42 protein-coding genes and 1 pseudogene (2 of these 43 only partly in view) are annotated in these 57,671 nt (G+C 71.1%); 18 read left to right on the top strand and 25 right to left on the bottom strand.

Translation table 11 applies throughout. The features are described 5' to 3' along the window. From ACN26Z_RS08980 to rimP, 3 genes and pseudogenes are all read right to left on the bottom strand, one after another. Nucleotides 1-174 (bottom strand): annotated as a pseudogene (locus ACN26Z_RS08980) (YlxR family protein) (it extends 157 nt beyond the left edge of the window). Nucleotides 175-190: 16 nt separating this feature from the next. Further along, nucleotides 191-1,234: a transcription termination factor NusA gene (nusA, locus tag ACN26Z_RS08975; RefSeq protein WP_421460650.1), complete on the bottom strand. Its 1,044-nt coding sequence runs from the start codon at nucleotides 1,232-1,234 to the stop codon at nucleotides 191-193. Beyond that, on the bottom strand, nucleotides 1,231-1,872 hold the full coding sequence (gene rimP / locus ACN26Z_RS08970; RefSeq protein WP_282239646.1) for a ribosome maturation factor RimP: 642 nt from the start codon (nucleotides 1,870-1,872) through the stop codon (nucleotides 1,231-1,233). Before rimP ends, nusA begins: the two co-directional genes overlap by 4 nt. Nucleotides 1,873-2,040: 168 nt before the next feature. Here rimP and ACN26Z_RS08965 point away from each other — a divergent pair, with 168 nt between their 5' ends. The 7 genes from ACN26Z_RS08965 to ACN26Z_RS08935 all read left to right on the top strand — a co-directional run bounded on the left by ACN26Z_RS08965 (nucleotide 2,041) and on the right by ACN26Z_RS08935 (nucleotide 8,523). After that, a complete protein-coding gene (locus ACN26Z_RS08965; protein WP_170863281.1) occupies nucleotides 2,041-2,544 on the top strand; it encodes a hypothetical protein in 504 nt (167 codons plus the stop codon). Next, complete coding sequence (locus ACN26Z_RS08960; RefSeq protein WP_421460647.1) at nucleotides 2,541-2,996, top strand: ferritin-like domain-containing protein; 456 nt, start codon at nucleotides 2,541-2,543, stop codon at nucleotides 2,994-2,996. The genes ACN26Z_RS08965 and ACN26Z_RS08960 overlap by 4 nt, the downstream gene beginning before the upstream one ends. Nucleotides 2,997-3,083: 87 nt before the next feature. Then, the gene (locus ACN26Z_RS08955) at nucleotides 3,084-3,665 is read left to right on the top strand and encodes a PadR family transcriptional regulator (protein ID WP_093401640.1); all 582 of its coding nucleotides are present in this window, start codon (nucleotides 3,084-3,086) and stop codon (nucleotides 3,663-3,665) included. Between the two features lie 107 nt (nucleotides 3,666-3,772). Next, nucleotides 3,773-4,477, top strand: coding sequence for an ABC transporter ATP-binding protein (locus ACN26Z_RS08950; protein WP_210937377.1), 705 nt, complete (start codon nucleotides 3,773-3,775; stop codon nucleotides 4,475-4,477). Then, nucleotides 4,474-7,200: an FtsX-like permease family protein gene (locus ACN26Z_RS08945; RefSeq protein WP_421460645.1), complete on the top strand. Its 2,727-nt coding sequence runs from the start codon at nucleotides 4,474-4,476 to the stop codon at nucleotides 7,198-7,200. Before ACN26Z_RS08950 ends, ACN26Z_RS08945 begins: the two co-directional genes overlap by 4 nt. 28 nt (nucleotides 7,201-7,228) lie before the next feature. Next, a complete protein-coding gene (locus ACN26Z_RS08940) occupies nucleotides 7,229-7,708 on the top strand; it encodes a nitroreductase family deazaflavin-dependent oxidoreductase (protein ID WP_093401642.1) in 480 nt (159 codons plus the stop codon). A 95-nt stretch (nucleotides 7,709-7,803) separates the two neighbouring features. After that, nucleotides 7,804-8,523, top strand: a complete 720-nt coding sequence (locus ACN26Z_RS08935; protein WP_421460644.1) for a nucleotidyltransferase domain-containing protein — start codon at nucleotides 7,804-7,806, stop codon at nucleotides 8,521-8,523. 1 nt (nucleotide 8,524) lies between these two features. On the opposite strand, the gene ACN26Z_RS08930 is transcribed toward ACN26Z_RS08935, so the two are convergent. Together ACN26Z_RS08930 and map are read right to left on the bottom strand one after the other, a co-directional pair. Next, a complete protein-coding gene (locus ACN26Z_RS08930; protein WP_093401643.1) occupies nucleotides 8,525-9,241 on the bottom strand; it encodes a VIT1/CCC1 transporter family protein in 717 nt (238 codons plus the stop codon). After that, on the bottom strand, nucleotides 9,238-10,095 hold the full coding sequence (gene map / locus ACN26Z_RS08925; protein ID WP_093401644.1) for a type I methionyl aminopeptidase: 858 nt from the start codon (nucleotides 10,093-10,095) through the stop codon (nucleotides 9,238-9,240). The genes ACN26Z_RS08930 and map overlap by 4 nt, the downstream gene beginning before the upstream one ends. Nucleotides 10,096-10,189: 94 nt before the next feature. Between map and ACN26Z_RS08920 the strand changes: the two genes are divergently transcribed. Continuing rightward, nucleotides 10,190-10,504 (top strand): STAS domain-containing protein, encoded by a 315-nt coding sequence (locus tag ACN26Z_RS08920; RefSeq protein ID WP_232511028.1) that lies wholly within the window; start codon nucleotides 10,190-10,192, stop codon nucleotides 10,502-10,504. Between the two features lie 20 nt (nucleotides 10,505-10,524). Here ACN26Z_RS08920 and ACN26Z_RS08915 read toward each other — a convergent pair whose 3' ends face one another. The 5 genes from ACN26Z_RS08915 to ACN26Z_RS08895 form a co-directional block, all read right to left on the bottom strand. Beyond that, nucleotides 10,525-14,232 (bottom strand): SpoIIE family protein phosphatase, encoded by a 3,708-nt coding sequence (locus ACN26Z_RS08915; RefSeq protein ID WP_421460640.1) that lies wholly within the window; start codon nucleotides 14,230-14,232, stop codon nucleotides 10,525-10,527. Nucleotides 14,233-14,406: 174 nt separating this feature from the next. Next, on the bottom strand, nucleotides 14,407-15,174 hold the full coding sequence (locus tag ACN26Z_RS08910) for a 3-oxoacyl-ACP reductase (protein WP_093401647.1): 768 nt from the start codon (nucleotides 15,172-15,174) through the stop codon (nucleotides 14,407-14,409). Nucleotides 15,175-15,176: 2 nt separating this feature from the next. Continuing rightward, nucleotides 15,177-16,532: an aldehyde dehydrogenase family protein gene (locus ACN26Z_RS08905; RefSeq protein ID WP_421460638.1), complete on the bottom strand. Its 1,356-nt coding sequence runs from the start codon at nucleotides 16,530-16,532 to the stop codon at nucleotides 15,177-15,179. Between the two features lie 125 nt (nucleotides 16,533-16,657). Then, nucleotides 16,658-18,022 (bottom strand): glutamine synthetase family protein, encoded by a 1,365-nt coding sequence (locus tag ACN26Z_RS08900; protein ID WP_421460636.1) that lies wholly within the window; start codon nucleotides 18,020-18,022, stop codon nucleotides 16,658-16,660. 93 nt (nucleotides 18,023-18,115) lie between these two features. Continuing rightward, complete coding sequence (locus ACN26Z_RS08895) at nucleotides 18,116-18,376, bottom strand: YciI family protein (RefSeq protein ID WP_421460634.1); 261 nt, start codon at nucleotides 18,374-18,376, stop codon at nucleotides 18,116-18,118. 60 nt (nucleotides 18,377-18,436) lie between these two features. On the opposite strand from ACN26Z_RS08895, the gene ACN26Z_RS08890 reads away from it, so the two are divergent. Beyond that, a complete protein-coding gene (locus ACN26Z_RS08890; protein ID WP_421460632.1) occupies nucleotides 18,437-19,099 on the top strand; it encodes a Crp/Fnr family transcriptional regulator in 663 nt (220 codons plus the stop codon). A gap of 217 nt (nucleotides 19,100-19,316) precedes the next feature. On the opposite strand, the gene ACN26Z_RS08885 is transcribed toward ACN26Z_RS08890, so the two are convergent. From ACN26Z_RS08885 to pcaF, 4 genes are all read right to left on the bottom strand, one after another. Then, nucleotides 19,317-19,817 (bottom strand): DUF456 domain-containing protein, encoded by a 501-nt coding sequence (locus tag ACN26Z_RS08885; protein ID WP_093401652.1) that lies wholly within the window; start codon nucleotides 19,815-19,817, stop codon nucleotides 19,317-19,319. A 72-nt stretch (nucleotides 19,818-19,889) separates the two neighbouring features. Further along, nucleotides 19,890-22,052: a putative bifunctional diguanylate cyclase/phosphodiesterase gene (locus ACN26Z_RS08880; protein ID WP_093402024.1), complete on the bottom strand. Its 2,163-nt coding sequence runs from the start codon at nucleotides 22,050-22,052 to the stop codon at nucleotides 19,890-19,892. A 4-nt stretch (nucleotides 22,053-22,056) separates the two neighbouring features. Further along, nucleotides 22,057-22,875: an SAM-dependent methyltransferase gene (locus ACN26Z_RS08875; RefSeq protein ID WP_093401653.1), complete on the bottom strand. Its 819-nt coding sequence runs from the start codon at nucleotides 22,873-22,875 to the stop codon at nucleotides 22,057-22,059. A gap of 115 nt (nucleotides 22,876-22,990) precedes the next feature. Continuing rightward, entirely contained in the window at nucleotides 22,991-24,193 is a 1,203-nt protein-coding gene (gene pcaF, locus ACN26Z_RS08870) for a 3-oxoadipyl-CoA thiolase (RefSeq protein WP_093401654.1), read from the bottom strand. A gap of 104 nt (nucleotides 24,194-24,297) precedes the next feature. Between pcaF and ACN26Z_RS08865 the strand changes: the two genes are divergently transcribed. From ACN26Z_RS08865 to ACN26Z_RS08855, 3 genes are read left to right on the top strand one after another with little or no spacing between them, the layout of a single operon-like run. Beyond that, on the top strand, nucleotides 24,298-25,263 hold the full coding sequence (locus ACN26Z_RS08865) for a glutathione S-transferase family protein (protein WP_421460629.1): 966 nt from the start codon (nucleotides 24,298-24,300) through the stop codon (nucleotides 25,261-25,263). Next, nucleotides 25,256-25,978: a DUF998 domain-containing protein gene (locus ACN26Z_RS08860; RefSeq protein WP_093401656.1), complete on the top strand. Its 723-nt coding sequence runs from the start codon at nucleotides 25,256-25,258 to the stop codon at nucleotides 25,976-25,978. The genes ACN26Z_RS08865 and ACN26Z_RS08860 overlap by 8 nt, the downstream gene beginning before the upstream one ends. A gap of 28 nt (nucleotides 25,979-26,006) precedes the next feature. Beyond that, complete coding sequence (locus tag ACN26Z_RS08855; RefSeq protein WP_093401657.1) at nucleotides 26,007-27,074, top strand: NADH:flavin oxidoreductase/NADH oxidase; 1,068 nt, start codon at nucleotides 26,007-26,009, stop codon at nucleotides 27,072-27,074. A gap of 66 nt (nucleotides 27,075-27,140) precedes the next feature. On the opposite strand, the gene ACN26Z_RS08850 is transcribed toward ACN26Z_RS08855, so the two are convergent. Together ACN26Z_RS08850 and ACN26Z_RS08845 are read right to left on the bottom strand one after the other, a co-directional pair. Beyond that, nucleotides 27,141-30,896, bottom strand: a complete 3,756-nt coding sequence (locus ACN26Z_RS08850) for an ATP-binding cassette domain-containing protein (RefSeq protein WP_421460625.1) — start codon at nucleotides 30,894-30,896, stop codon at nucleotides 27,141-27,143. Nucleotides 30,897-31,016: 120 nt separating this feature from the next. Further along, a complete protein-coding gene (locus ACN26Z_RS08845) occupies nucleotides 31,017-31,856 on the bottom strand; it encodes a DUF4081 domain-containing GNAT family N-acetyltransferase (protein WP_093401659.1) in 840 nt (279 codons plus the stop codon). A gap of 264 nt (nucleotides 31,857-32,120) precedes the next feature. Between ACN26Z_RS08845 and ACN26Z_RS08840 the strand changes: the two genes are divergently transcribed. Beyond that, the gene (locus tag ACN26Z_RS08840) at nucleotides 32,121-32,705 is read left to right on the top strand and encodes a PadR family transcriptional regulator (RefSeq protein WP_421460623.1); all 585 of its coding nucleotides are present in this window, start codon (nucleotides 32,121-32,123) and stop codon (nucleotides 32,703-32,705) included. A 60-nt stretch (nucleotides 32,706-32,765) separates the two neighbouring features. On the opposite strand, the gene ispG is transcribed toward ACN26Z_RS08840, so the two are convergent. The 3 genes from ispG to dxr are packed head-to-tail and all read right to left on the bottom strand — an operon-like array spanning nucleotide 32,766 to nucleotide 36,409. Next, nucleotides 32,766-33,938: a flavodoxin-dependent (E)-4-hydroxy-3-methylbut-2-enyl-diphosphate synthase gene (gene ispG, locus ACN26Z_RS08835; protein WP_281566475.1), complete on the bottom strand. Its 1,173-nt coding sequence runs from the start codon at nucleotides 33,936-33,938 to the stop codon at nucleotides 32,766-32,768. 9 nt (nucleotides 33,939-33,947) lie between these two features. Then, nucleotides 33,948-35,198, bottom strand: coding sequence for a M50 family metallopeptidase (locus ACN26Z_RS08830; RefSeq protein ID WP_421460620.1), 1,251 nt, complete (start codon nucleotides 35,196-35,198; stop codon nucleotides 33,948-33,950). Further along, complete coding sequence (dxr, locus tag ACN26Z_RS08825; protein WP_282239665.1) at nucleotides 35,198-36,409, bottom strand: 1-deoxy-D-xylulose-5-phosphate reductoisomerase; 1,212 nt, start codon at nucleotides 36,407-36,409, stop codon at nucleotides 35,198-35,200. The genes ACN26Z_RS08830 and dxr overlap by 1 nt, the downstream gene beginning before the upstream one ends. Before the next feature lie 493 nt (nucleotides 36,410-36,902). Between dxr and ACN26Z_RS08820 the strand changes: the two genes are divergently transcribed. Continuing rightward, nucleotides 36,903-37,142: a hypothetical protein gene (locus ACN26Z_RS08820; protein ID WP_421460617.1), complete on the top strand. Its 240-nt coding sequence runs from the start codon at nucleotides 36,903-36,905 to the stop codon at nucleotides 37,140-37,142. A 370-nt stretch (nucleotides 37,143-37,512) separates the two neighbouring features. Here the strand turns inward: ACN26Z_RS08820 and ACN26Z_RS08815 are convergent, their stop codons facing one another. Next, nucleotides 37,513-37,800 carry a contact-dependent growth inhibition system immunity protein gene (locus ACN26Z_RS08815; protein ID WP_421460615.1) on the bottom strand — a complete coding sequence of 96 codons (288 nt, stop codon included), beginning with the start codon at nucleotides 37,798-37,800 and terminating at the stop codon, nucleotides 37,513-37,515. A gap of 3 nt (nucleotides 37,801-37,803) precedes the next feature. Continuing rightward, nucleotides 37,804-45,579, bottom strand: coding sequence for a ricin-type beta-trefoil lectin domain protein (locus ACN26Z_RS08810; RefSeq protein WP_421460612.1), 7,776 nt, complete (start codon nucleotides 45,577-45,579; stop codon nucleotides 37,804-37,806). Between the two features lie 446 nt (nucleotides 45,580-46,025). Between ACN26Z_RS08810 and ACN26Z_RS08805 the strand changes: the two genes are divergently transcribed. From ACN26Z_RS08805 to ACN26Z_RS08795, 3 genes are all read left to right on the top strand, one after another. Beyond that, nucleotides 46,026-49,214, top strand: a complete 3,189-nt coding sequence (locus ACN26Z_RS08805; RefSeq protein WP_421460609.1) for a DNRLRE domain-containing protein — start codon at nucleotides 46,026-46,028, stop codon at nucleotides 49,212-49,214. A gap of 177 nt (nucleotides 49,215-49,391) precedes the next feature. Then, on the top strand, nucleotides 49,392-50,231 hold the full coding sequence (locus ACN26Z_RS08800; RefSeq protein ID WP_396887018.1) for a YhjD/YihY/BrkB family envelope integrity protein: 840 nt from the start codon (nucleotides 49,392-49,394) through the stop codon (nucleotides 50,229-50,231). A gap of 129 nt (nucleotides 50,232-50,360) precedes the next feature. Further along, nucleotides 50,361-51,959 carry a phytoene desaturase family protein gene (locus ACN26Z_RS08795; RefSeq protein WP_421460606.1) on the top strand — a complete coding sequence of 533 codons (1,599 nt, stop codon included), beginning with the start codon at nucleotides 50,361-50,363 and terminating at the stop codon, nucleotides 51,957-51,959. A 45-nt stretch (nucleotides 51,960-52,004) separates the two neighbouring features. Here ACN26Z_RS08795 and ACN26Z_RS08790 read toward each other — a convergent pair whose 3' ends face one another. Continuing rightward, nucleotides 52,005-53,588 (bottom strand): Rieske 2Fe-2S domain-containing protein, encoded by a 1,584-nt coding sequence (locus ACN26Z_RS08790; protein WP_396887020.1) that lies wholly within the window; start codon nucleotides 53,586-53,588, stop codon nucleotides 52,005-52,007. A gap of 190 nt (nucleotides 53,589-53,778) precedes the next feature. Between ACN26Z_RS08790 and ACN26Z_RS08785 the strand changes: the two genes are divergently transcribed. After that, entirely contained in the window at nucleotides 53,779-54,000 is a 222-nt protein-coding gene (locus ACN26Z_RS08785) for a DUF2631 domain-containing protein (RefSeq protein ID WP_093401678.1), read from the top strand. A 148-nt stretch (nucleotides 54,001-54,148) separates the two neighbouring features. On the opposite strand, the gene ACN26Z_RS08780 is transcribed toward ACN26Z_RS08785, so the two are convergent. The 3 genes from ACN26Z_RS08780 to ACN26Z_RS08770 all read right to left on the bottom strand — a co-directional run. Then, nucleotides 54,149-55,258: a DivIVA domain-containing protein gene (locus ACN26Z_RS08780; protein ID WP_093401679.1), complete on the bottom strand. Its 1,110-nt coding sequence runs from the start codon at nucleotides 55,256-55,258 to the stop codon at nucleotides 54,149-54,151. Between the two features lie 31 nt (nucleotides 55,259-55,289). After that, the gene (gene rlmN / locus ACN26Z_RS08775; protein ID WP_093401680.1) at nucleotides 55,290-56,441 is read right to left on the bottom strand and encodes a 23S rRNA (adenine(2503)-C(2))-methyltransferase RlmN; all 1,152 of its coding nucleotides are present in this window, start codon (nucleotides 56,439-56,441) and stop codon (nucleotides 55,290-55,292) included. A 104-nt stretch (nucleotides 56,442-56,545) separates the two neighbouring features. After that, nucleotides 56,546-57,671: the 3' portion of a phosphatidate cytidylyltransferase gene (locus tag ACN26Z_RS08770; RefSeq protein WP_282239679.1), read on the bottom strand. 161 nt of this gene lie beyond the right edge of the window; 1,126 of the gene's 1,287 nt are visible here — the last part of the coding sequence; the start codon falls outside the window, past its right edge — the gene reads right to left on this strand; its stop codon occupies nucleotides 56,546-56,548.

Here is a 57,671-nt window from a genome sequence, read left to right as displayed (position 1 = left end):
GCAGGCCGGATCCGGGTGCATGTTCGCTCCCCGACCCGGCAGCCTGCGGGCCGGATCAGGTCGGAGGCTGAAACCAGCCTCGTCGCCAATCGCGACAATCCGCAGCAATTCACTGGACGGTGCGCGCCGTCGACAACCCACACAGGTGCGCTCCGGCAGCGCGCGTCGTGCCACTGGTGAAAGTCTACCCCTAGCTACCCGACACCGCTCCGCCCGGTTCCCGGACGTGATCAGCTTCGGATTGCCCGGCGGGGTTGGCCTGTTCGGCGTCGGAGCGAATGTCGATCCGCCAACCGGTCAGTCGGGCAGCAAGCCGGGCATTCTGCCCCTCCCGCCCGATCGCGAGCGACAGCTGGAAATCCGGCACCGTCACCCGCGCGGCCCGGTTGGCCAGGTCGACCACCTCGACGCGGAGCGCCTTGGCCGGGGAGAGCGCGTTACCGACAAAGGTCGCCGGGTCGTCCGACCAGTCGATGATGTCGATCTTCTCTCCGTGGAGTTCACTCATCACCGCCCGGACCCGCTGACCCATCGGACCGATGCAGGCGCCCTTGGCGTTCACCCCGGCAGCGGTCGAACGGACCGCGATCTTCGTACGATGACCCGCCTCGCGGGCGATCGCGCCGATCTCGACAGTGCCGTCGGCGATCTCCGGCACCTCCAGAGCGAAGAGCTTCTTCACCAGGTTCGGGTGCGTACGGGACAGCGTGATCTGGGGACCACGCATTCCCTTGGCCACGTGCACCACCACGCAACGGATCCGCTCGCCGTGGGTGTACCGCTCGCCGGGCACCTGCTCCGACTGCGGCAGCACCCCCTCCAGCTTGCCCAGGTCGACGGTGACGATGCCCTTCTCGGCCCGTGCCTCGTGCGCCTGCACCACCCCGGTGACCAGGTCACCGTCGCGGCCGACGTACTCACCGAAGTGCACCTCGTCGGTGGCCTCCCGCAGCCGCTGGAGGATCACCTGCTTGGCGGTCATGGCGGCGATCCGGCCGAAGTCGTGCGGGGTGTCGTCCCACTCCCGCTCCACGGTGCCCTCGGTGCCCAGCTCCTGGGCGTAGACAAGTGCCGCGCCGGTCTTCCGGTCGATCTCCACCCGGGCGTGCGTCTGAGCACCCTCGGTGTGCCGGTACGCGGTCAGCAGCGCGGTCTCGATCGCCGCGAGGATCGTGTCGAACGGGATCTCCCGCTCGCGCTCCAGTGCGCGCAGCGCCGCGAGGTCGATGTTCACCTCTCCTCGTCCTCCACATCGTCATCGTCGTCGACGTCTTCTGATTCGGCCAGCTCGTCGAGGCGGGTGAACTCGACCTGTACCCGGCCCGGACCGAGATCGGCGTAGGCCCACTCCGCGCGGTCCGTGTCGGTCTCCAGCACAACCCGCTCGGTGTCGGCGTCTACCACCCGCCCGGTGACCTGCCGGTCACCGCCGGGCTGCCCGGACGGCGTGTTGCCACGCACGGTCACCCGGACCAGCCGCCCCACGTTGCGGCGCCAGTGCCGGGGCAGCGTCAACGGGCGGTCCACGCCCGGCGAGCTGACCTCGAGTTGGTACTCGCCCGCGACGATGTCGCCGCCGCTCTCCTCGGCCGCGTCCAGGGCGGTGGAGACCGCGCGCGACACGTCGGCCACCGCGTCCAGGTTGATCCCACCGTCGGCATCGACGATCACCCGCACCACGTGCCGGCGGCCGGCTCGGGAGACGGTGAGGTCCTCCAGGTCGTAGCCGGCGGCCTGCACCACGGGCGCGATCACCGAACGCAGCCGCTCGCGGCGGGCGGCGAGGTCACCACGGGAGGTCTGGCCCGCGCGTGCAGCCTGGCCACCGCGGGGTCGCCCCGTCGTCCTGGTGGCACGGCCACGCTGCGTCATCCGAAGTACCCTTCCGCTGCTCGCCGACGCCATGCCGGCACGCCACCGGTGCGGACGCGCCGGTGGCTGCGCAGAGCGTAACGCGCCGCCCGGACGACGGCCCGGGCGGCGCACCGACGCCACCGCCGGACACCCGTCACGCCGATGGTGTTGACTTGTCCGGTGGCGATGGGCAGAACGACTTGGCAGGACGAATCGTCCGAGCTTTCCCGCCGCGGCCTCCTGCGGGCCGGTGCGCTGCTGGCGCTCGGCGGGGCCGCCGCTCCGCTGACCGGTTGCGGCCTGCTCGACCGCGACGAGCCACCGCCGCAGCCCGATCCGCTCGCGCCGCTGCTGGACGAATCGCGGCGGCTCGCGGCGGGACTGCGCGCCGCCGCCACCGCCCATCCCGATCTGGCCGCCCGGCTGCTCCCGCTTGCCGAGTCACACGAGGCGCACGCCGCAGAACTGGCCGGGCTGACCGGTGTGGCGACCGCCTCCGCCACGCCCACGGCGGGCCCGTCGGCCACGCCGCCGACGGATCGCTCGGCCGCGCTGGCCGAGCTGCGGAAATCCGAGCGCGCCGGCCGGGAGGCGGCGATCCGGGCCTGTGCGGCGGCGCCCGCCGAGCGCGCCGCGCTGCTCGGCTCGATCGCCGCCGCCCGCGCGACCCACCTGGAGGCGCTGCGATGAGCGAGCGTGGCGGGCGAATCATCAGCGAATCCGCCGAGGCGCTCGCCAGCGCCCTCACCGCCGAGTACGCCGCCATCTGGGCCTACGGCCCCGTCGGGGTACGACTCATCGGCGCCGAACGCAAGGCCGCGGTGGAGGCGGAGGCATCTCACCGGGCCCGCCGGGACGCCCTGGTGGTGCAGCTGAGCAGCGGCGGCGGCAACGTCCCGCCGGATCAGGCCGGATACGCGTTGCCCTTCCCGGTGATCGACCGGGCCAGCGCGCTGCGCCTCGCCGTGCAGGTGGAGGAACGCACTGCGGCCTTCTGGCGCGCAGCGCTACCGGTCAGTTCCGGCGCCGAGCGGGAGCGCGCCCTGGCCGCCCTGGTGGAGTACGCGGTACGGGCGACCCGCTGGCGGCGCAGCGCGGGGATCACCCCGTTGACCGTGCCGTTCCCGGGCCGCCCCGGCTGAGCCGGGCCCGCCTGACGCACCGGGCGTAGGCCAGCTCACGTCCGCGCCGGTTGCGGGTCGGCATACCAGGTATGCATACTCCGGTCCATGTCCATCCGCCACGGCCTGCTCGCCCTGCTCGAACGCGGGCAGATGTACGGCTATCAGCTCAGGGCCGCCTTCGAGGAGTCGACCGGCGCCACCTGGCCGCTGAACATCGGGCAGGTCTACACCACCTTGTCGCGGTTGGAGCGGGACGGTCTGGTCAGGTCGCTGCCGGAGAGCGAAGCCGGACAACGGCCGTACGAGATCACCGACGCCGGGCGGGCCGACCTGGCCCTGTGGTTCGCCACCCCGATCAGCCGCAGCGACCGCCCGCGCGACGAGTTGGCGATCAAGCTGGCGCTGGCGTTGACCACCCCCGGAGTGGATGTCCGTTCGGTGGTCCAGACGCAACGGACGGCCACCATGCGAACGTTGCAGGAGTTGACCCGGCTCAAGTACTCCAGCGACCGTCCGGAGGATCTGCCGTGGCGGCTGGTGCTGGACGCGATGGTGTTCCAGGCCGAGGCCGAGGTGCGCTGGCTCGACCACTGCGAGAGCAGCCTGGTACGGCACCGCCCCCCGGCCGCCGGCCCAGCGCCCCTCTCCGAGGCGGTGGGCCACAGTGGTGAGGAGGCACGACGGTGACCGCTCCCGGGGGACGCAAGCCAGCCGCCCCCGACCCCCCGGCCGCCTCCGACTCCACCACCTCGGACGGAGCCGGTACCCGATCAGCCGGCGACACCGTACTCGACCTGCGTGACGTGCACCGCACCCACGGCAGCGGCCCGGCGGCGGTGCACGCCCTGCGCGGAGTGAGCCTGGCCGTACGCCCCGGCGAACTGGTCGCTGTGATGGGCCCTTCCGGTTCCGGTAAGTCCACCCTGCTCACCCTGGCCGGCGGGCTGGACAGCCCGACCGCCGGTGAGGTGCACGTCGAGGGGCAGCCGCTGCACGCCCTGGATCGGCGTGGGCTGGCCAGGCTGCGCCGCCGCCGCATCGGGTACATCTTCCAGAACCTCAACCTCATCGGCAGCCTGACCGCCGTGGAGAACGTCGCTCTCCCCCTCGAACTGGACGGCACCGGGGTACGGGCGGCCCGCCGGCTGGCGCTCGACGCACTGACCGAGGTGGGTCTGTCGGAGCTGGGTGACCGGTTCCCGGACCAGCTCTCCGGTGGCCAGCAGCAACGCGTCGCCATCGCTCGGGCGTTGGTCGGTCAGCGGCGCCTCGTGCTGGCCGACGAGCCGACAGGTGCGCTGGACTCGCAGACCGGGGAGGCGGTGCTGCGGTTGCTGCGTCGCCGGGTCGACGCGGGGGCCGCCGGGGTGCTGGTGACCCACGAGGCGCGCCATGCCGCCTGGGCCGATCGGGTGGTCTTCCTGCGCGACGGCGTGACGGTCGACTCGACGGCCCCGCTGGCCGGCGTGGAGGCCCTGCTCAGCGGTAGCGGCCGGTGAGCGATCGGCCGTCCCGGCTGACCAGCGGTGCACGGCTGGCCGAGACGCTCGGGTCGTGGCGGGCCGCGCTACGCATCGCACGCCGCGAGGCGAGACGGGCCCGTGGGCGTACCACCCTGGTGCTAGCGATGATCGTCCTGCCGGTGCTGGCGTTGAGCTTCGTCGCGGTCAGCGTCGACATGGCCCAGCTGACCCCGGGCGAGGAGTTGGATCGTCGGCTCGGCAGCGCCGACGCGGAACTTCGGGTGGTCGGGCGCGGCCCGGTCGAGCAGAGCTCCGACGGCAGCGGCTGGACCTCCGGAGACCGGGACCAGCCGCTCACCGCCCCGGTCAGCGCCGAGCACGTCGCCGCGCTGCTACCCGAGGGCAGCCGGGTGCTGCCGATACGTCGCTGGGTGCCGTTCAGCGCCTGGCAGGGTGACCGGATCCGCGACGACATCGCTGCCACCGCGATCGACCTGACCGACCCGCTCGGGCGCGGCCTCGCCCGGATCCACCGGGGCCGGGCACCGGCCACCGCCGACGAGATCGCAGTGAACCTGGCCGCCCGACGCAGCCTCGGTGTCGACCTCGGGGACCGGATCGCCGCCGGAGACGGCAGCCGCACCTGGACGGTCGTCGGCGTGGCCGAACTCCCCGAGCGACTGACCGCGATGGTCATCCTGCACCCCGCCGGAGCGCCTCCGGAGACCAACCCCGACGAGGTTTTCCTGGCCGATCTGTCCGGCCCGCTCACCGACGACGTCTTCCGGCAGCTCAACCACAACGGCATCGTGGTAGCCGCCCGCGTCCCCGCGCCGCCCGGAAAGCTGACCCAGTACGTCGGCTCGCGAATGAGCGGAATGAACGTGGAGGCGGTCAGCACCGGCGTGCTCGTCGGCGGACTCGGCCTGCTCGAAGTGGTGCTGCTGGTCGGGCCGGCGTTCGCCGTGGGAGTACGCCGTCGGCGACGGGAACTGGCTCTGGTGGCGGTCGCCGGTGGCGATGCGGTGCAACTGCGCCGAGTGGTGCTCGCCGACGGCGTGGTGCTGGGTGGGGTCGGCGCCGTGGCCGGGATCGCGCTCGGCGTGACGGCCGCCATCGCCGGCCGGCCCCTGGTCGAGGAGTTCATCTTCTCGCAGCGGTTCGGCGGCTACCGCGTCTGGCCCGCGGCCCTGGTCGTGATCGCGCTGGTCGCGGTGCTGGCCGGGGTCCTGGCCGCGCTGGCACCGGCGTGGACGGCCGCCCGGCAGGACGTGGTGGCCGGGCTCGCCGGTCGGCGCACCCCGCCCGCGCACCGACGCCGGTGGCTCGCCATCGGCGTCGCGCTGGCCGCCGGGGGGACCGTCGTGGCCGCGATCGGCGCGGTCGTCACCTCGCAGCCGGTCATCCTCGCCGGGCTGGTCCTGGGCGAGCTGGGACTGGTGTTCGCCACCCCGACGCTGGTGGGCCTGCTGGCCCGGCTCGGCCGGTTCCTCCCGCTGGCCCCCCGGATCGCCGTACGCGACGCCAGCCGCAACCGGGCGTCGGCCGCGCCGGCCATCTCCGCCGTGATGGCCGCGGTCGCCGGCAGCGTCGCCCTCGGCCTCTTCCTGGCCAGCGACGACGCCCGCACCGACCAGCGGAACCGGGCGCTGCTGCCGGAACGCACCGTGCTGGTCACCACCGGCGGCGATCCCGCGTCGGATCGGCCACCCACCCTCGACGAGATCAGCCGCCCGGCCCGGGAACTGCTCGGTGCCGACACGATCGCCCCGCTGGTGGCGGCCGGCTGCTCGCCGGACTTCTACGCCTGCACGATCACCGCGACCATGCCGGCCGAGCGCGTCTGCCCCTGGCAGCCGTACGAGCCACTCAGCGCGGCCGACCAGCTGCGGGCCCGCGCCGATCCCCGCTGCCAACACGGCGACGACGAGCTCCAGAGCCCGTACCTGCGGGTCGCCGTGGACGACGGCACCACGCTGCGGCTGCTCACCGGGGTCGCACCGGCCGAGGTCGAGGCCGCCACGGCCACGCTGCACTCGGGCGGCGCAGTGGTCACCGACGCCCGCTTCCTGCGCGACGACCGCCTGGATCTCCGGGTCGAGCACGGCGACGAGAAACGGCCGGCGGACAGCGTCACCGTGCCCGGACACGCGCTGCATACCGGGCTCGGTGAGCACTGGCTGGTGCTCTCCCCCACCGCCGCCGACCGACTCGGGCTCACGACCCGGCAGGTCGGCTGGGCGTTGGACGCCCAGCAGCCACCGGACCAGCAGCGGCAGGACGAACTGGCCGCCGTACTTCGCCCGCTCGGCTCCGCGGGAGTCGCGGTGGAGCGGAATCAGAACCACGACGACACCCGGCCGCTGCTGCTCTTGCTGGCGGCGGTCTCCGCCGTGGTCACCGTCGGGGCCGCCGGTATCGCCACCGGTCTGGCCGCCGCCGAGGGACGAGCCGACCTGTCCACCCTCGCCGCGGTCGGTGCGGGACCAGGCGTACGCCGTCTGCTGTCGCTCTGCCAGGCCGGCCTGATCGCGGTGCTCGGCTCGACGTTGGGCATCGTCGCCGGACTCGCCTCGGCCCTGATTGTGCTGGCCTTCACCAACCGGCGGTACGCCGACAGCTGGCCGATCGAACCGCCCTACCCGCTGGTGATGCCCTGGCTCACCCTGGCTGTGCTGGTGGCGGTACCGCTGGTGGCGATGCTCGGCGCGGCGCTGTTCACCCGGTCCCGGCTACCTGTGGAACGCCGTCTGGACTGACCGGTACCTGACACCGCAGACTGTGCGGATGTCCGTGCTGGGAAGCCTCACCCGCCGGGTCGGTCGGTACCGCTGGTTCGGTGCCACGGTCCGGTTGCTGGTACCCGTCGACCGGGCCGTCGGGCGGCTGACCCGGGGCCGAGTGGTCGCCCTCGGGCTCGCACCGTCGCTGGTGATCACCACGACCGGCCGCAAGTCTGGTCGGCCGCGCAGTAACCCGCTGCTCTACGTGCCCGACGGCGACGGGTACGTGGTCGTCGGGTCGAACTGGGGCCAGGCCCACCAGCCGGCGTGGTCGCTGAACCTGCTCGCCGAGCCGAGGGCCGAGGTGGACGTCAAGGGTCGCCGGATCCCGGTACGCGCCGAGGTCGCCACGGGCGCCGAACGCGACCGGCTGTGGCGGCTGCTGGTCGACGAGTGGCCGGCCTACGAGACGTACGTGGAGCGGGCCGGTGGCCGGGAGATCCGGATCTTCCGGCTGGTGCCCGACGACACCCGCCGCACCTGACCCCCGTCGCGGCTCGGCCGAAGGCCCGAACACAGGCGTTAGGGTGTGCGTGACCGACAGGTCGCTGTGGGTGGCGCGAACGCGGGGTGGTCGGCGTGGACGGTGTCCAGGAACACCGGGACGATCCCCGATGGGACGTGGCCGAACGGGTCGCCGCGGCCATCCGGCGGCGGTTCCCGGCCGAGGTGCTCGCGGTCGCGGTTCACGGTCCGCTGGCCCACGGCGACGACGACGGCGGTGGCGACAGTGAGGTCGGGATGCTGGTGGTCACCTACCGGCCCGGCACCGGCCCACCGACGGCGACCCGCCGGGTGGACGGCGTACTTGTCGACCTGACCGTCGTGGCCGCCGAGGAGCGGCTCCGCCAGGCCCGGCAGTTGACCAGCCGGTGGCCGCTGACCGCCGACCGCTACGTGACCACCCGGGCCCTGCACGACCCGACCGGATGGCTGGCCACCCTGCGCGACGAGCACCTCGGCCGACTGGCCCGGGCGCGCCCGGCCGAGTTCACCTCGGCCGCCCGCAGGGCGTGGTACAGGGGCAGCGCCGCGCACGCCCGGGCCGCCCGGCTGGCCGAGTGGTACGAGACGGACCAGGCCCTGCTGATGCTCGGCGAGGCCCGGCTCGGCGCGGCCACGGTCAGCGGACTACTCAGCCGCACCTACTTCCGGGATCCGGGCGACGCGGTACGGCGGACCGGGCTGGCCGGGGCGGACATGACCGAGGTGGGTGCGGTGCTGGCCCGCCAGTCGGCGGAGCTCACCGCCCGTGGCCGCCCGATCGACGGCACCATCGACGACCTGCTCGACGGCTGACTCAGCCGAGGCCGCCCGACACCCCGATCAGCGCGCCGATCAGGTATGTCGCCACCGCTGCGGCGCCACCGAGCAGCAGTTGGCGCAGCCCGCCGGTCCACCACCGGCGGTTGGTGAACCGGGAGACGGCCGCACCGGCGACGAAGAGCCCGAGCCCGCCGAACGCCAGGGCCAGGGCCAGGCTGGTCGCCCCGAACAGGTACGGCAGCAGCGGCACCAACGCCCCGACGGAGAAGCAGAGGAACGACGAGAGCGCCGCCGCCCACGGGTTGGGTTGCTCGTCCGGGTTGACGCCCAACTCCTCCTGCACGTGCATCCGCAGCGCCTGCTCCGGGTGACGGCGTACCGCCTCGGCGACCTGGACGGCGAGGTCTTCCGGCAGGCCCCGGGCGATCCACAGGTCGGCAAGCTCGCGGGCCTCGGCCTCCGGGTGGCGCTCCAGCTCCCGTCGTTCCTTGGCCACCTCGGCGGCGATCTGCTCGTTGGCCGACCGCACGCTTGTGTACTCGCCGAGCGCCATCGAGATGGCACCGGCCACCAGGCCGGCGGTGCCGGTGAGCACGATGGTGCGGGGCGAGACGCCACCGCCGCCGACACCGGCGATCAGGGCGATGTTGGTGACCAGGCCGTCCATCGCACCGAACACGGCCGGGCGCAGCCAGCCGCCGGACACGTCGGCGTGATGGTGCTCACGCAGCGCCGCAGGGGTTTCGGTCACGGCAGTGTCAGGATCTCGTGGCCGTCCTCGGTCACCAGCACGGTGTGCTCGAACTGGGCGGTCCACCTGCGGTCCTTGGTGACCACCGTCCAGCCGTCGTCCCACAGGTCGTACTGGTAGGTGCCGAGCGTGATCATCGGCTCGACGGTGAAGGTCATTCCCGGCTCCATCACGTCGGTCGGGCGCGGGCTGTCGTAGTGCGGCACGTAGAGCCCGCTGTGGAAGGCTTCGCCGATGCCGTGACCGGTGAAGTCGCGGACCACGCCGTAGCCGAAACGCTTCGCGTACGACTCGATGACCCGGCCGATCACGTTGATCTGCCGGCCCGGGGCGACCGCCCGGATCCCCCGCATCATCGCCTCGTGCGTCCGCTCGACCAGCAGCCGGTTCTCCTCGGCTACCTCGCCGACGCAGAACGTCGCGTCCGTGTCGCCGTGCACTCCACCGATGTACGCGGTGACGTCGACGTTGATGATGTCGCCGTCGACAAGCGCGGTCGAGTCGGGGATGCCGTGGCAGATCACCTCGTTGAGGCTGGTGCAGCAGGACTTCGGAAAGCCCCGGTAGCCCAGGGTCGACGGGTAGGCCCCGTGGTCGATGAGGAAGTCGTGCACCACCCGGTCGATCTCGTCGGTGGTCACGCCGGGCTTGCAGTGCTCCCCCGCCAACTGCACCGCCTGGGCGGCGATCCGCCCCGCCAGCCGCATCTTCTCGATGGTCTCCGGGGTCTGCACGTGCGACCCCTGCCAGGGCCGGGGGGCCTTCTTGCCGACGTACTCCGGGCGGGCGATGTGGGCGGGCACCGGCCGCCACGGGGAGAGCGTGCCGGGGGTCAGCGGCGCACGGACGGTCATGACGCAAGCCTATCGCCGCCCGTGCAGTGACCCCCACCACCGGCAGCCCCGAGCGGTTGTTGCCCTACCACAAGCACTGTGTCAAGGTGTCTGCGTGGATCAAGGGGGCGCACCTCCCATCTTCTCCGCCAACGCGGAGACCGACGGTGATCACCTGAGCGTGGTGGTCACCGGCGAGGTCGACATGGCGACCGCCGACACCATGCTCGATACGGTGCTGCGGGAGCCAGCCGGCCGGGTGACACTCGACCTGCGGGCAGTCACCTTCTTCGACTCGGCGGCCATCCACGCGGTGGTCCGGCTCGCCGGCCACTACCCGGACGCGTTGACGGTGCTGCCGTCCCGACAGGTCAGTCGGGTGTTGGAGATCGCCGGTCTGGGGACTCAGCCCTGGCTGCACCCGGCCTGAGCCGCCCGACCGGCGCTCAACTACTCGCTCAGCTCCCGGCGCAGGGTGACCCGTGTCCCCTCAGGGGTGTGCTCGACCGAGAGATCCCCGAGTGCCCGGATCAGCGACAGCCCGCGACCCCGGAAACCCGATCCGGTCGACTCCCGCCACCGCCCGCTGTCAGCCACCGTCGCCACCACCGTACGGTCCTCGACCCGCACCTCGATCTCGATCACCGGCTCGGCCGGGTCGACCGGGTGCTCGATGGCGTTCGCCGCCGCCTCGGAAACCGCCACGGTCAGGTCGAACAGGTCCGTCTCGCCCACCCGGTGGGCGACCAGGAAGTCCTCCAGCCGCTTGCGCAGCACACTGAGCCGGGTCGGGTCGGCGGGCAGCCGCAGCGCGAACCTGTTGAGTTCGACCGCCTCCAAGGCCAGGACCGCGACGTCGTCCCGTCGGGGCCGGCCGGCGACCCGCGCCACCACCGCGTCGATCAGATCGGCCACGTGCTCACTGGAGCGGGCCGCGTCGGCGCGCAGCAGGGCCAGCGATTCGTCGATGCCGACCTGTCGGTCCTCGATCAGGCCGTCGGTGTAGAGCAGCAGCCGGTCACCGGCCCGCAGCTCGCCGGGGACGGTCTCGTACTCGGTGCCCGCGATGGCACCGACCGGCGGCCCGAGCGCCCGGCCGTGCAGGAACGCCACGTCGTCGCCCCGGATCAGCAGGGGCGACGGGTGACCGGCGCTGGCGTAACGCAGCCGACCCGTCCGAGGGCTGAACCACAGACAGAAGACCGTCGCGAACGAGCGTGACTCGGTGGAGCCCACCAGCCGGTTGAGTCGGGTCAACGACTCGCCGGGCTCGAAACCCTCCAGCACGTACGCGCGCAGCGCGTTGCGTAGCTGGCCCATGGCCGCCGCCGCCGGCACACCCTTGCCGACCACGTCACCGATGATCAACACGAGTTCGTCGTCGTCCCGGGCCACCACGTCGTACCAGTCGCCGCCCACCTCGACGTCCGCGCTACCGGGCAGGTAGCGGCTGGCCACCACGGCACCGGGCAACTGGGGCAGGGTGCGGGGCAGCAGGCTGTGCTGGAGGGTGGTGGCGATGCGGTGCTCGGCCTCGTAGAGCTGGGCGTTCTCCATGCGCGCCCCGACCAGGCGGGCGAGCTGGGTCAACGCGGCCTCGTCGGCGTCGGCGCTCTCGGCGGCCGGATGCCACACCCGCAGCTCGCCGAGCGGCTGGTCGGCCACTCCTGTCAACGGCAGGACGAAGGACGGCTCGGCGCTGCTGGCTCCACCGGCGTCGGCCTCGTAGCGCGCGCCGCCGGCGGAGACCGCCACCCGGACGGCCTCGGCGAGACTCAACGCATGGCGGGCGGCGACCTGGAGCACGTCGGCGGTGGATCGGGCGGTGTTGACCGCGACCGCCGCGTCCGCGAGGGCACGCAGCCGGCGGATGATCTGGTTACGCAGCTGACCGAGGGCCATGTTGGCGCGGACCCGGGCGATCAGCTCCTGCCCGGAGAAGGGCTTGGTGAGGTAGTCGTCGGCACCCACCGACAACCCGGCCACCTCCTCGGCGGAACCGGCGCGGGCGGAAAGCAGCACGATCGGTACGTACCGGGTACGCGGGTCCGCGCGCAGCGCGGCGACCAGACCGAAGCCGTCCAGGCGCGGCATCATCACGTCGGTCAGCACCAGGTCGAAGGCACCATCGGTGGCGAGGCGCAGCGCCTCCACCCCGTCGGCGGCGGTGCGCACCTCCCAGGTGGGCACGAGCAACTGGGTGACGTGTTCGCGCAGGTCAGGGTTGTCGTCGACGACGAGCACGCGGCCGGCGGGCCCGGCGGTGAGGGGCCGCATCCGTTCCGCCGAGGCGTCACCGTCGAGCGCGGTCGGGGCGTCGGCCGGTGCCGGGCGGGACGCGGCAGCGAGCGGACCGGCGGTCCACTGAGCGGTCTCGGCGACGAAGAGCGGGGCCTGCCGCGGCTCCCGCTCGGTGTGATCGGCGTCGGCCACCCGGTCGGCCGGCAGGTGCCCGGACCCGAACGGGATGGTGACCACGAAGGTGCTGCCGGCGTCGATCCGGCTCGTGGCGCTGACCCGTCCGCCGTGCATCTCGACCAGTTCCCGCACCAGGGCCAGGCCGATCCCGGTGCCCTCATGGCTGCGGGAGCGCACTCCCGGCACCCGGTGGAACCGCTCGAAAACGTGCGGAAGTTCCTGCGCTTCGATGCCCACCCCGGTGTCGGAGACCTCCAGTTGGGCTGCGCCGCCTACCGTACGGACCCGGATGCTGATCTCTCCCTCGAAGGTGAACTTCAGGGCGTTGGAGACCAGATTGAGGACGATCTTCTCCCACATGTCCGGGTCGACGAAGACCGGCTCCGCCAACGGCGGACAGTCCACCACCAGTCGCAGCCCGGCGCGCTCGGTGGCGGAGCGGAACGTGCTGGCCACCCGGGAGGTGTAGTCGGCCAGGTCGGTGGGCTCGTAGTGCGCCACCAGCCGCCCGGATTCCAGCCGCGAGAAGTCGAGCACCGTGTTGACCAGCTTCAGCAGCCGCAACGCGTTGCGGTGCATCACGGTCAGCCGCCGCGTGTGGTCCTCGCTGAGCCTCGGGTCGGCGAGCAGGTCCTCCAACGGGCCCAGCACCAGGGTCAGTGGCGTACGGAACTCGTGGCTCACGTTGGCGAAGAAGTTGGTCTTGGCCAGGTCCAGGGCGGCCAGCTCGGCGGCCCGGGCCCGTTCCTGCTCGTACGCCCGCTGTTTGCCGACCGCCCGGGAGATCTGCGCGGCGACCAGCTCGAAGAAGGTGCGGTAGTCATCGGTCAGCGGCAGCCGCCGGGCCATTCCCAGCACCAGCACCCCGACCGGTTCGTTTGTCGCGCTGATCGGGAGCACCACCGCCTCGTCGGCGGCATCGGGCGGAACCTGGCCGAGCAGCTCGGCGGTGGACACCACCGCACTCGCGCCGGTCGCGGCCAGCTCCATCAGCCGGGCGGACGGATCGACCGTGACGGTCACCGCACCGCTGGCCCCGGCCAGGCGCGGATGTCCTTCACCGTCACGCAGGTAGAGCAGCCCGAATGGGACGTCGGCCTGATGCCGGTCGAGCACCGCCGCCGCGACCTGGCCAAGTTCCTCGGTGTCCACCGGATCGGCCAGTTCCGAGCCGAGTTCGGCCAGCGCGCGCAGCCGGCGTTCGCTGAGCACCCGCCCGGTGGTCTCGCTACAGATGCAGAGCACCCCGCTGATCGCACCGTCGACGTCGCGGATCGGATCGTACGAAACGTCGAAGTAGACGTCCTCCACGAAGCCGTGCCGATCGAGCAGAAAGTGACGGTCCCGGGCCTGGTACGCCTCGCCGCCGTGCAGCACGTCGGTCAGCAGCGGCCCCAGCACGTCCCACGTCTCCGCCCAGTGCTCCCGGGCCGGCTCGCCGAGCACAGCGGGATGCTTGTCGCCGATGGTGGGCCGGTACGCGTCGTTGTAGAAGGCGCGTAGGTCCTCGCCCCAGAACATGGCGATCTGCGCCTTGGAGGCGAGCATCGTGCTGAGGGCGTTGCCGAGCGAAACAGGCCAACGGTCCGGTGGACCGAGCGGGTTGGCCGACCAGTCGCGGTCGCGCAACAGTGCGCCCATCTCACCGCCACCCGCGAATGCCGCCGCGAGCAGCGGAGACGTTCCACTTTCCGCTGCGGACGGCTGACCACCGTCCACGCCCCCCTGGGCCGAGTTCATGCAGCCTCCCCGGCCGTGTCCACGCCGCTCCCGATCACCAAATGCCCTGACCGCTCTCTACCCAGACGGATCAGCAACGTAACGCATACGGCGGTTCGGACGCTGTTCAGCTCCAGGTGAGCGTCGGTGGCGACCCCGGCCGACCGCGATCGCTCGTGATCGGTGTAAGTGAGATCACAGCGGGGTGACGTACGCGCCGGTGATCCCCCCGTCGACCACGAACTGCGCGGCGGTCATGAACGAGGCGTCGTCGCTGGCCAGGAAGGCCACTGCGGCGGCGATCTCGGTCGGTTCACCGAATCGACCCATCGGCACGTGCACCAGCCGGCGGGCGGCCCGCTCCGGATCGGCCGCGAACAGCTCACGCAGCAACGGCGTGGCCACCGGTCCCGGGCAGAGGGCGTTGACCCGGATGCCCTCCCGGGCGAACTGCACGCCCAGTTCCCTGGTGAGCGCCAACACACCGCCCTTGCTCGCGGTGTACGCGATCTGTGACGTCGCCGCGCCCATCAACGCCACGAAGGAGGCGGTGTTGATGATGGAACCTCGGCCCTGTCGGCGCATGTGCGGGATGACGTGCTTACAACACAGGTAGACGCTCGTCGTGTTGACCCGAAGCACCCGTTCCCAGGCGTCCAGCCCGGTCTCCAGGATGGAGTCGTCCTCGGGTGGCGAGATACCGGCGTTGTTGAACGCGATGTCCACCCGCCCGTACCGCTCGACCACCCCGTCGAAGAGGTCGCGTACCGCCGGCTCGTCGGCCACGTCCGCCGCGACGAAACTCCCGCCCACCTCGTCGGCGGCCCGTTGACCGGCCTCGGTGTCCACGTCGACGCAGACCACCCGGGCACCCTCGGCGGCGAACCGCCGGACGGTGGCCAGCCCGATACCGCTGGCCGCCCCGGTCACCACGGCCACCCGGTCCTGCAACCGTCCCGGCATGCTCACTCCTCCGTGTTGACGAAGACGTTCTTGACGTCGGTGAACGCGTGCAGGGCGTCCGGCCCCAGTTCCCGACCCAGACCGGAACGCTTCATCCCACCGAAGGGTGTCCAGTACCGCACCGAGGAGTGGGAGTTGACGCTCAGGTTGCCGGCCTCCACGGCCCGGGCCACCCGCAGCGCCCGGCCCACGTCGCGGGTCCAGATCGAGCCGGAGAGACCGTACTCGGTGTCGTTGGCCAGCCGGACGGCGTCGGCCTCGTCGTCGAACGGGAGCACCGAGACGACCGGGCCGAAGATCTCCTCCCGCCAGTGACGGTCGCCCGGGGAGTCGGCGAGCAGCACGGTCGGTGCGTGCCAGTACCCGGGGCCGTCGGGCCGCGAACCGGTGAACGCCACTCGCGAGCCGTCGACGTAGCCGGCGACCCGGTCCCGCTGCGCGGCCGAGATCAGCGGTCCCATCTCGGTGCTCTCGTCGGCCGGATCACCCACCCGGAAGGCGCGCACGGCCGGTTCGAGCAGTTCGAGGAAGCTGTCGTACACCCCGCGCTGCACCAGCAGTCGGGACCGGGCGCAGCAGTCCTGACCGGCGTTGTCGAAGACGGCGTACGGCGCGCTGGCGGCAGCCCGCTCCAGGTCCGCGTCGGCGAAGATCAAGTTCGCCCACTTGCCGCCCAGCTCCAGGGTCAGCCGCTTCACCTGGTTCGCGCAACCGGCCATGATCCGGGTGCCGACCTCGGTGGAGCCGGTGAAGCAGATCTTGCGCACGGCCGGGTGGCTGACGAACCGTTCACCGACCACCTCGCCCCGCCCGGGCAGCACGGTGAACACTCCCTCGGGCAGACCCGCCTGCTCCGCCAGCTCGGCCAGCCGCATCGCGGTCAACGGCGTCAGTTCGGCGGGCTTGAGCACCACCGTGTTGCCGGCGGCGAGCGCGGGCGCGAAGCCCCAGGCGGCGATGGGCATGGGAAAGTTCCACGGCACGATCACCCCGACCACGCCGAGCGGTTCGTGGAAGGTGACGTCCAGCCCGCCCGGCACCGGGATCTGCCGCCCGGTGAGCCGTTCCGGCGCCCCCGCGTAGTAGTCCAGCACGTCCCGCACGTTGCCCGCTTCCCAGCGGGCGTTGCCGATGGTGTGACCGGCGTTGGCCACCTCCAGCCGCGCCAACTCCTCCAGGTGCTCGTCCACCACCGCCGCGAACCGCCGCAACAGTCGCCCCCGGTCCCCCGCGCTCACCTGCCGCCACCGCTCGAACGCCCGCCCCGCCCGCTCAACCGCCGCATCCACCTCCCCGACGGAGCTCTCCCCAACCTCCCGCAACACCACCGCACGAGCCGGATCCCAGACCTCACCCACCCACCCTCACCCACCCACCCACTCCTCGCGATCTTGCACTTTCTGTCGGGGCAAACTCGACATAGCACCACAATCCAGGGACCGAAAGTGCAAGATCGCGGAGAAGGTGGGGTGGTTGGCGGCTGTCAGAGGCGTTCGAAACCACGGGTCAGTTCCCAGTCGGTGACGGCGGCGTCGAAGACGGCCAGCTCGACGCGGGCCATGTTGGCGTAGTGGGCGACCACCTCCTCGCCGAAGGCGTCGCGGGCCACCGTCGAGCCTTCCCAGAGGGAGAGGGCGTCGCGAAGGGTACCGGGGACGCGTTCGGCGCCCGGGTCGTCGTACGCGTTGCCGGTGCACTCCTCGCCCAGATCCAACTCGTTCTCGATGCCGTGCAGCGCGCCCGCCACCAGCGCCGCGATCGCCAGGTACGGGTTGACGTCGGCACCCGGCACCCGGTTCTCCACCCGCATCCCCTGACCGTGCCCCACCAACCGCAGCGCGCAGGTGCGGTTGTCGGTGCCCCACCGCAGTGCGGTCGGCGCGAAGGAGCCCGGCTGGTAACGCTTGTATGAGTTGATGTTCGGCGCGAAGAACAGGCTCATCTCGCGCATCGTGGCGAGCAGCCCGGCGAGCACCCGCTCACCGGTCCGGCTCAGGTGCGCCGGCCCGTCACCCAGCATCGCCGAGCCGCCGGAGGCGTCCCGCAGCGAGAAGTGGATGTGGCAGGAGTTGCCCTCCCGCTCGTTCGGCTTCGCCATGAAGGTGATCGACATGCCCTCCTGGGCGGCGATCTCCTTCGCCCCGTTCTTGTAGATGACGTGATGGTCGGCGCAGGCGACCGCCTCGTCGTAGCGGAAGGCGATCTCGTGCTGGCCGAGGTTGCACTCACCTTTCGCGCTCTCCGGAACCAGCCCCGCGCCGGCCATCTCGGTGCGGATCCGGCGCAGCAGCGGCTCCACCCGGGCGGTACCCAGCAGGGAATAGTCGACGTTGTACTGGTTGGCCGGGGTCAGCTCCCGGTACCCGCTGCGCCACGCCTGCTCGTACGAGTCACGGAAGAGGACGAACTCCAGCTCGGTGCCGGCGTACGCGGTCAACCCGTGCCCGGCCAGCCGGTCCAACTGCCGGCGCAGGATCTGCCGCGGCGAGGCGATCACCGGACCGGCCCCGTCCAACCACTCCAGATCGGCCAGGAGCAGCGCCGTCCCGGGCTGCCACGGCACCCGGCGCAGGGTGCCGAAGTCCGGCTTCATCGCGAAGTCGCCGTAGCCGCGTTCCCAGCTCGACATCGCGTACCCGTCGACGGTGTTCATGTCCACGTCGACGGCGAGCAGGTAGTTGCATCCCTCGCTGCCGTGTCCGACGACCTGGTCGAGGAAGTACGGGGCGTGGAACCGTTTGCCCTGCAACCGGCCCTGCATGTCGACCAGGGCCAGCGCCACCGTGTCGATCTCGCCCTCGGCGACGGCGACCCGCAGTTGTTCCAACGTGAGCGGCGGCGTTCTCATCCGCGAGCCTCCATCACCAAGGTCTACCGGCCGAGCCGATCACCGTCAATAAGACGCTCCGCCGGTACCCCGATCCGGTCCCCCGCCAAACCGTCAGGGACCGACGACCGGTCGCCATCCGCGCACCGCCACAACCTCGACACCGGCGGTGGTGAAGTAGGAATCCTCGGCCATGAGCCGGTCGGCCTCCGCCCGGTCGCCGGTGAAGACCAGCAACGCACCGGAGTCGCCGTCCCAGGGGCCGGCGAGGAGCAGCGCGCCCTGCTCGTACAGCGCCCGCAGGCGGTCCCGGTGCGCCGGTCGGGCCGCCAGCCGGGCAGGCTCGTCGGTGAAGGAGAGCTCCACACAGATCATGGCGAGGAGCGTAAGGACCAGACGGGTCGTACGGCTGTATCCCGCGATACGCTCCGCGAGATGGACCAGGTCGAACTGGCGGCGGTGCCGCTGTTCTCGATGCTCGACGAGGCACGCCTGGCGTGGCTCGCCACCGAGTGTCCGCCCCGCGACCTTTCCCGGGGGGCCACCGCCGCCCGCGTCGGCGAGCCGGCCCGACACCTCGTCGTGGTGATCCGCGGAACGCTCTCGGCGGGCTACGACACCAGCCACGGCTCGCGGGTCCGATTCGTGACGGTGACCGGCCCATGCGTGATCGACAAGGCCGCCGTACTCGGCGGCGGATCGCACACGGCGACCTGGACCGCGTCGACCGCCTGCCGGATCCGCCTGCTGCCGGCGGTTCTCCTGCGAGATCTCATCGACCAGGTTCCGGCGCTCCGCGACCACGTACTACGCCACCTGTCCGACCAGGTGCACCGCGACCGCCGGGCCCAGGTCCGCCGCGCCGCGCCGCAGCCCGTCACGCGGGTCGCCGCCTGGGTCGCCGAATCCATGCGTACCCGGGGCAGCCGGATCAACCTGCCGGGAGCGCAGCAGGGACTCGGTGAGGAGATCGGGCTGTCCCGGGTGACCGTCAACCGTGCGCTACAGGTCCTCGTCGGCGCGGGCGCCATCCGGGTCGAGCCCGGCGCCATCGTCGTGTTGGACCCGAGCCGCCTCACCGCACGCGACGGCAGCTAGGCCGTGTGTCGGCCGCAATTGCGTTGCCGGCGGGGCCGGCGTAGCCCATCCTTGGGCTTGTGACCAGGCCCGATCGCGACGGGCCGACCACCGGGCCCTCGGAACGGCCCGGCCGCCGCGGCGGCGCGGGGAAGCGTCACCTCTCTCTCGGGTACGGCGTCGCGCCCTACCCCGACTCCGCCCCGCGCCGCTTCGGTCAGCACCGTGCCACGATCGGTCAAGCCATCACCAGGCCGGCCACCCAGAGGGCGCCGATCACCATGCCGGAGAGGAACTCCACGAGCATCGACAGTCCGGCGGCGGCGACCGCCTGCTTCGTCGCCGGCCAGGCCAGCCGGGTGTCTCCCAGCCGCAGCCGCTCCATCACGAAGATCCCGCCGACGAAGCCGATGACCAGCCCGACCACCGGGATGACGAAGAAGCCGACCAGGCCGAGCACCGCGCCGGCCAGCAGCGAGGTGGTGGGCACCCCGGCCCGCTTGAGGTTCCGGCCGGGCCAGGCGTACTTGACCACGGTGCCGGCCACGGCGACCAGCGTGGCGGCGGCGAGCACCAGCCAGCGGCCGGTTCCGGCGTCGCCGAACAGGCTCCACACCAGTACGCCGCCCCAGCACAACGGCAGCGCCGGCAGACCGGGCACCACCACCCCGGCCAACCCGGCGAGGATGGCCAGCGCGGCGACGACCGACACCGCCGTCCCGGTCTCCGTCAGCCCCACGTCGACTCCCCATCCGCTCGCCTCGACCCTGATCCACGGGCCACGTTCGTACCCGGAATGGTCACGGTCTGATCATCGCGGTCCGTCGCCACGCAACCGGGCCACCACCGTCTCCGCCGGACCGGGTGGGCCGAACAGCCGGCCCTGGGCGGTGTCGCACCGCAACGCCCGCAGCCGCTCCGCCTGCGCTTCGGTCTCGACCGCCTCCGCGGTGACCCACAGTTCCAACGCGTGGGCCAGCCGCACCAGCGCGTCGACGATGCGTTCGTCACGGTGATCGGCGTCGGCCGGCGCGGTGCCCCGGATTCCCTCCACGAACGGGCCCGCCAACTTCAGACAGGTGATCGGCAACCGGCGCAGGTACGCCAGATTCGAGTACCCGGTGCCGAAGTCGTCCACGGCCAGCCGTACGCCCAGCGCGGCGAGCCGGTGCAGGGTCCGCAGCGGCTCCCCGGCGGACCCCATCACCGCGCTCTCGGTCAACTCCAGTTGCAGCAGCTCCGCCGGCAGGCCGCTGCTGGCCAGCGCATCGGCCACGGTGTCCACGATCGCCGGGCGATCGGCCTGGCGGGCGGCCAGGTTCACGCTGACCACCAACCCGGCGTCAGGGAATTCGGTGTGCCACCGCTGGGCGTCGCGACACGCTTGCCGCAGCACCCACTCACCGAGACGGACGATCAGGCCGGTCTCCTCGGCGAGTCCGATGAACCGGTCCGGACCGACAAGTCCCAGGTGCGGATGCTGCCACCGGACGAGCGCCTCGACGGCCAGCATGCGCCCGTCGAGCAGGGAGACGATCGGCTGGTAGTGCAGCACGAACTCGCCCCGGTCCAGGGCCGCCGGCAGCCCGGCGGCCAGCTCCGACCGGGCGAGGTCCCGGGCGCTGCGCTCGGGATCGTAGACCGCCCACCGGTCGCGGCCCTCCGCCTTCGCCCAGTAGAGCGTGGCGTCGGCCGCCTTCATCAGCTCCACCACGCTGGTGCCGGCCACCGCCGAGTCGACGATGCCAATGCTCGCCGAGACCGCGAGCTGCTGGTCGCCGACGCACAGCGGCGCGGCGACGGCGGCCAGGGCCGACTCGGCCACGGCGATGACGTCCTCGACGGCGGCCACCCCGTCGACCAGGATGACGAACTCGTCGCCGCCCATCCGGGCGACCAGATAGCCCTGCTCGGCCACACAGTCGGCCAGCCGTCGGGCGATCATCACGAGCAGCCGGTCGCCGAGTGCGTGCCCGAGACTGTCGTTTATCGCCTTGAATCCGTCCAGGTCGAGGAAGCAGACACCGACCCGGCCCGGCGCGTCGGGTCGCTCCACCAGGCCGGCCAGCGTGTCGAAGAACAGCGTCCGGTTCGGCAGGCCGGTCAGCGGGTCGTGCAGCGCCTGGAAGCGCAACCGCTGCTGGAGTTCGTACCGTTCGGTGATGTCCTCGACCACGGCCACGGTGAACCGGGGCCGGCCGTCGTCGTGGCGGATCAGCGAGACGGCCAGATCCGTCCAGACGGCGCTGCCGTCCTTGCGGTAGTAGCGCTTCTGGACCCGGGCCGCTTCGTGCTTGCCCTCGATCAGCTCCTGGTACAGCTCCCACATGCCGGCCGCGTCGTCGGCGTGGAACAGCGACGCCACGTTGAGCTGCCGCAGTTCCTCGACCGAGTAGCCGAGCATGTCGGCGAAGGCGTGGTTGACGTCGATGATCGTCCCGTCGACTCCGGCGATGCCGATGCCGATGGCCGCGCCGTCGAAGACCGCCCGGAAGCGGGCCTCGCTGTCCCGCAACGCCGCCTCGGCGTCGTCCCGCGCCTGCCACATGGCGCGGGCGATCCCCTCCTGCTGGACGAAGGTCCGCTCCCGCAGCGCGCGGGCGAAGCCGGCCGCGAGAGCGCCCTGCACCACCGCGATCCGCTCGTCCAACCCCGGCCGCCCGGCCGCGGCGGCGAGCACGTCGGCCCGGAACCGCTCGCCGAGCGTACGCACCGACCACTCGATCACCCCCGGCTCGGTCAGGTGCGCGGCGACGAGTGACCGACCGACCTCCTCCGCTGCCGGGGCCGGTGGCTCGGCGCTGAGCAGCACCTCCGCCAGCCGGAAGGTGTGCCCGAGCAGCAACCGCTCGGTCTCGGCCGCGCTCAGCGGCACGAAACCGAGCCGGCGTACGGCCCGCGCCCAGTCGGCGGCGTACCGCTGGGCGCCGGCCGGATCGACGGTGTTCCCGCCGGAGGCACCCACGGCGGCCATCGGATCAGCCGGCGGGCCGGTCGTTCCGGGCGACACCACCGAAGGCACCGAAGCGCTGCCCGTCGGCGGTGACGTCGGACGGCGAGTCGGGTCGCCACAGCTCCATGTGCACCACTCCGGGATCCACAATCGTCCAGTCACCGAAGAACCCGGTGATCTCGGCCCGCGAGCGGAGAGTGATCTCCGTGGCGGTACGTGCCGACAGTCGTTGCGCGTCCAGCATCTCCTGCGGCTGGTCCTCGAAGGTGGAGTGTGAGATGACCAGGTGGCTGCCGGGGGCGGCGGCCGCGCGCAGGGTGGCCAGGACGTCACCGGGACGGTCGGTGTCCGGTACGAAGTGCACCACCCCGGCGAGCAGGATGCCCAGCGGCCGGTCGAAGTCGAGCAGGTCGAGCTTGCCCGCCTCGGCCAGGATCCGTTCCGGGTCCCGCAGGTCGGCGTGGATGACGCCGGTCGACTCGTTGCCGGCGAGCAGTTCCCGGCTGTGCGCCACCGCGACCGGGTCGATGTCGACGTAGATCACCCGGGCCTTCGGGTTCGCGGCCTGGGCGACCTCGTGCACATTGCCGACCGTGGGGATGCCGGAGCCGATGTCCAGGAACTGGTCTATGCCGGCGTCGAGCAGGGCACGCACCGCCCGGCGAAGGAACTCCCGCCCGGCCCGCATGGTGGCCGCCAGGTTCGGCGTCATGGTCGCGATCTGCTCGGCCAGTTGCCGATCGATCTCGAAGTTGTGGGCACCGCCGAGGAAGTAGTCGTACACCCGCGCCGCGCTGGGCCGGGAAAGGTCGATCTCGGCGGGAAGTCCGTCCGGCTTCTGCACTGGTTGCACCTCACGTCGTCGCCGTGGATCGTGATGCTGACCACTCTAGGCGGGTCCGCGGCGCGGGGGGAGATCCACAACGGCCTTTTCCTGATCTACCACCGCTGCCGGCGGCTCAGGCGGCCTCCAGCAGCAGCGCGATGCCCTGCCCCACTCCGATGCACATGGTGGCCAGCGCCCGCCGCCCGCCGCGTCGGCGCAGTTCCAACGCGGCGGTCAGCGCGAGCCGGGCACCGCTGGCACCGAGCGGGTGACCCAGGGCGATGGCGCCCCCGTTGGGGTTGACGTGCTCCGCGTCCTCCGGCAGGCCGAGTTCGCGCAGCACCGCGACGGACTGGGCGGCGAACGCCTCGTTCAGCTCGATCACGTCGATGTCGGCCAGCGCCAACCCCTGCCGGTCCAGCAGCCGCCGGGTCGCCGGAACCGGCCCGATGCCCATCACCCGGGGCGGCACGCCGGCCGCCGCCGTGCCGGCCACCCGGGCCAACGGAGTGAGACCGTACGCGGCGACGGCCGCCTCCGATGCGACAAGCAGCGCCACCGCGCCGTCGTTGACGCCCGAGGAGTTGCCGGCGGTCACCGTGCCGCCGTCGCGGAACGGGGTGGGCAGCGCGGCCAGCTTCTCCAGCGAGGTCTGTCGGGGATGCTCGTCCACCTCGACCAGCCGGGTCTCCCGCCGACCCGCCGGCACGGTCACCGGCACGATCTCCTCGGCCAACCGGCCGTCGGCCTGGGCCTTGGCGGCCCGCAACTGCGAGCGGTACGCGAACTCGTCCTGCGCCGCCCGGTCGACGCCGTACTCGGCGGCCACGTTCTCCGCCGTCTCGGGCATCGAGTCGATGCCCCAGCCCCGCTCCATCAACGGGTTCACCAGCCGCCAACCGATAGTCGTGTCGTACACCTCGGCGGAGCGGGAGAACGCGGTGGTCGCCTTCGGCATGACGAACGGCGCCCGGCTCATGCTCTCCACGCCGCCCGCGACGACCAGGTCCGCCTCGCCGGCGACGACCGACCGGGCGGCGGTGGCCAGCGCGTCCAGCCCGGAGCCGCAGAGCCGGTTGACCGTGCTGCCCGGCACCTGCTCGGGCAGCCCGCCGAGCAGCGCCGCCATCCGGGCCACGTTGCGGTTGTCCTCGCCGGCCTGGTTGGCGCAGCCGAGCACCACGTCGTCGGTACGCGCCCAGTCCACCGACGGATGCCTCGCGACCAGCTCGCGGATCACGTGGGCGGCCAGATCGTCGGGGCGTACGCCGGCCAGCGCACCGGCGTACCGGCCGATCGGGGTGCGGACACCGGCCACCAGGTATGCCACGGTCATCGCGAGTCCTTCGGGGGGATGGGAAGGGGTGCAGGGGCGCGTCCACCGGGTCCACGGGGACTGACGGCCAGGATATCCCCGGCGGCTGCCGATAGGTTGTGGGCATGGCTCGGGCCCAGTTCAGCGCGGAAACCAGCGACGGCGGCGCGTTCGTCCGCCAACCCAACCGGTTCACCGGGCGGGTGACGCCGCACTCGACCGCACCGCCCGGTGGCGGGCCAGACGAGCAGGACCGCTGGCCGCTGGAGCCGGGCCGCTACCGGCTGATCTGGTGCCGGGCCTGCCCCTGGGCGCACCGGGCACTGATCGTGCGTAACCTGCTCGGGCTGACCGACGCCATCTCGCTGGGCACCGTCGACCCGATCCGGGACGATCGCGGTTGGCGGTTCGCCCTCGACCCGGACGGCTTCGACCCGGTGCTCGGCATCGGTTTCCTCTCCGAGGCGTACCTGGCCACCGATCCGGACTACACCGGCCGGGTCACCGTGCCGGCGCTGGTGGACACCCGTACCGGCCGGGTGGTCACCAACGACTACCCGCAACTGACCCTGGACCTGTCCACCGAGTGGCGGCAGTTGCACGCCCCGGACGCGCCGGACCTCTACCCGGTCGAGCTGCGCCCGGAGCTGGACGTGCTCATGGCCGAGATCCACCGGGACGTCAACAACGGCGTCTACCGATGCGGCTTCGCCACCACCCAGCAGGCGTACGACGAGGCGTTCGAGGCGCTGTTCACCCGGCTGGACGCGCTGTCGGAGCGGTTGGCCGGCCGTCGCTACCTGATGGGTGACTCGATCACCGAGGCGGACGTGCGCCTGTTCACCACGCTGGTCCGCTTCGACGTGGCGTACCACGGACACTTCAAGTGCAACCGGCAGAAACTCACCGAGCTGCCGGTGTTGTGGGCCTACGCCCGGGACCTGTTCCAGACTCCCGGTTTCGGGGAGACCGTCGACTTCGACCACATCAAGCGGCACTACTACGCCACCCACGGCGAGATCAACCCGACCGGGATCGTCCCACTCGGGCCGGACCTGCACGGCTGGACGACGCCGCACGGACGTGGCTGAGCCGCCGGCAACGGTCCGACGGTCGGTGCGGCGCGGCGCCGCGCTGGTCGCCGCGCTCTGCGCCCTGGCTGGCGCGGCTGCGGTGACACTCGCCGTCGTCGCCGGCCCAGGACCGGGCCTGACCGGGTACGTGAGTGAGGCCGGTGTCGTCGACAGCGACTATGCCTGGACGTACCGGTTCGGAGTGTTCGCCCTGGCCGGGGCGCTGCTGCTGCTCGCCGTCGCACTACGGGTCGGTGCGCGGCACTGCGGCGACCCGGCACTTCGGGTCGCCGTGACGCTACTCGTGGCGGCGAGTCTGTGCACGGTCCTGTCCGGAGCGGTGACGTGCAGCGCGGGCTGCCCGCTGCCGCCGTTCGAACGGGCCACCGTGGCGGATCTGGTGCACGGTGCGGCAAGTGTCGCCGCGACGGCTGCGGTGGTCTTCGCGATGCTGGCGGTCGCCTTCTCGCCGGTGGCGCGACGCCGGCTGCGGCGCACGGGCGTCGTCGCGGCAGTTGTGTCGCTGCCACTCGCGGGAGCTGTCGGTCTGGCGATGCTGCTGGTCGGCCGGAGTCCGCTGGTCGGGGTGCTGGAGCGGCTGCTGCTGACGGTTGCCGTCGGCTGGGCCCTGGTCACCGCCGGAGCGTTGGCGGTACGCGACCCCACGACGGTGGCGGTGCAGGACCACCGGACACCTACCGTGCGCGAGCCCACAGCTCGCCGTCGGCGCTGAGGTCGCGCATCCGGGAGAGGATGGCGCGATGAGTTCGTTGTTCACGCCGCTGACGCTGCGGACGGTCACCCTGCCCAACCGGATCGCGCTGGCACCGATGTGCCAGTACAGCGCCGGTCCCGACGGCCTGCCCACCGACTGGCACCTGGTGCACCTCGGCACCCGGGCGATCGGTGGCGCGGGCCTGGTGATGACCGAGGCGACCGCCGTGCTGCCGGAGGGCCGGATCAGCCCGCAGGACACCGGGTTGTGGTCCGGCCGCCACGTCGACGCCTGGCGGCCGGTGACCAGGCTGGTGGCCGCGCACGGCGCGGTGCCCGTGGTGCAGCTCGCGCATGCCGGGTTCAAGGCGTCGACGTACCGGCCGTGGGAGCCGCGTCAGGGTGGGGTGCCGGACGCCGAGGGCGGCTGGACGCCGGTCGGGCCGACCGGTGAACCGTTCGTGCCGGAGTACCGGGTGCCGTCGGCCCTGGACGACACCGGGATCGCCGATGTCGTCGCGGCATTCGCCGAGTCCGCCACGCGGGCGGTGGCGGCCGGCTTCGCCGCCGTGGAGATCCACGCTGCACACGGCTACCTGCTGCACGAGTTCCTCTCCCCGCTTACCAACAATCGGGCCGACGGCTGGGGCGGTGACCGGGCCGGGCGGATGCGGCTGACGCTGGAGGTCGCTCGGGCGGTGCGCGCCGCTGTCGGTGAGGACGTGCCGGTCCTGGCCCGGATCTCGGCCACCGACTGGGTGCCGGGCGGCTGGACGGTCGAGGACAGCGTGGCCCTCGCCGCCGAACTCGCCGCCGCCGGGGTGGACCTGATCGACTGTTCCTCCGGCGGGGCGTCGCCATCCGCAAAGGTTCCGGTCGGGCGCGGCTACCAGGTGCCGCTGGCCGCTCAGGTCCGCCGCGAGGCGCAGGTGCCGACCGGCGCGGTCGGCCTGATCGTCGAACCGGAGCAGGCCGAGGCGATCATCGCCGACGGCGAGGCCGACATGGTGCTGCTCGGCCGGGAGTTGCTGCGCAATCCGTACTGGCCGCACCAGGCGGCCGCCAAGCTGGGCGCCGCGCCCAACTGGCCGGCCCCGTACCTGCGGGCGGCCTGATCCGCGGGTCCGGCTGCCCGGTGACGACCGAGGGCAGCCGGACCCGTGCGGATCTCAGACCCGCTCTCAGCCGGCCAGGTGACCCCAGCGTCGATCCAGGTCACGCCACGGGCCCTGGGCGGCCACCGTACCGGCGACGAGCACCACCACGTGGTCGGCCCGTACCAGCGCGGCCCGCTTCGAGGTGGAGCCGACCACCGTGACGCCCCGGTCCCGCAACGCCTGCCACAGCGCCAGTTCCGTGGTGACATCCAGCGCTGAGGAGACGTCGTCGGCCACCAGCAGCTCGGTACGCGGAGCCAACGCCCGGGCCAGCGCCAGCCGTTGCAGCTGCCCACCGGACAACCGGGTGCCCTTGTGCCCGATGAGCAGACCCAGCCCACTGCCGGTGGCGGCCAGGTCGTGTTCGAGCTGGGCGGTGCTGACCGCGTGCTCGGCGTCCACCTGATGCCCGAGGGTGATGTTGTCGGCGACCGTGCCGGAGAGCACCCGGGGCAACTGACCGACGTAGCCGACCTGGTTGGGACGCAGGAACAGCTCCGGCTCGGTCACCGGCTCGTCGTTCCAGGTCAGCAGGCCGGTGTGCGGGGCGATGCCCGCGAGGGCCCGCAGCAGCGACGACTTGCCCGAACCGACCGGCCCGACCACGAGGACCAGTTGACCACGTTCCACGGTCAGGTCCACGTCGCGTACGGCGACGGTGCCGTCGGTGTGCCGGACGCCGAAGCCGACCAGTTCCAGCCGCCGCAGCGGGGTACGCGGTGGCGCCGTCGGGGCCGGGGCCGCGCCGGCGGCCAGGTCGACCCCGGGCACCCGCGCCGAGTACGCCTCGATCCCGGTCATCTCCGCCGTCCGCCGGGTCCACACCCGCGCCGACGGCACCTGGGAGATCAACGAGGCGGTGGTCCAGGCGAACCAGCGTGCCGCGCCCAGCGTGGCGACCGCGACCAGAGTTGCCCCGGCGGAGAGCCCGCCGGCCAGGAACAACGCCCACACGCCGATCGGGAACAGCCCGCTGGCCACCGCTGGCGTGGAGCGCGCCCAGACCTGCACGGCGATCTCCCGGCGCTGCCGTTCGCTGCGTACGGTGTCGAGGTTGGCGAGGTGGGTCAGCACCGGTCGGGTGGCCCCGGCCAGCTTCACCGTGCGGGCCGCCGACAGGGTGGAGACCAGGGCGGTGGCGAAGGCCGCCCGGGCGGCGACGGTGTCCCGTGCCGCGCGCTCCAGCCTCGGCCCGAACGCCGTGGCGGCCAGCCCGGAGAGCACCATCGTGCCGAGGAAGAACAGTCCCGGCACCACGCTGTCGGTGATCAACGTCATGGCGACCAGCAGGATCAGACCGACGGTCTGGTCGAGCACGTTGTCGGCGAGTTGGACCACCCGCTCGGTGTCACCGCCCTGGGCGACCACCTCGGCCGGGGTGTGCCGGCTGACCCGGCGCGGGCCGGTCTGGCCGTGCACGAGTCGCGCGCTGATCCGCAGCATCTGCCGGACCCACCAGGCCGGAAACCACAGGTGGGTCCAGTAGTGCGCCGGGATGGCGAGGATCAGCCCGGCCGCGATACCCACGGCGGGCAGCCAGGGGTCGCCGGTGCCGTCGACCACGTCGGCCCAGAGCCAGGCGAGCACCGGCCCGTCCAGGCCGAGGATCGCCAGCACGGCGAAGATGCCCACCGCAGCCGCGCCGTACCGAGGGTCGTTAAGGCAGAGCCGAGCTATCTCCCGCAGGGTCCGTGCCCGGGAGGCGGGTCGCTGATCGCCCCCGCCACCCGTCCTCGCGTCGACCGGCGGTCCGCCGAGCTCAGGTCCGCCAACCTCATGTCCCCCGGTCTCCCGGCCCTCCGCCGGCTCGACCGGCTCGGGTCCGACCGCCGGTGTGGCGGCGACGACGGCTTCGACCGGCGGGTCCGGCCGGACGGCGTCGGCCAGCGGATCACTTGCCTGGGACGAACCGGGCGCCCTGATGCCTGCGACCAGCAGACCTCTCGGGTCGCCCGAGTCGGCTGCGATCGCCGCGTCCGCCGGGTGAGCACCGACCAGCACCGGTTCCGGCCGCGGCCAGCCCGACCCGGCCAGCAGGTCAACCTCGGCGTCGCCGGCAGCACCACCCGCCTGGCCGGCAGCACCATCCGCGTTACCGACGGCACCACCCGCGTCGCCAGCGGCGAGGAGTTCGGCGAAGCGCCGCGACTCGGCCAGCGGGGCGGCCTCGACCACCGCGCCGTCGGCCAGCACCACCACCTCGTCACAGCGGCTCACCGACGACAGCCGGTGGGCGATGACGATGCCGATCCGGTCGCGCAGCAGGCGCTCGGTGGCCTGCTGCACCCGGGTCTCGGTGACCGGGTCGAGCCGGGCGGTGGCCTCGTCGAGGATCACCACGTGCGGATCACGGACCAGGATCCGGGCGAAGGCGACCAACTGCTCCTGGCCGGCCGAGAGCACATGGCCGCCCTCGCCTAGGCGGGTGTTCAGCCCGGCCGGCAGCTCCGCGATCCAGTTGGTCAGCCCCAGCTCGTCCAGGGCCCGGGCGGCGGCGTCGAGCAGTTCGGGGTCGAACAGCGCCACGTTCTCGGCGAGGGTGCCGGCGAGGATCTCGGTACGCTGCGGCACCACGGCGACCCACCGGCGCAACTGCTCCACGTCGAGGTCGAGCACGTCGCGCCCGCCCAGCAGGACCGTCCCCGGTGGCACGTCGACCGCCCGGGTGAGCAGCTTGGCCAGCGTCGACTTGCCCGACCCGGTCCGGCCGACCAGGGCGTACGAGCGGCCCCGCACGAAGGTCAGGTCGATGTCGCGCAGCGCGGGGCCGCGATCGGCGTCCGGGCCGGTGCTCGGGTAACGGTAGGTGAGGTCGCGGATGACCAGGTCACCGTCGCTCGGGGCGGCACCGCCGGTGGGTTCCTGCGGGGCGGCCGAGAGCAGTTGGACCCGCCCCCACGCGCCGAGGGCGTACTGCACCTCCGGCACCATCCGGCTGACGTGTTCGACGGTCATGCCGAGGGAGAGCGCGAGCAGCCAGATCGCGGTCATCCGGGCGGCGTCGACCCGGCCGGTGGTCAACGCCCACACGCCGCCGAGCACGACCACCGCCACCCCGGCCCGGGTCACCCCGGCCGCGACTGTGTTGACCTGTGCCGACATCTGCCACACCCGCAGGCCACGGCGCAGCACCTCGGCTGCCCGGCGGGCGTACAGGCGAAGCACGTACGGTCGGGCCAGACTCGTGCGTACGTCGTCCTGGCCGTGGATCGCCTCCTCCATCACCGCCGCGAGGTCCGACCAGGCCGCCTCCTCGTGCATCCGGGCCGGGGCGATCCGGGCGGCGGGACGGCGCAGCGTGAACGCGAGCAGGACGCAGAGCAGCAGCATGCCGATCCCGGCCGGCCACCAGACGGTGAGCGCGACGAGCGTGGACAGCAGGCCGACGGCCAGCGCCTGAGCCAGCCGTACGCCGGGACCGCGCACCCCCGATGCGACGTCGTAGACGTCGCCGTCGATCCGGTCGAGCATCTCCCCCACCGGAGTGGTCTCCAGGGTGGGTACGGGCTGCCCCAGCGCCACCCGGCACAGTCGGCGACGCAGGTCGGCGGACCAGTCGGCGGTCACGCCGGCCATCACCAGGCTGACCACCAGGTCGCTGACGACCGCCGCGACCAACGCCACCGACAGCAGCACGAAGAACCCGACGGAGCGGTGCAGCAGCACCGGCCCGGCGAGCGCGGCGGTGGCCGCCTGGCCGATGCCGCCGAGCAGGATCAGGACGATCACCAGGGTCATCCGACGCGAGGAGGTGACCCACAGATCACGGAGCAGGCGCATGCGTCGGTTTCCTCCGGTCTGGTGGCGGAGTTTCCAGCCTGCTGCGCCCGGCCGCCTGACTCAACGCATTTTCGCCGGTGGCGGGGCGTGACGAGGATCTCCGCCGACCGGCGGGCCGGCTCAGAACAGCACGGTCGCCAACGCGCCGACCGGTCGGAAGCCGCAACGCTCGTAGACGCGCCGGGCGGGCAGGTTGAAGTCGTTGACGTACAGGCTTACCGTGGGCGCGACCCGGGTCAGCGCGTCACGGACCACAGCCGCCATCGCGGCGGTGGCGATGCCCCGCCCGCGCCACTCGGGTGCCACCCACACCCCTTGGACCTGCGCGGTGCGCCGGGTGACGACCGCCAGTTCGGCCTTGAACACCACCCGGCCGTCGACGAAGCGGGCGTACGCCCGACCCGAGCGGATCATCTCGGTGACCCTGCGCCGGTACCCGCGCCCGCCGTCGTCGGCCAACGGCGAGATGCCGACCTCCTCGGTGTACATCGCCACGGCCGCCGGGAAGAGGCGGTCGAGTTCGCCGCTGTGCACCCGGCGTACCTGCGGGTCGACGGGGACCGGGGGCAGCGCGTCGGTGACCAGCAACGGCTGGTTCGGGCGTACGTCGCGGGCCGGTCCCCAGGTGTCGGAGAGTCGATCCCACAGTTGCAGCACGGCGTCGGCGCGCCCCACGATCGAGGAACAGAGCCGTTCCTCGCCGGCCAGCAGGTCGGCGAAGGCGGCGATGGCCTGCGGGCCGGCCAGCACCGGGGTGAGGTTGCCGCCGAGCCAACAGACGGATTCGAGGTGGCGTCGGGAGCCGTACCCCAGGACCCGGCCCTCGGCCCGCCACCAGGCCAGCCCGCGCGCGGCGACCCGCTCCGCGACCTGCGCGCTAGCGAACGGGTCGAGATCGAGCAACCGCTCGACCGCACGCCGTTCCGATTCCCCGATTTGCCGCACCGGCGCAGTCAGCACGGTTACCAGCCTGCCAGATTCATTCACTTTCCGTCGCCGGACCGCAACCCCCACCCACCCCCCACCCCCACCGCTCCCCCTCCCCCGCCCCGTCCCACCCCGTTGATCAAGAAGTTTTCGCCGTCCTCGGGCCCCCATCTCGACCCAAACTTCTTGGTCAACATGGCTGGATGGTGGGCGGGGTGGGTGGCAGTGAGTTGTCGGCGTTGTGTTGGCGATATATCGTTGATGCATCAGTGATAGTTCTGCGAAGGAGACAGTGTGATGAAGTTCCATCGACGTGGGCATGGGCTGCACGAGGGGCGGATGCGGGGGTTCGGTTTCCCGCCCTTCCCGCCGGGGCCCCCGTTTCCGCCGGGCGGGCACGGGTTCGGGCACGGCCGGGGTGGCCGCGGACGGGGCCGGGGACGCCGGCCCAACGTCCGCCACGCGGTGCTGGCCCTGCTCACCGAGCGGCCGATGCACGGCTACGAAATGATCCAGGAGATCGACTCCCGCACCGGCGGGAGCTGGCGGCCCAGCCCCGGTTCGATCTACCCGACCCTCCAGTTGCTGGAGGACGAGGGCGTCGTCGTCGCCACCGAGGAGTCCGGCGGTGGCCGCAAGCGGTTCACCCTCACCGAGCAGGGCCGCACCGAGGCCGACGAGGCGGCCCAGACGCCGCCCTGGGCGGAGGTCGCGGAGGACACCATCAACAGCTGGCACGACATTCGTCACGCCGGCATGCAGGCGATGCAGGCGCTGCGCCAGGTGATGATGACGGGCACCGACGACCAGCGGGAACGCGCCGCCCAGGTGCTCGACGAGACCCGCCGCAAGCTGTACGCGATCCTCGCCGAATCCGAGTGACCCCGGTACGCGCCGAGGGCGGCCACCCACTGGATGGCCGCCCTCGTGCTGGTCGCGTCGTCAGTGCACGGTGACGGTGGCACCGGGAATCAGGTCGCGCAGTTCCTCGGGCAGCTCGGCGCCCATCTCGTCGGCCAGCCGCAGCGCCTCCTCGATGAGGGTCTCCACGATCTGCCCCTCGGGCACCGTCTTGATGACCTGGCCCTTGACGAAGATCTGCCCCTTGCCATTGCCGGAGGCCACCCCGAGGTCTGCCTCGCGGGCCTCACCTGGACCGTTCACCACGCAGCCCATCACGGCGACCCGCAGCGGCACCGGCAGCCCCTCCAGGCCGGCGGTGACCTCCTCGGCGAGCTTGTAGACGTCCACCTGGGCCCGTCCACAGGACGGGCAGGAGACGATCTCCAGGCCACGCTCGCGCAGCCCGAGTGACTCCAGGATCTGGTTGCCGACCTTGATCTCCTCGACCGGCGGCGCGGACAGCGACACCCGGATGGTGTCGCCGATCCCCTCGGCCAGCAGCGCACCGAAGGCGACCGCAGACTTGATGGTGCCCTGGAACGCCGGCCCGGCCTCGGTCACGCCGAGGTGCAGCGGGTAGTCGCACTGCTCGGCGAGCTGCCGGTACGCCCGGATCATCACCACCGGGTCGTTGTGCTTCACCGAGATCTTGATGTCCCGGAAGCCGTGCTCCTCGAAGAGCGAGCACTCCCACAGCGCCGACTCGACGAGTGCCTCCGCCGTCGCCCGGCCGTACTTGGCCAGCAGCCGCTTGTCCAGCGAGCCGGCGTTGACCCCGATCCGGATCGGCGTACCGGCGGCGGAGGCCGCTGCCGCGATCTCCTTGACCTTGTCGTCGAACTGGCGGATGTTGCCCGGGTTGACCCGGACCGCCGCGCACCCGGCGTCGATCGCAGCGAAGACGTACTTCGGCTGGAAGTGGATGTCCGCGATCACCGGGATCTGCGACTTCTTGGCGATCGCCGGCAGCGCCTCCACGTCGTCCTGGCTGGGCACCGCGACCCGCACGATCTGGCACCCGGACGCCGTCAGCTCCGCGATCTGCTGCAACGTGGCGTTGACGTCAGCGGTCAACGTGGTGGTCATCGACTGGACGGACACCGGCGCGCCACCGCCGACCGGCACGGACCCGACCATGATCTGGCGGCTGGCCCGGCGGGGCGCGAGCGGCGGCGGCGGTACGGGCGGCATACCGAGACTGACAGCGGTCACTTCAGGCACTCACTTTGGGAAGAGGGTGATCGGGTTGACCACGTCCGCGGTGATGGTGAGCAGGGTGAACACCCCACCGATCAGAATCACCACGTACGTGAAGGGCATCAGCTTGAAGTAGTCCACCCGGCCCGGGTCGGGCCGGCGCAGCCGCGCGTACAGCCAGGAGCGGGCTCGTTCGAACCAGGCGATGGCGATGTGCCCGCCGTCCAGCGGCAGCAGCGGCAGCAGGTTGAACACCCCGATGAAGAAGTTCAGCGAGATGAACAGCATGATGAAGATTTCCCAGGCGTTGTTGGCGACCGCCTCGCCGCCGAGGACGCTGGCGCCGACCACGCTGATCGGGGTGTCGATGTCCCGCTCGCCGCCGGTGATTGCGGTCCAGAGCGCGGGGATCTTTTCCGGCAGCCGCTGCAACGCCTGCGCGGTGGCCACCGCCATGTCGCCGATGAAGGTGCTTGTCGCGCCGACCGCCTCGACCGGCCCGTAGCTGACCAGGCCGGGGGTGCTGATGACCAGGCCGATGCCGAGGGCGGAGACGTCGCCGACCGGCCCGTCCGGGTTGTCGATCGGCGGGCGCTTGGTGGTGGCCAGCACCGTCTCGACGGTGCCGGGCTGGCCGTCGCGTTCGTACCCGATCTTGGCGGTGCTGCCGGGGCTGGTGGCCCGCAGCGTGGTGAGCAGGTCGCCGTAGTTGGCGATCGGGGTGCCGTTGATCGAGGTGATCCGGTCGCCGTCCTGAAGCCCGGCCGCAGCGGCGGGGCTCGGCGCGTCACCGGTCTCGCAGGCCCGGTACGTGGTGTCCGGCAGGACGCAGTCCTGGAGGGCGATCACCGCCGGCTCGCTGCGGATCTGCTCCTCGGTGCTGGGAAAGTTCGGGTTGGGCAGGCCGAAGGTCATCGCGGCCAGCCAGGCCGCGAAGATCGCCAACCCGAAGTGGGTGACCGACCCGGCGGACATCACGATGGTGCGCTTCCACACCGGGTAGCGCCACATGGCGCGCTTCTCGTCACCGGGTTCGACGTCGTCGTCCTGTGGCGTCATGCCGACGATCTTGCAGAAGCCGCCGAGTGGGATGCCCTTGATCCCGTACTCGGTCTCGCCACGCTTGAACGACCAGAGGGTGGGGCCGAAGCCGACGAAGTAGCGGGTGACCTTCATGCCGAAGGCCTTGGCGGTGAGCATGTGCCCGGCCTCGTGCAGGCTCACCGAGATGAGAATGCCGAGGGCGAACAGCACCACCCCGAACGCGAACGACATCAAGCTCCTTCCACCGCAGCAGCGATGATCTCCTGCGCGTGTGCGCGCGCCCACGACTCGGCTTCGAGTACGTCCTCGACGGTACCCGGTTCGCCGAAATCGGGAGCCTCCTCCAACACGCGCTGCAACGTGTCGACGATGCCGAGGAACGGCAGCCGCCCGGCGACGAACGCCGCGACGCACTCCTCGTTCGCCGCGTTGTAGATCGCCGGCCGGCACCGACCGGCCTCCCCGGCCGCCTTGGCCAGCGCCACCGCCGGGAACGCCTCATCGTCGAGCGGCGTGAACTCCCAGGTGTGCCCCGTGGTCCAGTCGACGGCGGCGGCGGCCTCCGGCACCCGGTCCGGCCAGCCGAGGCCCAGGGCGATCGGCAGCCGCATGTCCGGCGGGCTGGCCTGCGCCAACGTCGACCCATCGACGAACTCGACCATCGAGTGGATCACCGACTGGGGGTGCACCATCACGGTGATGTCGGCGTACGGCACGTCGAACAGCTCGTGCGCCTCGATCACCTCAAGCGCCTTGTTGACCATGGTCGCCGAGTTGATCGTGACGACCGGTCCCATGTTCCAGGTCGGGTGGGCGAGCGCCTGCTCCGGCGTGACAGCCGTCAACTCGTCGCGCCGCCTACCCCGGAACGGCCCACCACTGGCGGTCACCACCAGCCGGCGTACCTCACCCCGGGTGCCGCCGCGCAGGCACTGCGCCAGCGCCGAGTGCTCCGAATCCACTGGGACGATCTGCTCCGGCCGCGTCACCGCGCCCTTGACCAGCGAGCCGCCGGCCACCAGCGACTCCTTGTTGGCAAGCGCGAGCGTACGCCCGGCGCGCAGCGCCGCCAGCGTCGGCGCCAACCCGAGCGACCCCACCACCCCGTTGAGTACGACGTCACACGGCCACTGCGCCAGCTCGGTCATCGCCTCCGGCCCGGCCACGATCTTGGGCAGCTTGAACTCCCCGCTCGCCCAGCCCCGCCGACTCGCCTCGGCGTAGAACGCCAGCTGAAGATCCTGCGCGGCGGACGCCTTGGCCACCCCGACCACGTCGACACCGAGTTCGAGCGCCTGGGCGGCGAGCAGCCCGATGTTGCCGCCACCGGCACCCAGCGCCACCACCCGGAACCGCTCCGGGTTGCGCCGCACGATGTCGATGGCCTGCGTACCGATCGACCCGGTACAACCCAGCAGCACAAGATCACGGGGGGACGTCACGCGCCCATTCTTCCCCACCGCCGTTGAGCGCAGGGAAGGGCACCTTGTCGACGCCTCCGGTGGATAACTGCACGTCAGTGGCGGAGTACGCACGGTACCAATCACTTCCGACGCCGTGATCTCTCCTCGCAACACCGCCGTCCGGATCGTCACGGCCCGGAGGCCGCCGCCCGGCGAGCGCACACCGCGCAATTCGCGAACGACCACCCTCAACCACACACGCGCCGCCAGCCACCCCGCTGCACGCCGGCAGCGCGTCGAAACTTAGGGCTCGCCAGCCAATCTTGGACAGTTTCCGTTAATTGCGAACGGAAACTGTCCAAGATTTCGTCGGATACGTCGAGCGGGCGGCGGACAGGCCGTCGAGGCCGGTGAGCGCGAACTACGCGCCGCGTGGTCCTCGGCTATTGCCTGGCTGGGAACGCATCCGCCAGGCGCTGCGCCAATGGCAGTCCCGCCAGGCCGCCCACCGCCACCGCAGTCGCGGTTCGCGATGAGCGCATCCCGATGGGTCATCCACCTACCCACGACCCTGACCAGTTTCGACGAGGCGACCGCGCTCGCCGTAGCCCTCCGCGACTCCCTCGGCCACCTGACGGTCATCGACTTCGGCGAAACCACCCTCAGCGAAGAAGACCACCAGTCCCGCCGTACCCGAGTCTGGTGCGACACCCCACTCGACGGCCCGGGCGCTGCCCGCATCGAAATGATCACCAGGGTCCTTGCATCGTGACTTGATCGACTCGGTACAGCATTCTCAAGCTGTTCCCAGCGTCGGGGGTTGTCTGGGCAGTTACTCATTCGAGGCTCTGCCGCAACTCCTGCTGGATCCTCTCCACCTCAGCCACGGCTCCAGCACCGATTCGCCGTCCCAAATCGGCATTATCACGCCGCACCATCCGCTCATCCGCCGCCAGCGAGGACCCGGTCGGTGAGTCGCGCCCGTAGGGCTGGTCGGCAGGAATGATTGTTACGATGCTGAAGCGTAGGTCCACTTCAAATACGAGCACCTACCCAAGTGCTGTGGAAACGTTGCGGCGACCTTGGCGCCACAACGACCGACCATCATTGCCGCCAATCGACAGATAAGTTCACCTTCACCCTTATTCGTGGAGGATAGCGCGCATTCGCTCCAGCCATTGAGTGTACCGAACTCCGTGGAATTGAGGATCATACGACGCGCCGCCCTGCACCATCCATAGATCCCGAACTACCTCTTCAGCACTCTGGGAAGCCAGCAACAGGTCGACTTCTCGGCGCAGTAGCTCGACTGTATCCGGATCCTCCCTACGCCGGAACTCGGCCACGACCCCTTCTGGCGTATCCGCAACTAGGTCGAAGTCTTGGTGGAAGTACGACCGCGCCAAGTATGTGAAAACTTCGAAGGACATCTTTCACCTCAACACCGGGTAGGACGTTTCTACGTGAAACCCCTCTGGTCGGGCTGGATTCTTGACCAACCATGTCTCGACCCCTGTAGGTTGCACAAACGCTCCCGACGAAGCATCGTAGAGCCGGCCAACGTGGGGATTTCCAGTCGTATCCATAGTCAACACGGTCTTAAACTTGTTGCCCGCCAGGAACGCCGCCACCTGTTCCGAATTTACCCTGATATTCGCTTCTGTGTAGTGAGTCGCCGCCTCGATATCATGGAAGGTGGACGCCCGAGGTATACCCCCTTGCGTACGAGCAACAAGCTCCTCGTCTGTCTTTCCGACATGCCGCTCGATTGTATGCCCACCTGCCGATTCCTGAGCTCTCAGACAAACGCTTACGTTGTGCGAGAGCACCGGCATGTCGCCTGCGAGCACATAATACGTGTGGACGTTGCCGACAGTCAGGTTATGGACGGTCGCTAGGGGAACGCTCCAACGATCAATGGCGGAGATCTGGACATACGTGCCGGTGCTGGTTCGCAGCCACTGCCCGAGTTGGAGATCGGTAGCGTCGATCCACTCGCCTAGCTCAGCCACCCAGAACGGGTGACCGTCAGTGGCCGTTACATCAGCGGTTTCCGTGCCCCGGTCGCCATCGGTATCGATAATAATCTTTACCAGTTTCTTGAAGCCAGTGCCGGTGATCGAAGCGGTCACCGTATCGATTTCGGTGCGATCGGTCTCGGGATCGGTGACCACGACCTCGTCGCCTGGTTCAATGTCCTCGATCGGCTTGGTCGAGCCGTCGGCCATGAGCACCTTAGTGCCGGGGACAAAGCTATTGCAGTCGCCGTCGGACGAACCGCCATCGTTGCCGCTGGAGCCGCCGTTGCTGCGGTTGGAGGCGCCTGAGGAGCCGCCCGGCTTCGAGTCGCCCTTGCCGCCGCCGTCGCCCTTACTGCCACCGCCGCCCTTGCCGCCGGCGCCGCCGGAGGCTGCCGACGAGCCCTTCGGGTTGGACTTTGCCTGGGCTTCCTTCTGCGGGCCGTTACCCGTCTTTTTGGCCGACTGGGTCGCCTTGTTGCTCGTCGAGTTGACCTTGTCGGCGGCCTTCTTCTTCGCTGCCTGGGCGGCCTTCTTGGCCCGTTCGATGGCGAGCTTCTTCGCCTGCAACGCGGCGGCCTCGGCAGCCCGCGCCGCCGCCAGCACCGCCTCGGCGGCCCGTTTCGCCGCCTGCCATGCCTGGATCGCGTTGATCGTACGGTTGACCGCCCGGATCACCGCCGGGATCTTGGCGACCTTGGTCCAGGGGATGGCGTTGAGGATGAGGCTGCCGCACGCCCACATGTCACCGCCGAAGCAGTTCAGGGCGTCGTTGATGCCGATGAACTCCTTGAGGATGTACCACGCCGAGTCGAGGATGACCGAGATCAGCGAGCGGCCCATGTTGGCCTGCGCCTGAGCGATCATCGCCGACGATAGACCTGCACCCGCCAGCGCCGCCGCCGTCTCCGACGCGGTCAACGCCACCGACAGGCCCGACGGGTCGGAGTGGGTGACCGGGTTGTTGTGGGCGTACGTGAAGCCGTTGTTCTGCACCGGGTCGGTCAGGTCCAGCACCGGGTCCGCGGAGAGGAACCGACCCACCTCCGGGTCGTACAGCCGGGCACCCAACGGCACGAAGCCGGAGGTGTCGTCGCGGACCGCACCGAGGAAGCCCCGGTTGGTCTGGATATTGGCCGGCGTGTCGGCGATCCGCTGGTTGCCGAACGGATCCTGCTTACGGATCCGGATCTGCATATCGTTGGCGAGGGCCACCTCGGCGGACGGGCTGCCCTGATGGTCGCTGGCGACGGCCACGAGGTTGGATCCGGTGCTGGTGCCGTAGGCGTACCGCGTCACCATCCCACCCGGCGTGGCGTAGCTGCGCTGGGTGTTGAGCAGCAGCCCGCCGCTCTGCACCGAGACCTGGGCCTCGCCGAGGTCGAGGGTGGCCTGCTGACCCTGGATCTTCAGCAGGCGGGTGCCGCCCGGCCCGTAGATGTGCCGCGTCTCGTCCTGCGCCTCCCACAACTGCTCGGAAGCACCACCGGCGCAGGCCGCGAGCACGACCGGCGTGGAGTCGGCGATGGCGGCGTCCTGCACCGCCAGGCACAGGCCGGAGGCGGGATGCTTCAACTGCCCCGTCGACAGCCGCTCCAGCTGCTGCGCCGCCGTGCCGTCACACCGTTGCAGGCGCAACGCCGACCCGGCGGTGGTGCCGGCCGGCTGGGCGCACCAGGAGTCGAAAATCGACAGGGTGCCCAGGTTCGCGTTGGTCTGCTCCGGTGCCGGGACGAAGGCCCACTTCTGCGCGATTGTCGCGTTGCACGTGTACAGCTGGATGGGTCGGTTCGGCTCGGCCAGGCTGGAACTCAGGTCGATGCACTTGCTCGCCAGACCCACGTACGCGGTGCGGCCCTTGGTGCCGGAGCCGGTGATCCGCTCGACCTGGCCGTCGTACGTCCAGGACAGCTCCTGCTGGTCCCCGTTGCGGGTGGAGGTGACCGACTTCGTCTCGCCGGTCAGCTCGTACAGCCGCTTCGCCTCGGAGATGATGGCCGCGCCCTGCGGCGTGGTGTAGGTCTTGGTGACGGCGTCGAGGGTGCGCGGCTGGTCGCCCTCCTCGGTGCCGTGGCCGTACCCGTAGGTGGTCTCGATCGGGCCGGTGGAGGTGCGGCCGGTCAGGTCGCGCTCGACCAGCTTGGTCCGGTTGCCGAGCAGGTCGTACTCGTACTCCTGCCAGTAGCCGGTGCCGTCGACCCCCGCCGCCGCGTTCGGGGCCGTCGCGGTGCCCGGACCGGCGCTGCACGATGCCTGGTCCTGGGACGTCCAGGCGTTGCGGAGCTGGCCGAGCGGGTCGTAGGTGAAGCACTGCCGTTCGGCGATGGTGGTGGCGTGTTCCCGGATCGAGGTGACGTTGCCGGCGTCGTCGTAGCCGTAGGAACGGTTCGAGACGAGGTGGTTGCCGGTGACCTCGCGGAACACCTGCTGCCGGGTGAGGGCGCCGCTGGCGTCGTCGTACGAGGCCATGGTCCACACCCGGTACGGGTGCGCGCCCAGCGTCGAACGCAGCACCTGCCCGTATGGCGAGTAGACCGTTTCCGAGCCGTACCAGTCCTTGCCGGACACCGACAGCGGCAGGCCGTCCTTGGTGTACCGGACCAGCAGCTTCTCGCTGGGTAGCGAGCCGACCGCCGGCAGCGTCGCCGACTCGGTCAGACCGGTGCCGGTGTACGTGTAGTCGTAGCGGTACTCCCGGTTCAGACCCCAGGTGGTGGCGATCGACTCGGGGAGCGTCAGCGTGGTCGAGGTCGGCTGGTAGTCCTCGGTGTAGCCGCCGACCGACTGGGTGTACGGCAGGCCGTCGGTGTACCGGGTCGACGTCGCCGGCAGACCCTTACCGCCGGCCACCGTGTCGTAGGTGTACTCGGCAAGCAGTTCACCGCCGCTGCCACCAAGCCGCTGCTGGGTTGGGCGGGACAGCTCGTCGTACCCGTTCCAGACCGTGATGCCACGGGCGTTGGTGGTGGTCAGCGGCCGGTCCCGGTGGTCGTACGTCATGGTGGTGGCGCCGGTGTCCGGGTCGGTGGTCCGGGTCAGCCGGCCGCGCTGGTCGTACGTCCAGGTCCACGGGACCGGGTTCGCCGAGTGGGTGGCCTCGGCGAGCTGCCCGCGCGCGTCGTACTCGTAGCGCATCGAGGTGAAGTCGGTGCGGGCGGCGTCGCGGAAGGTGTCGACCCGCGTGGTGCGGCCGAGACCGTCGGTGTGGAGGCGGTACGAGGCCGCGCCCGCCGGGTTGATCACTGTGGAGTGGTCGAGGCCGTAGCTGTACCTGGTGGCGCGGCTCGGGTACTCCGTGCCGTTGAGCAGCGGCAGTTCCTCGACCACCCGGCCGAGGCCGTCGTAGGTGTACCGGGTGGCGTTGGGCACCACCGTGTCCGACTCGGGCGTGAAGAGCCGGCCGATCGGCGAACCCTCGGCGAGGTAGGCGTTGTTGGTCTGCCAGACCTCGCCGGCCGAGTTGTAGAGCGTGTCGGTGATCAGCCGTCCGCCACCGGTCGCCTCCACCTGGGACTGCCGTTCCCGGCCGAGTCCGTCGTAGATGGTGACCGAGGTCTGGATCCGGTCCTCGTGGCCCCGGGCGAAGGTGGTGACGTACGGCGGCTTGCGGATGCTCTCGCCGGGGTTCTCCGGGTCGGGCACGATCGCCGGGAGGGCGTACTCGGCGCGGAAGTCGGGCACCAGCGCCGGCGACGGGGTACGCCCCGCGCCCCACGCCTCGACGAGGCGGCCGAGGGCGTCGTACTCCGCGTGGCTGACCTGGTTGTTCGGGTCGGTGGTCTTCAGGGTGACCGCGCGGCCCGGATCCAGTTCCCGGGTCTGCTTGTGCCCGAGGGAGTTCTCCTCGCTCACCGCGTACGCCTGACCGCTGGCCGGAGTGTAGGTGATCAGGGAGACCTTGTTGTCCGGGTCGGTGCGGGTCAGCACCCGGCCGATGGCGTCGAAGGTGGTGGTGCCGTCGTTCTGGAAGCCGGAGCCGTCCGCCTTCAGCGACCAGGTCTGGGTGGCCAGACCCCGGGTGTTGCTCGGCAGGGCGGCACCGTAGGCGGCGCCGTCGTAGCCGACCCGACCGGCAGAGGAGAGCGTCGTCAGGTCGTCGAAGTCCGCGGCGGCACACGTCGTCGGGCTGCTGCGGATCTGCCTGGTGAGGCCGATGAGGTTCTTGTCGGTGCGGTGCGCGTACTCGACGAACGTGCAGGACTCGTCACCGGATTTGCCGGTGTCACCGAGTGACTCGATCCGCTCCGGCAGGCCGTGGGTGCTCTCGTAGGTGGTCTTGGTTTCCACCGTGCGCAGCGTTCGGGTGTCGTCGCCGGTGCCGGAGGACCGGGACACCGCCTTCTGCCGCGTGTCGGTGACCCGCCACGCCTTCAACGGGTCGAGCCCGTCGTCCCGGTCACGGGAGGCGAGTTCAGTCGCCGTGGGGTAGGTGACGCTGCGGGTGAGCCAGTTGGCGTCCGGGTCGCTGGCCTTGGCGTACGTCAACTCCTCGGCGACCCGGCCGGCGAACGCCTCCCGGTCCTTGGCGATTTCCTCGCCGGTGCCCACGTTGTCCTTCACGGACACGCTGTCGCCCATGCCCCGGAAGTAGCGGGTGACCGACTTGGTCTGCTCGCTGCCCAGTTCCGCGACGGGTGGCCCGGTGAGCACGGTGACCTGCTCGAAGCCGGCGAACTGCGAGTAGGTGCGGCGGGACTTCTTGCTGAACTCCGGCTCGGCGAGCCGCCAGCCGGCGTTGTCGTACGCGTACGTGGTGAGGGTGGAGGAGGCGGCGCCGTCGATGGCGGGCAGTTCCTCGACGGACTCCACCACGTACTTGTGGAACCAGTCGATGACGTCGTCCTTGGCCGGATCCGGGTGCCAGAAGTTGGGGAAGCAGAGCCGGGTGTTGGCCTTCAGCTCGGCGGTGTCGTCCTTGCCGGGCAGGCCGGAGCCGGTGGCGCAGGCGCCGGTGGGCTCCTTGTAGGTGACGACGGTCTCGCCGCCGTACTCGTTGATCACCCGCGCGATGCGCAGCCGGGAGAAGCTGGGGCGGTTGTCGTTGCGCACCCGGTTGGGCATGTCCTCCGGGTTGTGGGCGAAGCGCACCGGGTTGAGCGCGACCTTGTCGCCGTCGACGCCGTACCCGGTCCGCTGGATCGACTCCAGCCACAGCGCGGTGTTGGGGCCGGTCAGCAGGGTCGGGAAGGACTGGGTGAGCTGGTACTCGTCGACCTTCTGCAAGCTCGTGGAGCCGCTGCGCCGCTGCGCCCAGGTAGTGATCTTGTCGAGGCGCTTGCGGGTGAAGAACGACGGTGAGGCGTTCCAGCACTTCCGGCCCGAGATGCAGTTCAGGTCGGCCGGGGTGTCGTACCAGATGCGGTAGTCGTGCGGGATCTGGCTGTTGAAGTTCGACTCGGAGCAGGTCTGGGAGCCCTCGGCGAAGCAGCGCTCCGCCACGTCGAAGCTGACCCGGGCCAGCGGTGCGGCGCCGTAGACGTTGTTGCTGCGCTGCCCGTAGTCGATGCGGGTCAGGTAGCCGCCACGGTCGTACTTCACCGGGGACTTGAAGTTGAAGTTCCGCGCGTAGCGGTTCTCCTCCTTGGCCCACCACAGGCTCATCACGTTGCCGTGGATGTCCTCGACGTAGTCCAGCGACCACCGCCACGCCTGGGTGCAGGCCGAGTCGGCCCAGTCGCCGGCCTGGTAGCAGTCCTCACCGGCGTGGTTGCCGTAGACCGGTGCGGTAAGCACCGAGTTGGTGACCGGCTGGCCGCTGGTCCAGCCGGGCAGGCGGTGCCGGCCGAAGTGGTAGCGGGTGCCGTCCCTGGTGGTGACCACCCAGTACTCACCGTCGGCGTCACCGTTGTCCAGGCCGGTGTCCTTGAGCAGCTGCACCTTTGACCCGTCGCCGTTGGCGGTGGTCCAGGTCCCGGTGCTGTCGTCCCGGACCAGCTCGGTGGTCATTCCGCCGAGGGAGAGGGTGGCGTTCTTCGACCCCCAGCAGAGGTCCGCGGTCCGGTGCTCGCTGTTGTTCGAGCCGGGCTTCTTGGAGTCCTGCCGGCAGTTGACGTAGGTGCGGGTGATCGCGCCGGCCGCGTAGTCCCAGCCGTCGCCGATCCAGGAAGCCTGGTTGTTGGTGGCCGAGGTGCGCCCGTCCACCGACTGCGACGAGTACGACAGCGCCACCTTCGGCATCAGGCCACCGGCCGTCTCGGGCACCTGCACCTGGTACGAGTAGGTGAACGCGCCCGAGGAGGAACCCGCCGCCCAGGAGCCGGAGAACAACAGCGGGGTGGCGGTGAAGTCGCCGGCAGCCGACGCGCCGGTGTCGAGTACCCCGACGACGTTGGCGTCCGCCGCGCTGGACTGGGCCCCGAACGCGGACCGGCCGGCGACCGAGCTGTCGGTCCCGACCAGCGACCCGACCGGCACGCTGCCGGTGACGATCCGGCGGTCGCCGGCCCCCTCGTCGACGCCCGCGATCGCGGCGCTGCGGGCCGACGCCCCGGCGACCGGGAGGATCTCCACCTCGCTGGAGACGACCTGGCCGGTGACACCGGCCGGTTCGGTGGACTGGACGCCCGCGCCACCGTCGGCGCAGTCGCCGCCGTCCGGGTCGTCGAAGACGCAGTCCGGCAGCAGGACGACGCCGAACCGGTCGGCGGCCTGTGGTCCGTAGAAGTCGGCGAAGGGCGTGTAATCGACGCTGAGGGCGACCTCGGCCGTGGGGTCCGCGGTGGCCGGCGGAGTGATCTTCATGATCAGGCCGGCGACCCCCACGTCGTGCGACGCCTCGGGGGCGGCCAGATCCACCGCCCAGGTGCCGGCGAGGGCGGCAGGGTCACCGCCTTCCGGTACGCCGAGGGCGACCGGCAGGTCGTCGACCGGCAACGCCTCACCGGCGGCGACCCCGGTCAGGTCCACCGTGCCGCTGTCCTCGTCCCAGGCGTCCACTGCGGACGGCTCGTACGGGTCGAGCGGCTCCGGCTCGTCGGTGAGCAGGTCGGTCACGGCCTGCTCATTGGGCGCGATCTGCTCCACCTCCGGAATCTCCGGAAGGTCGATCGCGCCACGGCTCATGCCCGGGCCCGGAACCGCGAAAGCCGGGGCGGGCAGGGCCGTGACCGTCATGGTCATGGACAGCGCCAGGATGAACGCCGTACGGGCGGGACGCCCCCGCCGCCGGGCCAGCAAACCGGTACCAGGCATGCGCGTCGACTCCCACCCAGGCGCGAAGACGAAAAGGAGGTTCGCGGAAGAACCGCGAGGACACGTGCCGGATCGGCACGTGCGTGAGCACTCTCCGTCAGGGCAGGTCCGAGCTCAAGGTTGCATAGAGTGATCTTCCATGTATGAATGTGATCCACGTCACGCCACTATTACCGCGCAGAGCCGCGAACCGGCGAGAGCCTAGCCAAGAAGCTAATTCGGCTATGTCCGACAAGCGACGTCGGCAAACCCACCCACACAAGATCGAATTCTGGCGTACCGGTCAATGATCAGAAAGTGAACATCACGAATCGGTAACGTTGACGGGATAGACGAGATGCCCTGGTGACGTGCGATCGTGTGCCCGCGTTTCTGCCCCTCGGCCCGGCTGACGGGGCGGGTTTCGCGTTCCTTCCTGTCCGCCCGGCCCACGGGAGTAGACCGCCGTGACAGCGCCTCGCCTACTCAGCCCGTTCATGCGTACGCGCACCCGGCTGATCTGCACCATGGGTCTCCTGCTGGTCGCCGTCATCGCGGCCTCCCTGCCGTGGTGGCCGGGAATCGACCGAGGCGACAGTCGGCCGGAGGTCGTCACCGAGGCCGCCCCGGCGTCGAAGCCACCGCGCGACGAGGCGACCGCGATGGCCGAGGCGCTCCGCACGGGTACCGAGGTGCTCGTCGAGACCGCGACCACGGCCACGTCGCTCACCTGGGCGTTGCCGGCCGGGCAGTGGCGTACCACCACCCACGCCGTCCCCCAGCGGGCCAAGGACGCCACCGGGCAGTGGGCGCCGATCGACCTCACCCTGACCCACGATGCCGACGCACCTGACGGCCTCGGCGTCCGCCCGGTCAACCCGCCCACCCCGGTGCGGTTCTTCGGCGGCGCGACGCGACCCGACGCCACGCCGTCCAGGAGCCCTTCCGCCCAGTCGATGCGCCTGGTCGCCCGCACCGAAGTGGACACACCCCTCGCCCAGGTCGAAATCGACGGTCACACCGTCACCTACCTGTGGCCCGGTGAGCTGCCGGAGCCGGTGCTCGACGGCCCGCGCCTGCTCTATCCCGAGGTCCGGACCGGTGTCGATCTGCTGATGGTCGCCCGCGACGAGGGCGGATTCGGGCAGCTGCTGATCGTCAAGAACCGGGACAGCGCCACCATCGAGGCGGTCCGGTCCCTCACCTACGGCCTGCGATCCCCGACGGCGATCTTCCGCCACGACCAGGAGACCGGCGGCGTGCAGATTCTCGACGCCGCGAGCCAGGTCGAGATCGGCTCGATGCCCACCCCGTTCGCCTGGGACTCCGCCGGCCAGGACCCGGCGTCGCCCCAGCCGGCGCTACGCACCGCCGTCGCCACCACTGCCGACGTGCTGAACCTCTCCGGGCTGAACGGGGTCGAGGCGGGCGCCCGGCACGCTCCGATGCCGACCAGCCTCGACGGCGACGGCAGCGGTGAAGTACGACTGCGCCTGGACGTCGCCGCCACCGGCCTGCTCACCGACGCGGACGCGATGTTTCCGCTCTTCCTCGACCCGACGTTGCGCAGCGGCACGCTGGCCTGGGCGACGGTCTACAAGCAGCACCCGAGCACCAACACCTGGAACGGGACGAACTTCAACTCCGGCAGCACCGACGCCCGGGTCGGTTACGAGGAGCGGACTCCGCTGACCGCCCGCTCCTTCTGGCGGATGGGCTTCAAGAGCAGCATGAAGGGTGCGACGGTCAGCTCGGCCACGTTCAAGGTGTTCAACAACCACTCCTGGAACTGCACCGCGCGCCAGATGGAGGTGTGGCGCACCGGCTCGATCTCCTCCGCCACCACCTGGAAGAAGCAGCCGAGCTGGGTCGAGGTGCAGCAGAAGAAGTCGTTCGCCTTCGGCTACGGAAGCAGCTGCGCCGACGACTACGTCAGCTTCGACGTGAAGAAGATCGCCCAGAACGGCGCCGACGGCGGCTGGTCGAACGTGACCCTCGGCATGCAGGCGACAAGTGAAGGCGACACGCTGACCTGGCGCAGGTTCAAGGTCAGCAGCACCGAGCTGACGGTTGTCTACAACACGCCGCCGAAGGAACCGACGGGCGGCAAGAGCACGCCCGGCGGCACCTGCGTACCCGGCCCCGGCGGCGGTGTCACGGTCGCCAGGACCAATCTGACCCTGTACGCCAAGGCCACCGACCCGGACAACAACCTGAAGGCGCTCCGCTTCCGCTTCTGGAAGACCGGCTCGACCGTCCCGTCGGGCACCCTGGTCACCGCTCGCAGCGATGGCAGCGCGGAACTCCTGGTGCCGTCCAGCAGTCTGGAGGACAAGACCACCTACTCCTGGGACGTACGCGCCGAGGACGAGTCAAATGCCTCGTCGAGCTACTTCCCGCCCGGCACCGATCCCTGCCGACTGACCATCGACGCCTCGGCGCCCCCTGCCCCCACCGTGACGAGTGAGGTGTTCCCGGAGGCCACCCCCGACGGCGCGACCTGGGCAAGCGTGTCGTTCGGCGGAACCGGTGCGGTCACCTTCAGCGCCACGGGCGCGACCCGGTTCACCTACGCCTTCGAGGCCATCAACACCCAGTCCGTCGATGCCGTCAACGGCGCCGCCACGGTGCCGGACCTCGCACCACGGCACGCCGGTCCCACGACCCTGCACGTGTACGCCTACGACGCGGTCGGTAACCGCAGCGCCAGGACGGACTACGCCATCTACGTGCCGCCGCGCGCCGCCGGTGACGGCCCCGGCGACACCGGCGGCGATGGCATACCCGACCTGATCCTCGTTGACAACGAGGGCAAGCTGCGCACGTACGCGGGCGACCGCGAGCCCGAAGGGACCGGACCCAACAACGGCGAGTTGTACGGCTGGTTGTACTCCTCGTACGACAGCGCCGGCACGCTGAACCCGCCCGGCCACTGGTGGAACCCGACCACCGGCCAGGCCGCTCTGATCACCAAGCACTCCGACGCGTACCCGGGTGACGGCATCACCGACCTGTTCGCCCGTACCCCCGACGGCGGTTTCTGGCTCTATCCCGGTGACGGGTACGGCAGCTTCAACGTGAACCACCGGCTCCGCGTCATGCTCCCGGCCAACGCGCCGAACCCGTCGACCTGGACCCAGATCAAGGCGGTCGGCGACATCACCGGCGACAAACGGCCCGACCTGGCGCTACGCTCCGGCCCGGAGTTCTGGGTGCTGTCCGGGTACACCGGGGCCGCCTTTGCGGAGGCGACCCTGATGAACCACGACGCCTGGGCACGCCGCGATGTCGTCAACATCATCGACATCGACATCGACGGGACACCCGACCTGCTCTGGCGGAACCTGGACAACGGCAACATGTACGTCCGGCACGGTCTGCCCGGTGGGGTGTCCGGCAGCGTCAGCCTCGACTCGCTGAAGCTGGCCAACAACTCCCGCGACGGTGACGTTCGTTACGGCAATTCGTGGACCGAGGCGGCCATCGGTGTCGTCATCAGCATTCCCGACGTCAACCGCGACGGGGTGCCCGACATGTGGGTCCGGTACGAGTCGAACGGCAACATGCACATCTACCACCCGTCGAAGACCGACACAGGGCAATCGAAGAAGGTCGTCCTCTCCGCCGACTGGCGACTGTACCGGGCATTCGGCTGACCGAACCGAACGGCGACGGGCCTGAGCAGCCGCATCCCTGCCAGGCCCGTCGCCGGGCGCCTTCTCGCTACCTCACGACCCGGTCCACCGAACAGACCCGGCCGCTGATCCGTCGGCCGGGTGCGACCCGCGCAACGGGGACGGTTGCCGGCGGGGATGACGGGGAAATGAAGCGCGATGGGCGGTGCGTGGGAGCGGACGAGGCGGATCACCAGGGGTGCGTTCCGCCCGGTCCGTGGCCGGGATCTGTCGCTGCACGCCGCCGCGATCACGTTCTACGGTGCGATCGCCGTGGTGCCGGTGGCCCTGCTGGCGATCTGGCTCACCTCGCTGCTGGCGGGAGCGTCCCAGGTTCGGCGGCTCACCGGGTACGCCGTGGAGGCTCTGCCGGACGCGATCGGTGCGCCGCACGCGGTGGCCGCGTTGGTCGAGGCCGGGGTCGGCCTGACGCCGTGGCTGGCGCTGGCCGCGCTGCTGCCGGCGTCGCTGTACGGCGAAGGGCTGCGCCGGGCGTTCGTCTCGGTCGCCGCGCCCCGCTCCGACGAACACCTGGTCGGCTGGCGTGGCCGGCTGTTGCTGCTGCCGCTGCTGGCCCCGGCCCCGGCGCTGCTGCTGTCGATCCTGCTGGCCCTGCCGACCACCACCGGGCTGGTCCGGCGCGGCGGATGGGCCGGGGCGCTCGGGGTGGTGCTGTCGTTCCTGGCGGTGTGGCTGGTGCTCACGCCGGTGCTGATGTGGGTGTTCCGGGTGGTCGGCCCGGCCTCGCCGGACTGGCTATCCACGCTGGGGATGGGCTCGTTCACCGCGGCGAACCTGTCCGGCTTCCTGCACGGTTTCGTGCTCTTCGCCTCGTTGCCACTCGACCTGGGCGTGCCCTTCGGCGGGCTGGACGAGGTGGGTTCCGCAGTGGCGATCCTGCTCTGGCTCTACCTGTTCCACGTGATTGTGCTGGCCGGCTACTCCGCCACCCTGGCCCTCTCCGCCTGGCGCACCCGCCGCCAACCCGCCCAATCATGACCCCACCCCACCCCGCCCCCGCGATCTTGCACTTTTGGTCGGCGATATGTCGCTTTGACACCTCTTGCCCGGGCAGAAAGTGCAAGATCGCGGGGGTGGGTGTGGGGTGGCAAGGGTTAGGGTGCGGGGATGGTGGGTGGTGAGGTGCCGGGGCGGGCCGACGTGGTGATCGTCGGGTCTGGGCACAACGGGTTGGTCTCCGCGATCCTGCTGGCCCGGACCGGGTTGGACGTGCTGGTGCTGGAGGCCGCCGAGGTGATCGGCGGGGCGACCCGCACCGAGAATCCGTTCCCCAAGGTGCCGGGGCTGCGTCATTCCACCGGGTCGTACCTGCTCGGGCTGATGCCGCCGGAGCTGCTGGCCGCGCTCGACGTCCGCATCCCGGTACTGCGCCGCGACCCGCACTACTTCCTGCCCACCCCCGGCGGGGTCGGCTCGCCCTACCTGCTCTTCGGCACCGACACGGAGGCCACCCGGGCACAGCTCGCCGAATTCTTCTCCCCCGCCGACGCCGCCGCCGACGAGGCGTTGCAGGGCGAGCTGGCCGCGTTACGCGAGGACCTCGCCCCGGCCTGGTTGGCCGAGCCACTCAGCGTCGAGGAGACCGCCGAACGCCACGTCCGTCCCGCGCTGCGCCAGGTCTTCATCGACCTGGTACGCGGCTCCGTCGCCGACTACCTGGCCCGCTTCGACTTCCGCTCCGAGCTGCTGGTCAGCATGTACGCGGTCACCGACGGCCTGTCCGGGCTCAACGCCGGCCCCGACGACCCCGGCACCGGGCACAACTTCCTGGTGCACAACATGTGCCGGCTGCCCGGTTCGGGCGGCACCTGGATGATCGCCGAAGGCGGCATGGGCACCGTCTCGCGGATCTTCGCCGACGCGGCCCGGGCCTCCGGCGCCCGGATCGTCACCGGCGCCCCGGTCGCCGCGATCACCCTCGACGGGGGCGCTGCCCGGGGCGTGGTGCTCGCCGACGGCCGCCAGATCGACGCGGAGGTGGTGCTCGGCGCCTGCGACCCGTACCGGCTGATGGAGCTGCTGCCCGACGGAGCGCTGCCGACCACGCTCAGCGGACGGATGGCGGCGGTCCGGCGCACCGGCAGCACCCTCAAGCTGAACCTGGCGCTGCGTGACCTGCCCCGCTTCTCCTGCCTGCCCGAGGGCGCGCCGAGCCCGTTCGGCTCCACCATCCACCTGCTGCCCGGCTCGGCGACACTGGCTGGCGGCACCGGCGAGTCACCGATGGCGGCGCTGCGCGCCATGTGGGCGGACGTGCGGGCCGGCCGACTGCCGCAGGAGCCGACCATCGAGTGGTACCTGCACACCACCGTCGACCCGTCGCTGGCCGACCCGGCCGGGCACCACTCGTCGGCACTGTTCGTGCAGTCGGTGCCGTACGAGTTGGCCGGCACCACCTGGGATGCGGAGCTGCCCGGCTACGTCGACCGGCTGGTCGGGATCTGCGAGCGGTACGCCCCCGGCACCGGCGACCTGATCGCCGACGCGGTGCCGCTGCCGCCACCCGGCATCGAGGCGCACTTCGGCATCACCGGCGGGCACATCCACCACGTCGACAACACCGTCTCGTTCGCCGACCGGATGCCCTACGCCACCGGCGTGGACGGGGTGTACGCGGGCAGCGCCGGCTGTCACCCCGCCGGCAGCGTCATCGGTGCCGCCGGCCACAACGCCGCCCAGCGCATCCTCGCCGACCTCGGCCGGTAGGCGAGGCGTCGGCGTCCCCGGGCGGGGACGCCGAGGCGGACGGGCTCAGCCCGCCGGTGGGGCGGCCTCCGCGACCGCGACCTCCTCGCCGACCCGGTGGGCGCGGACCTTGTGGCCGACGCTGGTCAGGCAACGCCCGCTGGGCAGGTCGAACCGCCAGCCGTGCAGCTGGCAGGTGAGCTGGTCGCCGTCGACGATGCCGAACCGGCTCAGGTCCGCCTTCAGGTGCGGGCAACGGCGCTGCACCACCCAGTCGCCGATGGTGATGTCCTCGGCGTCCACCGCCCGCTCGTGCTCGTCGTACCAGCCCTCGGCGTACTGGAGTCGCTCGGTGGAAAGGCATTTGAAGAAGGCGTACACGAACTCGTTGTACTGCCCGATCCGGGCGGCGGAGAAGCGGCAGGACAGGAAGAGCGAGTTGACCCAGTCCACCTCGCCGATGTGCAGCAGGTGCTCCACAAGCGCCCGCTCGGTACGGAACCGGTAACGCACCTTCTCGTCGGCGTACGGCCGCACCTGCTTGCCGGGGAAGTCGACCACGATCGACTCGATGCTCTCGCCGTCGTAGCCGACCAGGTCGAAGCGGACCGGACCACCGACCCCCTTGGCCAGGTAGATCGACTCGTCGAGCAGCGGTTCGATGCGCCGCTTCAGCTCCTTGAGCACGTCGACCTCGGGGTGCCGCCAGGACGCCTTCTCCGCCTCGATGATGGGCCGCTTACGCTCGCGCATCTCCTCCAGGTGGGCGACCTTGTTGGCGAAGAACTCCTCCACCGGCATCGGGTGGGTGGTCGTGGCCCCGGTGGTGGTGACCTCGGTGACGCTGCCCGGCAGCAGCACGATGCCGTTGGTGCCGCCGACCTTGGCGTACTCGGACAGGAAGACCGACTGGTCGGGGAAGATGTTCCCCTCGTCGCCGAAGATGTCGTTGAACTGCCACAGCTCGTCGTCGAGGAAACACGGCGGGCCGGCGATCGGGAAGACGTGATCGGCCTTGAGGTCGTCGATGTAACGCCAGGTACGGTCGAACTGCCGATCCCGCTTCTGCTTGCCGAACGCCGTTTTCGCCGCGTTCGGCAGCTCGTAGACCATCGGATACCAGATCGCGCCGGAGAACTGGAGCAGGTGCGCGTGCACGTGGCCCAACTCGGCGAAGGTGCTCAGGTCGGTCGGGCGGGCGTCGTTCTGGTTGAGCAGCCGGACGCCGTCGTACTCCACCCAGAGCGAGGAGTCACCGATCGGACCGTCGGTCGGGCTGGTCAGCGCCTGGATCATGACCTTGAGGCCGCCGTCCAGCTCGACGACCTCCTCGTTGCGGGTCTTCAGGAAGTTCGTGAAGCCCAGCTCGCGGAACTCGTCCTCCATCTCGGAGGTGGGGAACTCGGGCAGCAGCACGGTCGCCTTCTTCGACACGTACCGCTTCAGGTGCGCCGCGTCGAAGTGGTCCCGGTGCAGGTGGGAGACGTACAGGTAGTCGACGTCGCCGAGGGTCTCCCAGTCGAGCTGGGAGTTGTCGGGGAACGGGAACCAGGAGGCGAAGTAGGCCGGATTGACCCACGGGTCGCACAGGATGCTGCCCGCGGGCGTGTCGATCCGCATGCTGGCGTGCCCCGTACCGGTCACTCGCACCGCAGTTCCCCCTCAAAAAGACAATCAAGGTGTACGCCCCAGAACGCTACCGGAGGCAGTCTGGTCCCCGCCCCGCGACGCCGGTAGTGCCCTTCCACCCACCAGAGCGGGGCCCATCGGCCCTGGCCGGAAACCGTCGCGGGGGACGTGCCAGACTAGCCGGAGATCCGTTCGCGAGGAAGGACCGACAGTGGCAGGCAGCGAGCCGGTAACGTCGCCAGACCAGCACAAGCCCGGGCACCGTAAGGCCGGGCGGATCGGCGCGGTGCTCACCGCGTTCGCGCTGCTGGCCATGCTCTGCGGCAACCACGAGGGCAGGGTCGAGAACCTCTGGCTGATCGGCCTGGCCGCGCTGCTGCTGCTCATCGTGATCGGTGACGTGGTGCTGCGCCGCAACGGCCTGCGCTCCTGACGATCTGTTCAGCCGCAACGGCCCGCGCTGCTGAGCGACCGGGCCCGGCGCAACGACTTGGCGGCCGACCGCCGCACCCATCTGGGCGAGCAAGCGCGAGGGCCCGCTCTCCGGTTTCCGGAGGCGGGCCCTCGCGCACCGCTGTCGGTCAGCGGCCGAAAAGGATGTCCTGCACGTTCTTCAGCGCGGCGTCGACCTCGGCCTCGAAGTAGCCGCCCTGCACCAGCCCGAAGCGGAGCGTGTCCAGGTCCTTCGGGTTCACCGGCATCTGGTTGCGCCCGGCCATCCCGCCGAGCAGCGACTCGAAGAACCGGTCCACCTGGTCCGGGTCGTACCCGCTGCCGAAGCGACGGACCTGGAAGCTACGTCGAATCTGGTCCACCCGGTAGAGGTCACTGCCGGGTGGGCCGGCCATCGGAGGCCCACCCATCGCGGGACCGGCCATCGCGGGCGGGCCGCCCATCGCCGGAGGGCCACCCATCGGAGGCCCGCCGAGCGCCTGCTGCGGCAGGCCGGGCGGTCCCGCCGGGCCACGCCGGGGGTCCCGGTCCGGCAGCCTGATCTCGGCGGTCATGTCCGTACGGCCGTGTCGACCCGCCTCGAACCCGTCGAAGCGCTGGTCGTCCGGCGGACCGTAGCCGCCGGGACCGTCCGGCGGACCGTAGCCACCCGGCGCGTCCGGCGGACCGTAACCGCCGGGGCCGGCAGGCAGTCCACGCGGCGGGGGCCCACCGTGACCCATGCCGCCGGGAGGCCCCATCGGCGCGCCCGGCCCCATCGGCGCGGCAGCGCCGCGCGGGCCGTCGTAACCACCCCGGGGAGCGTTGTCGTACCCACCGGCGAAAGCGCCCGTCGGCTCGTCGTAGCGGCCATAGGGCGGGCCGGCCTGCGCCGGCATCGTCCGGGGCGGCATCGGCGGCTGCGGCACCGGGGACATGCCGCGGTCCTCGCGCATGCCGGGGCCCATCCGCTCCATCGGGCCCATCCGGCCATCGCCGCGACCGGACACGCCGCCGCGCTCCTCCAGCTCCGCCAGCTGCCGTTCGACCCGGTCGAGGTGCAGGTCGACCTGCCACTCGTCATAGCCGTTGAAGCGAACCCGGAAGACGACGTCGTGGACCTCCTGCGAGGCCACCGGCGCTCCGACCGGCTGCCCGGCGAGTGTCGCCTCGACCCGGTCCAGGAAGGCGTCCACCTCGTCAACCTTGTATCCCCGGCGGAGCGCCTTACGCCGGAAACGCTGACCCTGACTCGCCACTATGTCTCCTGGTCTCGTTCGCCACGCCCGGTCACGCCGTCATCTCCCCGGCCGGGTCGGTGCCACTGTCCTCCGCGGCGGCCAGCTGCCCACACGCTCCGTCGATCTCGCGACCCCTGGTGTCCCGCACCGTGGTGGACACCCCGGCGTCGCGCAACCGCCGGACGAACTCCCGCTCGACCGGCTTCGGGCTGGCGTCCCAGCGGCTGCCCGGAGTCGGGTTGAGCGGGATCAGGTTCACGTGGGCCAACTTGCCGGCCAGCAGCCGGCCGAGCAGGTCAGCTCGCCACGGCTGGTCGTTCACGTCCTTGATCATCGCGTACTCGATCGACACACGACGGCCCGTGCGGGCCGCGTAGGCCCAGGCGGCGTCCAGCACCTCGCACACCTTCCAGCGCTGGTTGACCGGCACGAGTTCGTCGCGCAGCTCATCATCGGGGGCATGCAGCGACAACGCAAGAGTCACGGAGAGGTCTTCGCTGGCCAGTCGGTGGATGGCCGGCACCAGCCCAACCGTGGAAACGGTGATGTGCCGCTGCGACAGGCCGAGCCCCTCGGGCGGCGGCGCGACCAGGCGGCGGATCGCGGCGATCACCCGGTTGTAGTTCGCCAGCGGCTCCCCCATGCCCATGAAGACCACGTGCGACAGCCTCGGCGGTGACCCCGCGACCTTGCCGGAGGCGGCCACGCCCGCCAGGTAGACCGCCTGGTCGACGATCTCGGCGGTGGAGAGGTTGCGGGTCAGGCCGGCCTGACCGGTCGCGCAGAACGGGCACGCCATGCCGCATCCGGCCTGGCTGGAGATGCAGACGGTGACCCGGTCCGGGTAGCCCATCAGCACGCTCTCCACCAGCGAGCCGTCGTGCAACCGCCACAACGCCTTGCGGGTCGCGCCGTCGTCGCAGGCCAGCTCGCGGACCGGGGTGAGCAGCCGGGGCAGCAGCTGGTCGGCGAGGCGGTCGCGGGACGACGCCGGCAGGTCGGTCATCTGCGCGGGGTCGCGGACCAGCCGGCCGAAATAGTGGGTGGAGACCTGCCGGGCCCGGAACGCCGACTCGCCCAGCTTCGTGACCAGGTCCTTCCGGCCGTCGAGGTCGAGGTCGGCGAGGTGTTGCGGTGGCATCGCCGCCCGACGCGCGCCAGGCGCGTCCGGGTCGACCGGCATCAGGGGAAGACTCGTCATAGCACGTCCAGTCTGGCACGCCCGGCTCGGAACGCACTCCTGCGGAGGTGCCGGATCCGCTCCCGCCTCGTCCGTGCCCCGGTCCCGCCGGCGTGGGCCATGCCTCAGTTCACCGCCGGAACGAAGACCACGAGCAGCAGGTACGCCGTCGGCACCGCGAACAGCACGGAGTCGAGCCGGTCCATCAGGCCGCCGTGACCGGGCAGCAGGTTGCTCATGTCCTTCACGCCGAGATCCCGTTTGATCATCGACTCGGCGAGGTCACCGAGGACCGCGGCGCCGGAGACCGCCATCCCGAACACGGCACCCCACCAGGGCGCCACGTCGAACAGCAGCCAGAGCAGTACGGCGCTGCCCAATGCCGCCGCGCCGACCGAGCCGGCAAAGCCCTCCCAGGACTTCTTCGGGCTGATCGTCGGGGCCATCGGCCGCTTGCCGAAGTTGGCGCCGGCCGCGTACCCACCGGTGTCGGAGAGCACCACCGCGACCAGCGTCACCAGCACCCGCAGCGCACCGTCACCGGGAGACGACGCGAGCAGGGCGGCAAAACCGCCGAGGAACGGTACGTACACCGAGATCAGGGTCGCGGCGGTCATGTCCCGCCGGAGGTTGGCCGTACCGTCGCCGAGCCGCCAGACCAGGGTGCCCGCCACGGTGACCAGGAGGCCGAGCAGGAGCGCGTCCAGCCCGGCGAACCAGGCCAGGGTGACGGTGAGCACCCCACCGGCGACCAGCGGCACCAGCGGCACCTCGGCGCCGCCACGACGCACCGCGCGGGACATCTCCCAGATGCCGACGCCGAACGCTGCGGCGAGCACCAGCAGGAACGCCGGGGTGTAGAGGAACAGGGGCAGCAGGACCGCCGCGCCCAGGCCCACGCCGACCGAGATGGCCGCCGGCAGGTTCCGCCCGGCTCGGCTCGCGCCCGGCTGGGTGGCCGGTCGGCCGGCACCGGCCCGACGCCGGCCCCGGTGGCGCCGACCCGGGGCGTCCGGCCCGTCGGGCTCGGCTGTCCCGGGGCCTGCGTGTTCGGGCGGCACTGCCGCGAGTTGGGTGGTGGGCGCGTCGTCATGGTCCCGCACCGGCGTCAGCTGGGTGGTGGGCGCCTCGTCATGGTCCCGACCGGCACCCACCCGCACCGGCGCGATCTGCGCGGTGGGCGCGTCGCCGTGGTCGAGGTCGTGGACTCCGTTGCGCCCGTGCGGTGGCTGGTCCCAGCTGGTGGGTCCG

Source organism: Verrucosispora sp. WMMD703, assembly GCF_049178935.1.
Lineage (GTDB): Bacteria > Actinomycetota > Actinomycetes > Mycobacteriales > Micromonosporaceae > Micromonospora > Micromonospora sediminimaris.
The sequence above is the reverse complement of the archived record's forward strand: the minus strand, read 5'-3'. Positions and strand labels throughout refer to the sequence as shown.

What these genes read in the sequence shown, in the direction of transcription:
- pcaF (WP_093401654.1), bottom strand. Translation starts at nt 24,193, where the DNA reads ATGACCGTGGCATACCTGGTGGCCGGTGTCCGCACCCCGATCGGCCGG.
- ACN26Z_RS08965 (WP_170863281.1), top strand. Translation starts at nt 2,041, where the DNA reads ATGGGCAGAACGACTTGGCAGGACGAATCGTCCGAGCTTTCCCGCCGC.
- ACN26Z_RS08955 (WP_093401640.1), top strand. Translation starts at nt 3,084, where the DNA reads ATGTCCATCCGCCACGGCCTGCTCGCCCTGCTCGAACGCGGGCAGATG.
- ACN26Z_RS08830 (WP_421460620.1), bottom strand. Translation starts at nt 35,198, where the DNA reads ATGTCGTTCGCGTTCGGGGTGGTGCTGTTCGCCCTCGGCATTCTCATC.
- ACN26Z_RS08810 (WP_421460612.1), bottom strand. Translation starts at nt 45,579, where the DNA reads ATGCCTGGTACCGGTTTGCTGGCCCGGCGGCGGGGGCGTCCCGCCCGT.
- ACN26Z_RS08940 (WP_093401642.1), top strand. Translation starts at nt 7,229, where the DNA reads ATGTCCGTGCTGGGAAGCCTCACCCGCCGGGTCGGTCGGTACCGCTGG.
- ACN26Z_RS08910 (WP_093401647.1), bottom strand. Translation starts at nt 15,174, where the DNA reads ATGCCGGGACGGTTGCAGGACCGGGTGGCCGTGGTGACCGGGGCGGCC.
- ACN26Z_RS08890 (WP_421460632.1), top strand. Translation starts at nt 18,437, where the DNA reads ATGGACCAGGTCGAACTGGCGGCGGTGCCGCTGTTCTCGATGCTCGAC.
- map (WP_093401644.1), bottom strand. Translation starts at nt 10,095, where the DNA reads ATGACCGTCCGTGCGCCGCTGACCCCCGGCACGCTCTCCCCGTGGCGG.
- ACN26Z_RS08820 (WP_421460617.1), top strand. Translation starts at nt 36,903, where the DNA reads ATGAGCGCATCCCGATGGGTCATCCACCTACCCACGACCCTGACCAGT.
- ACN26Z_RS08880 (WP_093402024.1), bottom strand. Translation starts at nt 22,052, where the DNA reads ATGGCCGCCGTGGGTGCCTCCGGCGGGAACACCGTCGATCCGGCCGGC.
- ACN26Z_RS08895 (WP_421460634.1), bottom strand. Translation starts at nt 18,376, where the DNA reads ATGATCTGTGTGGAGCTCTCCTTCACCGACGAGCCTGCCCGGCTGGCG.
- rimP (WP_282239646.1), bottom strand. Translation starts at nt 1,872, where the DNA reads ATGACGCAGCGTGGCCGTGCCACCAGGACGACGGGGCGACCCCGCGGT.
- ACN26Z_RS08900 (WP_421460636.1), bottom strand. Translation starts at nt 18,022, where the DNA reads ATGAGAACGCCGCCGCTCACGTTGGAACAACTGCGGGTCGCCGTCGCC.
- ACN26Z_RS08815 (WP_421460615.1), bottom strand. Translation starts at nt 37,800, where the DNA reads ATGTCCTTCGAAGTTTTCACATACTTGGCGCGGTCGTACTTCCACCAA.
- ACN26Z_RS08855 (WP_093401657.1), top strand. Translation starts at nt 26,007, where the DNA reads ATGAGTTCGTTGTTCACGCCGCTGACGCTGCGGACGGTCACCCTGCCC.
- ACN26Z_RS08960 (WP_421460647.1), top strand. Translation starts at nt 2,541, where the DNA reads ATGAGCGAGCGTGGCGGGCGAATCATCAGCGAATCCGCCGAGGCGCTC.
- ACN26Z_RS08800 (WP_396887018.1), top strand. Translation starts at nt 49,392, where the DNA reads ATGGGCGGTGCGTGGGAGCGGACGAGGCGGATCACCAGGGGTGCGTTC.
- ACN26Z_RS08850 (WP_421460625.1), bottom strand. Translation starts at nt 30,896, where the DNA reads ATGCGCCTGCTCCGTGATCTGTGGGTCACCTCCTCGCGTCGGATGACC.
- ACN26Z_RS08915 (WP_421460640.1), bottom strand. Translation starts at nt 14,232, where the DNA reads ATGAACTCGGCCCAGGGGGGCGTGGACGGTGGTCAGCCGTCCGCAGCG.
- ACN26Z_RS08865 (WP_421460629.1), top strand. Translation starts at nt 24,298, where the DNA reads ATGGCTCGGGCCCAGTTCAGCGCGGAAACCAGCGACGGCGGCGCGTTC.
- ACN26Z_RS08795 (WP_421460606.1), top strand. Translation starts at nt 50,361, where the DNA reads ATGGTGGGTGGTGAGGTGCCGGGGCGGGCCGACGTGGTGATCGTCGGG.
- ACN26Z_RS08840 (WP_421460623.1), top strand. Translation starts at nt 32,121, where the DNA reads ATGAAGTTCCATCGACGTGGGCATGGGCTGCACGAGGGGCGGATGCGG.
- rlmN (WP_093401680.1), bottom strand. Translation starts at nt 56,441, where the DNA reads ATGACGAGTCTTCCCCTGATGCCGGTCGACCCGGACGCGCCTGGCGCG.